Source organism: Anaerococcus hydrogenalis, from assembly GCF_002871895.1.
GTDB classification, from domain to species: Bacteria; Bacillota; Clostridia; order Tissierellales; family Peptoniphilaceae; genus Anaerococcus; species Anaerococcus hydrogenalis.
Genome location: NZ_PNHP01000003.1, coordinates 228,012 through 269,332, shown reverse-complemented (window position 1 = coordinate 269,332; position 41,321 = coordinate 228,012). Strand labels below are relative to the sequence as shown.

General features: G+C 29.2%; 31 protein-coding genes (1 of these 31 only partly in view). 28 read left to right on the top strand and 3 right to left on the bottom strand.

What is annotated here, in order from left to right; genetic code table 11:
• Positions 1 to 332: 332 nt before the first annotated feature.
• Both CJ192_RS06030 and CJ192_RS06025 read left to right on the top strand, forming a co-directional pair.
• Entirely contained in the window at positions 333 to 2,096 is a 1,764-nt protein-coding gene (locus CJ192_RS06030) for an NTP transferase domain-containing protein (RefSeq protein ID WP_102198125.1), read from the top strand.
• On the top strand, positions 2,089 to 2,802 hold the full coding sequence (locus tag CJ192_RS06025; protein ID WP_102198124.1) for a sugar phosphate nucleotidyltransferase: 714 nt from the start codon (positions 2,089 to 2,091) through the stop codon (positions 2,800 to 2,802). The genes CJ192_RS06030 and CJ192_RS06025 overlap by 8 nt, the downstream gene beginning before the upstream one ends.
• Before the next feature lie 80 nt (positions 2,803 to 2,882).
• On the opposite strand, the gene CJ192_RS06020 is transcribed toward CJ192_RS06025, so the two are convergent.
• Positions 2,883 to 4,361 (bottom strand): nucleotide sugar dehydrogenase, encoded by a 1,479-nt coding sequence (locus CJ192_RS06020; protein WP_102198123.1) that lies wholly within the window; start codon positions 4,359 to 4,361, stop codon positions 2,883 to 2,885.
• Positions 4,362 to 4,594: 233 nt separating this feature from the next.
• Between CJ192_RS06020 and tagD the strand changes: the two genes are divergently transcribed.
• Together tagD and CJ192_RS06010 are read left to right on the top strand one after the other, a co-directional pair.
• Positions 4,595 to 5,005, top strand: a complete 411-nt coding sequence (gene tagD, locus CJ192_RS06015; RefSeq protein ID WP_102198122.1) for a glycerol-3-phosphate cytidylyltransferase — start codon at positions 4,595 to 4,597, stop codon at positions 5,003 to 5,005.
• Positions 5,006 to 5,902: 897 nt separating this feature from the next.
• On the top strand, positions 5,903 to 7,246 hold the full coding sequence (locus tag CJ192_RS06010) for a DUF3100 domain-containing protein (protein WP_102198121.1): 1,344 nt from the start codon (positions 5,903 to 5,905) through the stop codon (positions 7,244 to 7,246).
• A 41-nt stretch (positions 7,247 to 7,287) separates the two neighbouring features.
• On the opposite strand, the gene carB is transcribed toward CJ192_RS06010, so the two are convergent.
• Positions 7,288 to 10,497 carry a carbamoyl-phosphate synthase large subunit gene (gene carB, locus CJ192_RS06005; RefSeq protein WP_102198120.1) on the bottom strand — a complete coding sequence of 1,070 codons (3,210 nt, stop codon included), beginning with the start codon at positions 10,495 to 10,497 and terminating at the stop codon, positions 7,288 to 7,290.
• Positions 10,498 to 10,910: 413 nt separating this feature from the next.
• On the opposite strand from carB, the gene CJ192_RS06000 reads away from it, so the two are divergent.
• From CJ192_RS06000 to CJ192_RS05900, 21 genes are all read left to right on the top strand, one after another.
• Positions 10,911 to 12,065, top strand: a complete 1,155-nt coding sequence (locus CJ192_RS06000) for an iron-containing alcohol dehydrogenase (RefSeq protein WP_102198119.1) — start codon at positions 10,911 to 10,913, stop codon at positions 12,063 to 12,065.
• Between the two features lie 969 nt (positions 12,066 to 13,034).
• Positions 13,035 to 13,238 carry a helix-turn-helix transcriptional regulator gene (locus CJ192_RS05995; RefSeq protein WP_102198118.1) on the top strand — a complete coding sequence of 68 codons (204 nt, stop codon included), beginning with the start codon at positions 13,035 to 13,037 and terminating at the stop codon, positions 13,236 to 13,238.
• A 9-nt stretch (positions 13,239 to 13,247) separates the two neighbouring features.
• Entirely contained in the window at positions 13,248 to 13,664 is a 417-nt protein-coding gene (locus CJ192_RS05990; protein ID WP_102198117.1) for a histidine kinase, read from the top strand.
• 245 nt (positions 13,665 to 13,909) lie between these two features.
• Positions 13,910 to 15,175, top strand: coding sequence for a tyrosine--tRNA ligase (gene tyrS, locus CJ192_RS05985; protein WP_102198116.1), 1,266 nt, complete (start codon positions 13,910 to 13,912; stop codon positions 15,173 to 15,175).
• Between the two features lie 157 nt (positions 15,176 to 15,332).
• Positions 15,333 to 18,899 carry a coiled-coil domain-containing protein gene (locus CJ192_RS05980; RefSeq protein ID WP_102198115.1) on the top strand — a complete coding sequence of 1,189 codons (3,567 nt, stop codon included), beginning with the start codon at positions 15,333 to 15,335 and terminating at the stop codon, positions 18,897 to 18,899.
• 449 nt (positions 18,900 to 19,348) lie between these two features.
• Entirely contained in the window at positions 19,349 to 21,286 is a 1,938-nt protein-coding gene (metG, locus tag CJ192_RS05975) for a methionine--tRNA ligase (RefSeq protein WP_102198114.1), read from the top strand.
• The gene (locus tag CJ192_RS05970; RefSeq protein WP_102198113.1) at positions 21,286 to 22,050 is read left to right on the top strand and encodes a TatD family hydrolase; all 765 of its coding nucleotides are present in this window, start codon (positions 21,286 to 21,288) and stop codon (positions 22,048 to 22,050) included. Before metG ends, CJ192_RS05970 begins: the two co-directional genes overlap by 1 nt.
• Positions 22,051 to 22,055: 5 nt before the next feature.
• Positions 22,056 to 22,586, top strand: coding sequence for a ribonuclease M5 (gene rnmV, locus CJ192_RS05965; RefSeq protein ID WP_102198112.1), 531 nt, complete (start codon positions 22,056 to 22,058; stop codon positions 22,584 to 22,586).
• A complete protein-coding gene (gene rsmA, locus CJ192_RS05960; protein WP_102198111.1) occupies positions 22,583 to 23,431 on the top strand; it encodes a 16S rRNA (adenine(1518)-N(6)/adenine(1519)-N(6))-dimethyltransferase RsmA in 849 nt (282 codons plus the stop codon). Before rnmV ends, rsmA begins: the two co-directional genes overlap by 4 nt.
• Positions 23,432 to 23,505: 74 nt before the next feature.
• Positions 23,506 to 23,736, top strand: coding sequence for a glutaredoxin family protein (locus CJ192_RS05955; RefSeq protein ID WP_102198110.1), 231 nt, complete (start codon positions 23,506 to 23,508; stop codon positions 23,734 to 23,736).
• A gap of 280 nt (positions 23,737 to 24,016) precedes the next feature.
• The gene (gene ilvA / locus CJ192_RS05950) at positions 24,017 to 25,201 is read left to right on the top strand and encodes a threonine ammonia-lyase (protein WP_102198109.1); all 1,185 of its coding nucleotides are present in this window, start codon (positions 24,017 to 24,019) and stop codon (positions 25,199 to 25,201) included.
• The gene (locus CJ192_RS05945) at positions 25,202 to 26,632 is read left to right on the top strand and encodes a UDP-N-acetylmuramoyl-L-alanyl-D-glutamate--2,6-diaminopimelate ligase (protein WP_102198108.1); all 1,431 of its coding nucleotides are present in this window, start codon (positions 25,202 to 25,204) and stop codon (positions 26,630 to 26,632) included.
• A complete protein-coding gene (locus tag CJ192_RS05940) occupies positions 26,629 to 27,834 on the top strand; it encodes an aminoacetone oxidase family FAD-binding enzyme (protein ID WP_102198107.1) in 1,206 nt (401 codons plus the stop codon). Before CJ192_RS05945 ends, CJ192_RS05940 begins: the two co-directional genes overlap by 4 nt.
• Positions 27,827 to 29,119, top strand: coding sequence for an NAD(P)H-dependent oxidoreductase (locus CJ192_RS05935; protein ID WP_102198106.1), 1,293 nt, complete (start codon positions 27,827 to 27,829; stop codon positions 29,117 to 29,119). The genes CJ192_RS05940 and CJ192_RS05935 overlap by 8 nt, the downstream gene beginning before the upstream one ends.
• Before the next feature lie 710 nt (positions 29,120 to 29,829).
• On the top strand, positions 29,830 to 30,906 hold the full coding sequence (locus CJ192_RS05930) for an NAD(P)-dependent alcohol dehydrogenase (RefSeq protein ID WP_102198105.1): 1,077 nt from the start codon (positions 29,830 to 29,832) through the stop codon (positions 30,904 to 30,906).
• The gene (locus CJ192_RS05925) at positions 30,907 to 31,794 is read left to right on the top strand and encodes a GTP-binding protein (protein WP_102198104.1); all 888 of its coding nucleotides are present in this window, start codon (positions 30,907 to 30,909) and stop codon (positions 31,792 to 31,794) included.
• 287 nt (positions 31,795 to 32,081) lie between these two features.
• Complete coding sequence (locus CJ192_RS05920; RefSeq protein ID WP_102198103.1) at positions 32,082 to 32,750, top strand: response regulator transcription factor; 669 nt, start codon at positions 32,082 to 32,084, stop codon at positions 32,748 to 32,750.
• A gap of 239 nt (positions 32,751 to 32,989) precedes the next feature.
• A complete protein-coding gene (locus tag CJ192_RS05915) occupies positions 32,990 to 33,691 on the top strand; it encodes a sensor histidine kinase (RefSeq protein ID WP_244897291.1) in 702 nt (233 codons plus the stop codon).
• Between the two features lie 331 nt (positions 33,692 to 34,022).
• Entirely contained in the window at positions 34,023 to 34,796 is a 774-nt protein-coding gene (locus CJ192_RS05910; protein ID WP_004813095.1) for an ABC transporter ATP-binding protein, read from the top strand.
• A complete protein-coding gene (locus tag CJ192_RS05905) occupies positions 34,783 to 36,768 on the top strand; it encodes an FtsX-like permease family protein (protein WP_102198101.1) in 1,986 nt (661 codons plus the stop codon). The genes CJ192_RS05910 and CJ192_RS05905 overlap by 14 nt, the downstream gene beginning before the upstream one ends.
• 2 nt (positions 36,769 to 36,770) lie before the next feature.
• On the top strand, positions 36,771 to 37,991 hold the full coding sequence (locus tag CJ192_RS05900) for an erythromycin esterase family protein (protein ID WP_102198100.1): 1,221 nt from the start codon (positions 36,771 to 36,773) through the stop codon (positions 37,989 to 37,991).
• Between the two features lie 33 nt (positions 37,992 to 38,024).
• On the opposite strand, the gene CJ192_RS05895 is transcribed toward CJ192_RS05900, so the two are convergent.
• The gene (locus CJ192_RS05895; RefSeq protein WP_102198099.1) at positions 38,025 to 39,206 is read right to left on the bottom strand and encodes an NAD(P)/FAD-dependent oxidoreductase; all 1,182 of its coding nucleotides are present in this window, start codon (positions 39,204 to 39,206) and stop codon (positions 38,025 to 38,027) included.
• Positions 39,207 to 39,338: 132 nt separating this feature from the next.
• On the opposite strand from CJ192_RS05895, the gene CJ192_RS05890 reads away from it, so the two are divergent.
• From CJ192_RS05890 to CJ192_RS05880, 3 genes are all read left to right on the top strand, one after another.
• The gene (locus CJ192_RS05890; RefSeq protein WP_004818006.1) at positions 39,339 to 39,809 is read left to right on the top strand and encodes a glutathione peroxidase; all 471 of its coding nucleotides are present in this window, start codon (positions 39,339 to 39,341) and stop codon (positions 39,807 to 39,809) included.
• Positions 39,809 to 40,300, top strand: a complete 492-nt coding sequence (locus CJ192_RS05885; protein WP_102198098.1) for an AMMECR1 domain-containing protein — start codon at positions 39,809 to 39,811, stop codon at positions 40,298 to 40,300. Before CJ192_RS05890 ends, CJ192_RS05885 begins: the two co-directional genes overlap by 1 nt.
• Before the next feature lie 416 nt (positions 40,301 to 40,716).
• Positions 40,717 to 41,321 carry the 5' end (the start) of a dihydroorotase gene (locus tag CJ192_RS05880; RefSeq protein ID WP_102198097.1) on the top strand. 664 nt of this gene lie beyond the right edge of the window, so the window shows 605 of its 1,269 coding nt (coding positions 1–605); its start codon is at positions 40,717 to 40,719; its stop codon lies beyond the right edge, outside the window.

The following is a 41,321-nucleotide window of genomic DNA, read 5'->3' as shown; positions in this document are numbered from 1 at the left end:
TATTGTGCCTTGAGTTGGCACAATAATCCCTAAAACTAAGTGCGAAAGCACGAGAAAGTTTGCGTAGCAAACGTATTTTAGTGCTAGTGGAGTGCATGGAGAGATCTCCTTATTTTGTTTTATATTAAAATTATATTTATTCCTTGGCTTACATATATGTATATATTAAAAATTTTTATTGATTTTTTCTTTTTTTTCTTGTAAACTATATAAAGATATTATTGTTTTATATAAAATAAATTATTGCTCATTGGGAAATGAGTTTTTTATTGATTATTGAGTTCACAAATGATCGATTTTATAAATTCGTGAAAAGAAAGGTTTTAAATTGTATGAACAAAAATAAGATGAATATTCTCTTGTTTCTTTCAAATAATAAATTTGTAAGTCAAAGGGATTTAATGGAGAGGACTGGATATTCTTTAGGCTTTGTTAATAAGGCTATTAACAGTTTGAAAGATGATAAATTTTTGGATAATGATTTTAATATTTCTCATAAGGGTCAAAGTTTGATTGATAAGAATAAGCCTAAAAGGGCAATTATTTTGGCGGCAGGTTTTGGTTTGAGGATGGTTCCTATTAATTTGGATAGTCCCAAGGCCCTCCTTGAGATTAAGGGTGAGGTTATGGTTGAAAGAATTATTAGGCAACTTCACTCAGTTGGAATTTCTGAAATTTATATTGTGGTGGGTTTTTTGAAGGAAAGATTTGAGTATCTGATTGATGAGTTTGGGGTAAGGTTAATTGTTAATGAATCTTATGATTTAAAAAATAATCTTTATTCTCTTGATTTGATCTCTGATAAGCTTGATAATTCTTATATTATTCCATCAGATATATGGTGTAAGGAAAATCCTTTTAGGAAAAATGAACTTTATTCTTGGTATATGGTTTCTGATAAGAAGTCAACTTATAGTAAGATTAGGATAAATAGGAAAAATGAGCTTGTTACTATCAAGGATGAGGATAAGGGAAATTCTATGGTCGGTATTTCTTATTTTACCAAGGATATAGCTGATAAGTTAAGGGGAAATATTGATAAGTTAAAAAAGGATAATGAAAGTTATCAAATGTTTTGGGAAGAGGCCCTTTTTAATTTTTCTAATATTAATATTGCAGCAAGGCTTGTTAAGTCTAGTGATTTTGTTGAAATTGATACTTATGAAGATTTAAGAGAGCTTGATAGGGAGTCTAATAATTTAAAGTCGGATGTTATTGACCTTATTTGTAAAGTTTTTGAAGTCCATAAATCTGATATTAAAAATATTAGGGTCCTAAAAAAAGGTATGACTAATAGGTCATTTTTGTTTTCTTGTAAAAATAAAAAATATATTATGAGAGTTCCTGGGGAGGGAACCGATAAGTTAATTAACAGGTACGAGGAGGCAAAAGTTTATAAGCTTTTAAAGGGGAAAAATATTTGCGACAATATTATTTATATGGATCCTGAAAATGGCTATAAAATCACAGAATTTATTGAAAATTCAAGAGTTTGTGATCCGGAAAATATGGATGATGTTTCAAAATGCATGGAAAAACTCAAAGAGTTTCATAACTTATCCTTATCTATTGACCATGACTTTGATATTTTTGATGAGATTAATTTTTATGAAAGTCTGTGGAATGGTAAAAAATCAGTTTATAGGGACTACCAAAAGGTTAAAAAGGGAATATTTTCTTTAAAATCTTTTATAGAAAAAAATATCGGCAAAAAATCCCTATGCCATATTGATTCTGTGGCTGATAATTTTTTGTTTACAGAAGATGAAAGTGTAAAGTTGATTGATTGGGAATATGCTGGTATGCAAGATCCCCATATTGATATAGCCATGTTTTGTATTTATTCCATGTACGATAAGGAAAAAATTGACCAAATTATTGATATTTATTTTGATAATGAGTGTGACTTTAATACAAGGTTAAAAATTTACGCCTATATTTCATCTTGTGGTTTGTTGTGGAGTAATTGGTGTGAATATAAGAGAAATTTGGGAGTAGATTTTGGGGAATATTCTATTAAACAATATCGTTATGCTAAAGAATATTATAGGATAGTAAGAAAATATTTAAAAAAAGAGGAGAAAATGGATGTATAAGGTAAAAAGAGCAATAATTATGGCGGCAGGTTTTGGAAATAGGATGAAACCTGTAACCTTAAATACACCAAAACCTTTAATAAAAGTTAATGGTAAGAGAATGATTGATACCATAATTGATGGTCTTCATAAAAATGGTATAGATGAAATTTATATTGTTGTTGGATATTTATCAGAAAAATTCCAGGAATTATTGGAAAAATATCCAAATTTAAATTTTATAAAAAACCCCTACTATGATACTTGTAACAACATTTCTTCTTTATATGTAGCTAGAAATTTGATTTCAAATGCAATAATTTTGGATGGGGACCAAATTATTTATAATGATGCGATCTTAAGTCCAAATTTTGAAAAATCTGGTTACAATAGTGTATGGACAAGTTCTTATACTGACGAGTGGCTGCAAAGTGTAAAAGATGGGAAAGTTATATCTTGCAGTAAAACTGGTGGCAAAAACGGTTGGCAATTATATAGCGTTTCTCGTTGGAACGAAAAAGACGGGAAAAAATTGAAACATTTTATAGAGGTAGAATTTGAAAATAATAACAGGCAAATTTATTGGGACGATGTGGCCCTATTTTGCCATCCAGATGAATTTGATTTGGGAATTTTCCCAATGAAAAAAGAAGATATTGTTGAAATTGATAATTTTTCCGAACTTTTGGCCATAGACCCAAGCTATAAAAATTATCCGGAAAAATAGTTTATAATTTCAAAAAATCTTTATAGTTTAAATTTTGGATAAAAAAATTCCATCTCAAAAAATATGAGATGGGAATTTTTTTAGTCTCTTTTAAAAATATCTCTTGTATAAACCTTATCTATCACATCATCTAGGCAGGAATCATATCTGTTTGCAATAATTGCTTGGCTCATTTTTTTAAATTTCTTTAAGTTATTTACAACTTCTGACCCGAAGAAAGTTTGACCGTCTTTTAGGGTTGGCTCGTAAATTATAACTGTAGCACCTTTTGCCTTTATTCTTTTCATAACCCCTTGGATAGATGATTGACGGAAGTTGTCAGAGTTTGACTTCATTGTTAACCTGTAAACACCAATTACACATTCTTTTTCTTTATCTGGCCTATATTGGACGTCTTCATTGTAAGAATAATATCCTGCAATATTTAAAACTTGATCAGCAATAAAATCCTTCCTGGTCCTATTAGCATCAACAATAGCAGAAATCATATTTTGAGGAACCTTATCAAAATTTGCTAATAATTGCTTAGTATCTTTTGGAAGGCAATATCCACCATAACCAAAAGAAGGATTGTTGTAATGAGAACCAATTCTTGGATCAAGGCAAACACCATTAATAATCTCTTCAGTATTTAAGCCCTTGCTTTCAGCATAAGTATCAAGCTCATTAAAATAAGAAACCCTAAGAGCAAGATAAGTATTAGCAAATAACTTTACAGCCTCAGCCTCAGTAAAGCCCATAAACAAAGTATCAATATTTTCTTTTATAGCACCTTCTTGTAAAAGTGAAGCAAAAATTTCAGCCTTATCACGACTCTCATCATCACAAGAAACAATAATTCTAGAAGGATAAAGATTATCATACAAGGCCTTAGATTCCCTCAAAAATTCAGGAGAAAAAATAATATTTTTAGTATTATACTTTTCCCTAACAGATTTAGTGTAACCAACAGGAATAGTAGACTTAATAATCATAGTAGCTGATGGATTAACCTTTAAAACCAATTCAATAACAGATTCAACAGCAGAACAATCAAAAAAATTCTTCTTAGAATCATAATTAGTAGGAGCAGCAATAACAACAAAATCAGCATCCCTATAAGCAGCTTCCCCATCAAGAGTAGCAGTCAAATCAAGGTCTTTTTCCCTCAAATATTTCTCAATATAATCATCTTGAATAGGAGATTTTCTATCATTAATCAAATCAACCTTTTCCTTAACAATATCAACTGCAGTAACATGATTATTTTGAGCCAACAAAGTAGCAATAGAAAGACCAACATAACCAGTCCCAGCAACAGCAATCTTATATTTCTTATCAATATTTTTCATAAAACTTTTCTTCCCTTCCTCCACAAACAAATCAACAATATCAAACCCCAAAACCTCAGCCAAAGCCTGAAGTTGGTCAATAGATGGCACATAATCACAAGACTCAATACGACTAATCATAGTCCTATTAATACCAGTAAGGTCTGAAAGATTTCTTTGGGAAAAATTCTTACTTTTTCTATAAGTAGAAACAAAATCAGCTAATTTTTCAACAGATAATTTTTTCATTTAAACTCCATAAATTTTAAAATATATGCTAATAATACCAATATAAGTAGCGAGTGTCAATTTAAATAACAAAAAATCTGATATCGTCAACTTATAAATAATATTCGTAATTTTAAATAACAATAAATCTTGCGAATTGAAATTCATATAGATTTACTATAAAGTATTAGTAATAGAATTATAATTTTTAAATAAAAATTATACAGGATTATATTGAATAAAAAGGAGAAAAAATGAAAAGAGTTATAACTTATGGAACCTTTGACCTATTGCATTATGGTCATATAAATTTATTGGAAAGAGCCAAAGCCTTGGGGGATTATTTGATAGTTGCAATTTCTACAGATGAATTTAACAGCAAAGAAAAAAATAAAAAGACCTACTTTACTTTCGATCAAAGAAAAAAATTATTAGAGGCCTTAAGGTGTGTAGATTTAGTAATAGCTGAAGAAAATTGGGACCAAAAAAAATCAGATGTCCACCTTTATCAAGTTGATACTTTTGTAATGGGCGATGATTGGAAGGGAAAATTTGACTTTCTAGAAGAAGAGGGAGTAGAAGTCGTATACTTACCAAGAACTCCAGAAATAAGCACAAGCCAAATAAAAAAAGACTTATACGAGAAAGATATTTCTAAAAAATAAGAACTGGATTTTTTAAAAATCAAATAGTTTTTTATTAAAATTGCATATATAATGAATTATTTATAATAAATTCTTTAGTGAAAAAATAAATAAAGAAATTACCCATCTCGGCTAAGCGAAACAAAGTGGAGTGCATGGAGAGATTTCTTTAATTTGTCTTATATTAAAATAATCTTAATTCATTGAGTTTTAATATATTGAATTAATTTAAAGAATTTATTTAATGACAAGATAAATAAAATCAGAGATCTCTCGGCACTAAAACTCATTTGCTTCGCAAATTTCTCCGTGATTTCCCACTAGTTTTAGGGATAAATATGCCAAATCAAGGCATATTTATCGGCTCGAGATGGTTTTTTGTTTTGAGCTTATTTTATTGCTAAAGGCAATTATAAATCCTTATAAAAAAATTTTTCAAGTCTTTTCTTTAGTAAAAAACTAAATAAAGATATTACCCATCTCGACTAAGCAAAACGAAGTGAAGTGCATGGAGAGATCTTTTTCGTTTGCTTTATATTAAAATAACCTTAATTCCTTGTCTTTTATATTTGGAATTTTCATATTTAAATTTTATTTACAAATTTTTTTAAATCTCTTATATTATAGGCCTATTTAATTTATTTATTTTATATCTTCATATTTCATATAGAAGCTTGTGATTTTTATTAATGCATTTGAATTAATAAAAATCATTGTAGTATATTAATCAAATTTACAGTATTTTTATAAAAAAGTTGACAAATTATTTTCATTATTCTTCATTGACAATAAAAATGATTAGTGCTAGTCTATTTATTGGATGATTTCTTAGCTTATTTTACTAATTAAAGCGAAGAATCAAATTTAAGAAAAGGTTTGTTTCATTTGCCTTTTTGAAAATTACATAAGGAGGGAAAAATGAAAAATAAAAATATTCTTACGGATATGAGGCTACATTTTATTATTTTACTTGTAGTTATTGCAGCAGAGGCTATTGGAATTATTCCATTTGATTTTGGAATTGTTAAATTTAAGCTTCTACCAATGATCTACGCTCTTATTATTGGAATTATTGTAGCTCGTACTTTAAGTTCTAGTTCTATTTCTGAACGTGATATGGCAAGGGCTGGTGAATATGTCAGCATTTCTTGTTTATTTTTGATTGCCTATATGGCAACAGCTATTGGTCCAAATATTTCTACAGTTATTAAGGCAGGTCCTGCTTTAATTTTACAAGAATTTGGTAACCTTGGAACAATCTTTATTTCTATCCCAATTGCAGTTTTTGTATTTAAAATGGATAGAACAGCTATTGGTTCTGGTTTTTCTATTTCTAGAGAAGAAGGACTTGGAATCGTTGCGAATTTATATGGATTAGATTCTCCTGAAGGTCGTGGGGTTATGGGTTCATACATAACAGGAACTCTTCTTGGAACTATTGCTTTTTCTATTATTTCATCAATTTTTATTAATATTTCATGGTTTAGTCCTGAATCTTTGGCAATGGCAGCTGGAACTGGATCTGCATCTATGATGAGTGGGGCCATAGCTCCAATTATTGAGGCTTTTCCTGATAAGGAACAAGCTTTGATGGGATATGGTGCTACAAGCCAAGTTTTATCAGCAGTTGATACAGTTTATGTTGCATTTTTCTTAGGAATTCCTATAGCAGAATGGTTATATAAACTTTGTAAAGGAAAAGAAAAATATGAGGCAGAAAAGGCTGCTCTTGCTCCAACTCGTCATATAGAGAAAAAGGATGACAAGGAAGTTAATGAAGGATTTGCAAAAACTCTTTCAAAATATTTGGGAGTTTTATGTATTACAGCAGTAATTTCTATAGCAGGACTTTATGTTTCAAGTATAAGAATGGGTTCTGATTCTACTATGGCAGATGTTTTAGTAGGAATGCTTTGGCTATTTGGAATTACAGTTATTGGTTTAATTTTAGATTTATTACTTCAAAAAGTTCATATAAATCTACCAACAATTTTATATATAGCATTCTTGGCATCTTTTGCATCAATTCCTGGACTTTCACCAGTGGCTGAACCATTTAATGAAGCTATGACTCATCTTGACTTATTGCCACTTTGTACACCAATTTTGGCATATGCAGGAATTTCTTCAGCAAAAGAATTAGATTCATTTAAGAAACAAGGTCTAAAAATTGTAGTAATTACCATTTGTGCCCTTTTAGGAACCTATATAGGTTCTGCAGTTATTGCAAATATTGTTTTAAAAATAATGGGTACAGTTTAAAAATAAAAAAACCTTCCAAAAATTTTTGGAAGGTTTTTCTTTTATTTACTTAATTCAGAAATTTCATAAATTTCTATATTTTTTCTATCAAAATCTTTTTCTTCAATTCTTAATCTAGCCTTTATTGTATCAAGACTTGTTATTGTTTCTATGCCGTATTCTATGGCAGATGATCTTATTTTAAATCCATCTCTTTGGCTATCTCCACCCTTGGTTGGAGTATTTATAATAAGGTCAAGTTTGGATGTTTTTATTAAGTCTATAATATTATTTTTATCTTGGCCAATTTTTCCAACAAGTTCAGCTTTTATATTATTTTCATTTAAGAATTTTGCAGTATTTTCTGTTGCTAGGAAGGAGTATCCCATTTTTTCCATTGTTTTTGCAATTTCCAAAAATTCTTTTTTGTCAGAATCTTTTATACTTACAAGAACTTTTCCATGTTCTTGGCTAATTGGTTGTCCACTGGCTTCAAATCCTTTGAATAGGGCTTCGTCAAGGTCTTTTCCAATTCCCAAAACTTCTCCAGTAGACTTCATTTCAGGTCCTAGGGAAATTTCTACCCTGTTTAATTTGTTTAAAGAAAATACAGGAACTTTAACACAGGTCATAGGAGCTTCTTTGTAGATTCCAGTACCATATCCCAAATCTTTTAATTTTTCACCTAGCATAACTTTTGTTGCAAGATCTACTATTGGAACTGTTGAAACTTTTGAAATATATGGAACTGTTCTTGATGCTCTAGGGTTTACTTCTATTATATAAATATCATCTTGGTATTCTATAAATTGGATATTTATCATTCCTTTTACCTTAAGCTCTTTTGCAATTTTTAGAGTTTCTTGGTAAATTTTTTCTTTTATTTGATCACTTATATTTATTGATGGATAGATTGAAGTTGAATCTCCTGAGTGAACTCCTGCTCTTTCAAGGTGTTCCATAATTCCAGGAATCAAAATATTATCTCCATCTGATATGGCATCGACTTCGATTTCTCTTCCTATTAGGTACTTATCAATTAAGACAGGATTTTCCTTATCTCTTTTGAAGGCTGCTTTTAGATATTGTTTTAATCTTTCTTCATCATAAGTTATTTCCATTCCTTGGCCACCCAAAACATATGAAGGTCTGATCAAAACTGGATATCCTAAATCTTTTGCAACCTTAAGTCCTTGTTCTAGGCTTTTTACACCATAGCCTTTAGGTCTTTTTATATTAAGTTTTTCAAGAAGAGCTTCAAATTTTTCCCTATCTTCAGCCCTGTCAATTACATCAAAACCTGTTCCTATAATATTTATATTGTGATCATGCAAGTCTTTGGCAAGTTTAATTGCAGTTTGGCCTCCAAAGGCAAGGATTACTCCATCAGGATTTTCTTTTTCTATAATATCTAGGACATCTTCTTGGCTTAAAGGCTCAAAGTATAGTTTATCTGATGTATCAAAATCTGTTGATACAGTTTCTGGGTTATTATTTATTGTTATAGTTTCAATCCCCATATTTATCAAAGCCTTGATTGCATGAACTGAACAATAATCAAACTCTATTCCTTGACCAATTCTTATAGGACCAGATCCTATAACTATAATTTTTTTATTATTTGAAATTTCAGATTGATCATTACCCAAATAAGATGAGTAAATATATGATCCATTTTTTCTAAAAGCTGATACATCAACTTTTTTGTATTTAGGAAAAATCTTATTATCTTTTCTTAAAGAAGATATTTCAGAAATATCTACCCCTAATAACTTAGCTATAGTATAATCAGCAAATCCATCTTCTTTTAATTTTTTAAGATAAGCTGGATCTAAATCTTTTAATTTAGTATTTTTTAATTTCTCCTCATCATCAATTATTTCTTTTATAAGGTTGAGGAAGTAATTTTCTATTTTTGTAATTTGGTGAACTTCGTCAATGCTGTGGCCTCTTCTAATAAATTCTGCAAGGTCAAACAATCTCTCATCATCTGGTTTTTGCATTCTTTGTATAAGGTCATCATCGCTTTTATTATGAGAAAATTCGCTTTCTAAGGAATATTTTCCAATTTCAAGAGACCTAATTCCCTTTAACAAAGCTTCTTTGAAAGTTGATCCTATAGCCATAACTTCACCTGTAGCCATCATTTTTGTACCTAATTTTCTTTTGGCATTTTTAAATTTATCAAAAGGCCATTTTGGAATTTTTACAACTACATAGTTACATTCTGGTTGGTATTGACCAAGAGCTTTTCCTGTTGAAAAATTTTCTATATCAGAAAAATTAAGGCCTAGGGCAATTTTTGTAGCAATTCTTGCTATAGGATAGCCAACTGCCTTACTTGCTAGGGCAGAAGATCTTGAAACTCTAGGATTTATTTCTATAACTGCATACTCGTCATTTTCTTTATTATAAGCTAATTGAACATTACAAGCTCCCTTTACACCGATAGCCTCAACTATATCAAGACTTGCTTGCTTTAATTTATTTACACTTTCTTTTTCAAGGCTTTGGCAAGGAGCAACAACTATAGAATCTCCTGTGTGAACTCCAACAGGATCGACATTTTCCATATCGCATACTACAATTTTCTTTCCTTCATTATCTCTTAAAACTTCAAACTCGATTTCTAGCCAACCCTTAATTGATTTTTCTATAAGACATTCACTTACTGGAGATAGGGAAAGGCCAAGTGATAAAACTTCTTTCAATTCTTCATCATTATTGGCAAAACCACCGCCACTTCCTCCAAGAGTATAGGCTGGTCTAATAACTAGAGGATAACCAATTTTTTGAGCGATTTTAAGACCTTGATCAAGAGATCTTGCGATTTCTGATGAAACAATTGGTTGGCCAATTTCTTTCATAGTTTTTCTAAATAATTCCCTATCTTCTCCTTTTTTGATAGCTTCTATATCTGTACCAATAATTTTAATACTATACTTATCTAAAATTCCTTCTTCGTAAAGTTTCAAAGTCATATTAAGGGAAGTTTGGCCCCCCATAGTTGCTATAATAGAATCTGGTCTTTCTTTTTCTATAATTTTTACAACAGTTTCAAAATTGATAGCTTCTATGTAAGTCCTATCAGCAAGATTTGGATCTGTCATAATAGTTGCAGGGTTTGAATTAATAAGGACAGTCTCAACTCCCAAAGATTTTAAAGTTTCACAAGCTTGTGTTCCAGAATAATCAAATTCAGCGGCTTGGCCTATTACTATAGGGCCAGAACCAATAACTAGGGTCTTTTTAACAGATATATTTTTAGACATACTAACTCCTTTTTTTTCTAAAAATGGGCAAAAAAAATTTGTAGAATAATTTGCAAATTACTAAAAATAGGCAAAATTTTTTTGGGAAACCTACATAGGATAAAACTATGTAAAAGAATTTCCGTAAAAGTTTTAAAATCTTTCTGACAAATTTTTATAAATTTATTATCTTTTACATTAAAACATTTTTTTTACAAAAAATCAAATAAAATTTTATGCAGAAAAATGGAATGGATATTCTGCATATTAATTCATGTAAAAAGTATAAATTTTAAAAAAATATTTAGATATTTAAACAATGTTATTTATATAACAAAAAAAAGATTCTTATTAAAAATAATGTTGACAAAAATAAACAAAGTTATATAATAATAATGACAAAAGATTAACAAAGGAAATTTACGGAGGGGAAAATGGCAATTAAAACTTTTGCAATTCCAAGAACTATTGTTCACGGAGTTGATAGTCTAGAATATCTTAAAAATTTAGAAGGAAAGAAAGCAGTTCTTGTAACTGGTGGTCATTCTATGAAAAAATTTGGTTTTTTAGACCAAGCTAAAAAATATTTAGAAGAAGCTGGAATGGAAGTTATGATTCTTGATGGGGTAGAACCAGACCCATCAGTAAAAACTTGCCTTGAAGGTGGAAAGAAAATGGAAGAATTCGGACCAGATTGGATAATTCCAATTGGTGGAGGATCTGCTATGGATGCTGCAAAGGCTATGTGGATTTTCTATGAACACCCAGGCTATAGTTTTGAAAAATTAGCAGCTTTTGACAATCCACCACTAAGAACAAAGGCAAAAATGGCTTGTATTCCATCAACATCAGGAACAGCTTCAGAAATTACAGCATTTTCTGTAATAACTGATACAGAAAAAGAAATAAAATATCCATTGGTTCATCCTGATTTCGTACCAGATGTGGCAATTTGCGATCCAGTTATTGCAAGCAAAATGCCTCCAAGAATTACAGCTCAAACAGGAATGGATGTTATGACACACGCAGTTGAGGCTTTTGTTTCAACATCAGCAGATGATTACACATCACCACTTGCAATTAGGGCAATTGAACTTGTATTTGAAAGTCTTAAAAAAGCCTATGATAATGGTGAGGATATGGATGCAAGAGAAAAAATGCACGATGCATCAACCCTTGCAGGAATGGCATTTTCTAATGCTTCACTAGGAATAGTTCACTCAATGGCTCACAAAATTGGAGGAATTTTCCACCTAACACACGGAGAAGCAAACGCAATTATGCTTCCATACATTATAGATTACAACAGAAAAGCAACAGATAAATATGATAAACTAGAAAAAATTCTAGGAATTGACGATATAGCAGAAGAAATTAGAAAATTAAATGAGGCAGTAGGACTTACAGCAAATATAAAAGATGGTAAAAATACTGTAATAGAAGAAGATAAATTCTTAGAAGTTTTGGATAAAATGAGTGAAAATGCATTCAAAGATGCTTGTACCCTAACAAATCCAAGAGAAACTTCTCCAGAAGATATCAAAAAAATATATGAAGCTGCATATTACGGCAAAAAAGTAGAATTTTAAGATAAAAAAACCATATAACTAAAAATAATTCGATTAGCAAAAAACAGGAGGTAGCTCCTGTTTTTTATTTAGTTTTTATTTGTATTTTTTCTAAAGGACTTGGTAAATAATAGGATGAAATTAATAAAGGAGATCTCTCCACAGTGTCGAGATGGGTAATGATTGCTTGGATTTAGTTACTAAAGTTTAAATAAAACAGTAATTTTAGATATTAAGAGTTGTTTATTTTTGTAGAACTTCTAGAAATTTAAGTTATGATAAGTACTTATTTTTCAAAATTTGTACCAATAGAATTTTCACAAAACTATAAGTCCATTTATTAAATTTAATTTTAATTTATTCGAAGTATAAAATTATAGCAATATTAAACCCATCTCGACCAAACGCAACGAAGTGAAGTGCGTGGAGAGATCTCTATTGTTAGTTTAGGCTTATATTATTCTTTGTAATTTTCATAGATTTACTAGAGAATGCATACAATTTCTTTTGCCCTATTTTTGCAGGAGATCTCTCGACAAGCTCGAGATGGGTGAATGTTTGCTTTTTTTAATTGCTAAAGTTTGTATTTTATTATTTTTTGCTAATTTTTATTTTGATTTTAATAGCTTAAGTTTAAATAAGATTATAATTTTATTTATTAAAAATTTATTTAAATTTCTTCGGAGCAAAAAAGTATAGAGTGTAAACCCATCTCGAGCGAATGTAATGAGTCGAGAGATCTCTTTTGTTATATTTAGATTTTATTTCAATTTCTACTTTGTAATATATTTTAGCTTACTTTATTTAAATAAGTACTATATCTTAGTTTTTTATGAGATCTCTCAACTAGGCTCGAGATGGATTTCTTATTTACTTTTTTTTAAAAAAAATTCTAAAGTATTTTTACTTATTAAATTTTACAAAAATTTATACTTATGGTACTATAAATGTAACAAAAAATGTACTAAAAATGTAACTAAAGGTTTTTGTATGGAAGTGGAAATTGACAATAAAATTAGAGAATTTAGAAAAGAGAAGGGGCTTTCTCAGCATAAACTTGCTAAAATGGTTGGGCTTAAGAGAAGGTCGATTATGGCTTATGAAAATAAGACTATAAGTCCAAGTCTTGAAACTGCCTACAAGATTTGCAAGGTTTTGGACAAGGATATCAAAGAGGTTTTTATTTTTAAATAAGGAGGTAAAATGGGATTTTTATTTAATAATGTAGGTGATTTTAGAAGTAAAATAAAAGAAAAGTTTGGAGATACTAATTCTTATTTGTTTGCAATTAAACATAATTCAAAGGCTAAGGGATTGTTGAAATTACTTGTTAGTAATTTGTATAATACCTTAGATTCTTCAAGAACTTTTTTATTAAATTTTAATGAAAAAGGAATTTACGAAAAAGAAATTTCAAATTCTACTAAGGGCGATTTTCTTCTTATGCCTTGGGATGAAATTAATTCTTTTGAAATTGATGAGAAATCTAATAAGGCTTTCATAAATTTTTCTCACTTGGGTAAAAAAATATCTTATGAAATTTCTTTTAAGGGGAAAATGTGCGAGGATAACTTGGATAATTTTAAAAATTTGAAGGAGAATAATTGGCATAGGCTATAAATTTTTATTTATAGTCTATATATTTGAAAAAATAATAATCCAATGTATAATGTATGATAAGTAAATAGGACTTATAGGATTTACAGTAGGGAAAATTTGAGATAGTTTTTTTGAAATTACAGGATTCTTTGTCCAAAGTTGGCTTTCTACTTAGTGAAAGCGTGGAGTATAAAAAGAAGTGGTACCGCATTAAGATGCCTTCTTATGCTCTTTTTTTGTGCTTAAAAATAATTAAGGAGATATAAATGAAATTTCAATATGAAAAAGAATATGATTCAGTTTTTGATGAATTAAAAGATCGTGGATATTTTGAGGCAGCTACTGATGAAGAAGAGTTGGCTGAGAAATTAAAAAATGAAAAATTAACTTTTTATTGTGGATTTGATGCAACTGCAGATTCATTGACAGTAGGTCATCTTATCCAAATTATGGTTATGATGAGAATGCAAAATTATGGCCACAGACCAATTGCCCTTCTTGGTGGAGGAACTACTATGATTGGAGATCCTTCAGGAAGAAGTGATATGAGAATGGTTATGACAAAAGAGAGAATTGACCACAATGCCAATTGTTTTTATAAGCAATTCCAAAGATTTTTGGAATTTGAAAATGAGGGAGAAGATTCTGGCGACAAGGCGATAATGGTAAACAATGGAGATTGGCTATTAAATCTTCCGTTTGTAGATTTTTTAAGGGATGTTGGATCAAATTTCCTTGTAAATGAAATGCTAAAAAAAGATGCCTACAAAAATAGGATGGAAAAAGGTCTAACATTTTTTGAATTTTCTTACATGCTTTTACAATCTTACGATTTTCTAGAATTATTTAGAAGACATAATTGTACTCTAGAAATTGGTGGATCTGACCAATGGTCAAATATTATCGGTGGATATGATTTGATTAGGAAAAAAGAAGATGAGAAAGTATATGGAATGACTTTTAAACTTTTAACAACAGCAGATGGCGTAAAAATGGGAAAAAGTCAAAAGGGAGCTGTTTGGCTTGATGAGAAAAAAACTTCGGCCTACGAACTTTTCCAATATATGAGAAATGTTGATGATAGGGACGTAGAAAAATTCCTTTTAATGCTAACCTTCCTTCCAACTGATGAATGTAGAAGACTTGGAAACGGCAAAAATGCAAAGGAAATTAACCATGCAAAAGAAGTTTTGGCATATGAAATTACAAAATTAATTCACGGTGAAGATAAGGCAAAAGAAGCCCTAGAAGCATCAAAAGCCTTATTCTCTGGAGCTGGAGACGAATCAGCAATGCCAACAACTGAAATTGAAAAAACAGAGCTTCCAATGGGAATACTTACCCTTCTTACAAAACTTGGCCTTACAAAATCAAATTCTCAAGCAAGAGATTCAGTTAAGGGAGGCGGAGTAAGTATAAATGATGAAAAAATAACCGATCCAAGATTTGAAATAAATGAAGATTTGTTTGAAGATGGAAAAATAATAGTAAAAAAAGGTAAAAAAACCTTCCATAAAGTTACAATAAAATAATATTTAAAATAGCTGGTGTAAATATAATTTTTCACCAGTTTTTTTATGAATTTTTTAAAGTATCAATAAACTTTTTCATTTATTTCTTTAATATGGTAAAATAAACCTAATAAATTATGTAGAAATTAAGGAGGAACGAAATATTTCGTAAGCAGATATGAAAAACAATAATTTTAAAAAAATAGCCCTAGCTATGGCTATATCCACAACATTTTTAATCCAAACAGAAAATGTTTCAAAAGCAGATGGCAATGATAATATTTCAATCGAAAATAATAAAGAGGCTGAGCCTTCATCATATGAAAAAGTTTATGATACTTATAAAGTGGCTGAAAAAGAATATGACCATGCCATAAAAGATACAAACAATAAGCAAAAAGCATATGATGATGCCAATAAAAGCTTAAATCAAGTTGAAAATGAGGTAAATAAGGTCAATGAAGAAATTGAAAATTCTCAAAAAGAACTAAATGAGAAAGTTGAAGAAGAAAAAGCTAAAGAAAAAGAAAATGTTTCTAACTTAAATGAAAAAATCGAAAAGACTTCTAAAGACTTAGAAAGTGAAAAAGATTCATTAAAGAAAGCAAGTGAGCTTGTTAATGATAAGGAAGAATCTAAAAACCAAGCTCAAAAAAACTTTGAAGATGAAAAGGCTAAAAATCCAGATGCAGAAAAGGAAATTAAAGATGCTGAAGATTCTGTAAAAAATGCCCAAGATAAAAAAGATGGGGATTCTAAAAAATTAGAAGAAGTTAAAAAAAGCATAGAAAATAAGAATAATGACCTTAAAAAACTAGAAGAAGAAAAAGATGCTAAAAAGGCAGAAGTTTCTAATAAAAACAAGGAAATTAATCAAATAAAGGAAAAAGAAGATAACCTTACTAAAGAAATAGAAGCTATTGAAAAGAAACTTCAAAATTTAGATGAAAATTCTCAAGAATTTAAAAAGTACCAAGACCAATTAAGTAAAAAAGAAAAAGAAATTGCTGATATTGATAAAAAAATCCAAGAGTTAGAGGGACAAAAAAGACAACTTGAGACAAAACAAGCTGAAATAAATAAAAAAATAGAAGAATTTAAGGCCCAAAATAAAGAAGTATCTGAAAAAATTGATAATTTAAATAAAGAAAAAAATGATAAGAATAAAGAAATAGGAGACCTTGATAATAAAATAGGTGACTCTTCTAAAGAAATTGAAAAAATATCTGAAAATAATATAAAAATCAATGAAGATATAAAAAATGAAAATACTAAAGTAGAAGACTCAAAAAACGATAAAAATACAAAAATAGAAGAAAAAAATAAGCTAGAAGATGAAAATAAAACTTTAGCAAGTGACCTTGAAAAGAAAAAATCAAGATTAAATGAATTAAAAGAGAAGAATAAGGGACAAATAACAGAACAAGCTAAAAAAGAAGCTCAAGAAAAATGGAATAGAGGCTCTATTGGATTTTTTGAAGAAATGGGCTCCCAAAAAGCTTTGGATGTATTTACAAAAGTACCTGATTCAAGAAAATATCCTGAAAAAGCAGAATATCTTCTAGAAATGAATAAAACTAATGAAGATAGGTCTGTTAGTGAAAATGATGCTAGAAGTCTAGATAATATGAAAGAAGCTATTAAGGCTTTAAAAGTAATACAAGATAAAAGGCGAAAAGATGGGGGAATAGATGGAAGAGGTCTTTCTAGTTTTGGAATCACAGATTATGATATGGCTGTGGCTCAGGCTAATGCAAATTATGCTTCAAAATATTGGAAGGAAAAGCACTCTGAAGCCCATCCTCAACAAGAAAACCTAGCTAAAAAAACAAAGGGATTTAATTATAATAAAAAAATTCTTGTTGAAGGAGTAGCTGATGCTAATCAAGCCTTATCAGGATGGTGGGATGAAGAAAAAAATGTCTTTGATAAACTTAGGAAAGAAGGATATGAAAATAGAAAGGCTATGGATAAGTATCTTGAGCAATTCAAAGAATTAAGTCCTGAGGAGATAAAAGCAAAAGGTTTAACTTATTCTGTTGGTCATTATACCAATTTAGTTGATGATTTAATGTGGGAAGAGCGTAAAGAAAGAACTAATCAATTTCCTCTCCCAACTGAGTCAAAAAGTGCAGGTTATGGTATAAGAAGTGATTATTTTGAAAGTATAGAAGAGGGAGAACCTTGGTACTGGACTAAAAAAACACAAGCCCTAGAATTAAATCCTAATAAAAATGGTGGAAAAATTTATTCAATAGACGAATATAAAAATCGTCTTGATAATTATATGAATGGACTAAAGGCCATAATCGATGGAGAAGTTAACTATGATCCAAAAATACAAAGTGAAATTGACAGTTTAGAAAAAGATATAAAAGATATAGAAAACAAATTAAGTGAAAATAAGAATAAGATAGATAAAATAAATACTGAAATTTCAAATATAGACCAAAAGATTAAATCAAGTAAAGAAAGTGTTGAAAAATACAAAAAAGATTTAAAAACTAATAATGATAAAGTTTCCTATTTAAAAGAACAAAATTTAAAAAATAAAGATATTATAAAGTCTTTACAAAAAGAAATTTCAGATATTGATACTAATATAGAAAAAATTAATAATGACAATAAAGCTTATTTTGATGAATTAGAAGAACTTAAAAAAGAAGCTGATTCTAATAAAAAATCTATCGATTCTCTTGCTAATCAAATTAAATCTTTAAATGAAGATAAGAAAAGAAACTTATCGGAAAAGGAAAAAATTTCTGCTAATATTGAAAACTTATCAAAAGAAGGTCAAAAATTATTGGCTGATAAGAAGGCTAAAGAAAATGAAGTGGAAAATTTAAAAGCCCAAGTAGAAAGAAAAGAAAATGAAATAAATAATATTCAAAAAGATCAAGAGGAAATTGATAAGAATATTTTAAAGGCTAAGGAAGAAATGGGAGATCTTGATAAAGAGAAAGAAAATTTAGCTGCTAACTTAAAAGAAAGTCAAGAAAACCTAGACCAAAAAAATGATAAGTTAAATAGCTTGAAAAAATCCTTGTCTTCATACCTTGCATCTTTAAAAAACCTACAAAAATCACAAGAAGAATTTGAAAGTGCTAGAAAGGAATTGGAAGTTAAAAAAGATAATCTAAGCAAATTAGAAGAAGAACTTGAAGATTTAAACAAAAAATTAGGTCAAGCAAAACTTTCAGAACAAAAGGCTAATAAGATTGACTTATCTGATCCAAAAACCTACCAAGATTTCTCTAGTATAAGGCTACTTGCAGAAAATATAAGTATATTAAAAGAGAAATTAGAAAATCTCAATAAGAAACTTGATCAAGAGAAGAAAAATCAAGAAGAAATTTTAGCTGACTTAAAACAAGCTCAAGAAAATCAAAAAATAGCTAAGAAAAACTATAAAGATGCCTTGGCTGAATATTTAAAGGCAAAAGATTTCCAAGATTTAATAGGAAAAGTAGATAATGGTAAGTCAAAAAATAAAAATATAGAAACAGAAAATATTGCAAAAGATCAAAAAGATAAGGATAAAAAAGTTTCTAGTAAGGATAAGAAAAATAATAGGAAAACAAGAGCTATCAAAGAAGAAAAAATTCTTGTAAGTAAGGATAATAAAATTTTTTACCAAAATAAAAACTCTAATCCAAAAACAGGAGTTGAATTTGGATTGAGCCCATATATCTTGGGACTTTTTGGAGCTTTTGCTGGAATTTTTAAAAAGAAAAAAGATAATTAATTTTTAAATAAGAGAGCCTTAGGGCCTCTTATTTTTTTCTTATAAAAACTATTTTAAATTGGAAAAAATAGACAAAAACGCTATAATATAAATATATAAAAAGAAAAATAGTTTTATTTTATCAGACTGTTGACAAACTAAAAATTTTCCCATTTCGACCAGATAAACAATCGTCAGTTTCGGTTGTTTATCCCGATTTATCGTGTGCAACGAGCGGAGAAATCTCTTGAGATCTCTCCATGCGTTCGTTTCACTCACACTAAAACATATTTATTACGCAAACTTTTTAGTGCTTTCGCACATAGTTTTAGGGATAAATATGCCAAATCAAGGCATATTTATCTAGTCGAGATGGTACTTAGCTTAATTTTTATTTCAAAATAAAATATTATCTAATTTCATACTTTGTCTATGCTCTGTTTTATTTAAATTTTTACAAAGGAGATTTTATGGATAAAAATACTTATTATATAACCACACCAATATATTATCCAAATAGCAACCTACATATTGGTAATGTTTATACATCTGTTATTGCAGATGTTTTAAAAAGATATAAAAATTTACAAGGATTTGATTCTTACCTTACTACAGGAACTGATGAACACGGTCAAAAAATCATGAATGCTGCACTTTCTCACGGATCTAAACCACAACCATTTGTTGATAAAATTGCCAGTGAAACTCAAGACTTATTGAAAAAACTTGATATTGATTATGATTGTTTTATAAGGTCAACTGATCCAAAGCATGAAGAAAATGTAAAAAATATTTTCCAATATCTTTATGACAAGGGAGATATTTATAAGGGTGAGTATGATGGATATTATTGCGAATCTTGTGAATCATATTTTACTGAAAGCCAACTTGATGAAGGAAACTGTCCTGATTGTGGAAGAGCAGTTGACCATCACAAGGAAGAATCTTACTTTTTTAAACTTTCTAAATATACTGACAAATTAAAGGAACTTTTTAAAGACCATCCTGAATTTCTTGAGCCAAAATTTAGGCAAAATGAAATGTTAAATAACTTTATTAACAAGGGTCTTGAAGATCTTTCTGTTTCTAGAAATACTTTTGATTGGGGAGTTGACGTTCCTTTTGATAATGAACACGTTGTTTATGTATGGATTGATGCCTTATCTTGTTATTTGACAGCAATTGGCTATGGTCATGATATGGAGAAATTTAATAAATATTGGCCAGCTGGTGTGCATTTGATTGGAAAAGATATAGTAAGATTTCATACAATAATTTGGCCAGCACTTTTGATGGCTCTTGATATTCCTCTTCCAAGAAAAGTTTTTGCCCATGGATGGATTTTATTTGATAATGATAAGATGAGTAAATCCAAGGGAAATATTATGTATCCAGAACCACTTGTAGAATTATATGGAACTGATGCCTTAAAATATTTCCTACTTCGTGAATTTAATTTTGGTTCTGATGGAAATTTCCTTTCAAAGAAATTTATGGATAGGTATAATTCAGATTTAGTAAATGATTTGGGAAACCTACTTTCAAGAACTGTTTCAATGATTTCAAAATATAATGATGGAATAATTAAAAAAGGTTCTGAAACTGATAGCTATGATGAGGATTTAATCAATCTTTGCCATAAAACTTATGATGATTTTACAAAATTAATGGATGATTTTAAATTTAATGAGGCCTTGGAATGTTTGTGGAATCTTGTAAGAAGATCAAACAAGTATGTTGACCAAACTGAACCATGGATTTTGGGTCGTGAAGAAAAATATGAAAGATTAAATACAGTTTTATATAACCTTGCTGAATCTTTAAGAATTGTTGCCCAAATGCTTGAGCCTGTTATGAGAAATACAACTGATGAAATTTTAAAACAATTGGGAGTAGAAAATAAAGGCTTTGCATCTGCAAAAGAATTTGGTCTAATCAAAGAAGGTACAAAAGTAAATAAGGGTCAAAACCTATTTAACAGACTTGATACAGAAAAAGAACTTGAGAAACTTCACGATTTAAACAACAAGCTAGTAGAAGAAAGACTTGGAGTTAAAAAAGAAGAAAAGAAAGAAGAAGACCAAGGAAAAGCTCAAATTAAAATAGATGATTTTGAAAAACTTGACCTTGTAGTTGGTAAGATTTTAGAAGCTAAAGACCACCCAGATGCTGATAGGCTTCTTGTTTTTAAGGTTGATATAGGCAGTGAAACTAGGACAATTGTTTCTGGTATAAAAGAATTTTACAAAAAAGAAGATTTGGTAGGAAAAAATATAGTAGTAATCAAAAACCTAAAACCTGTAAAAATGAGAGGAATTTTATCAGAAGGAATGCTTCTTGCAGCAGGTAAGGATGCAGCTTTACTTACAACAATCAAAGATTGTAAACCAGGTACGGTGATTTCTTAATGAAATTAATAGACTCACATGCCCATTTAACAAGTGATGACTTTAATGAAGACAGATCTTTTCTTATAAAGGATCTGTCTAATTTTGCTGTAAATTGTGTAATAATTCCATCAAGTAATTTAGAAAATTCTTACAAGGCAGTAGAGCTTTCCGAATCTTTTGATAATTTGTATGCTCAAGTTGGCTTTCATCCGGAAAATGTAGAATCTTTTGATGAAACTTCTATAGAAAAATTAGAAAATTTGGCAAAAAATCCCAAGGTTGTGGCTATTGGAGAAATTGGCCTAGATTATTATTGGAAAGATGACAACAAGGCTGAGCAAAAGGATGTTTTTATAAAGCAATTAGACCTTGCCAAAAAATTAAATCTTCCTGTAGTTGTTCATTCTAGAGATTCAATTGATGATTGCCTGGAAATTTTGAAAGCTTATCCGGAATTAAAAGTTCAAATTCACTGCTTCGCTTATTCATATATGCACTTAATGGAATGTATGAAAAGAGGATATTATATTTCAATCGGGGGAGTTGTAACCTTTAAAAATGCAGAAAATGAAAAAAATGCAGCCATAAATGTAGATTTGGATAAGCTAATGCTTGAAACAGATTCTCCATATCTATCCCCAGAACCTTATAGAGGAAGGCGAAATGATCCTAGAAAAATTGTGGAAGTTGCAAGAGAAATTGCAAATCTTCGTGGGATGAAATTATCAAAGATTGCAAAAAGAACCAGCAAAAATGCCAAAGAATTTTTTAATATAAAGTAGGTAGTATGATAAAAGAAACAATAGTAGTTGAAGGAAAAGATGATATAACAAATATAAAATCTGCCATAGATTGTGAGCTTATAGCAACAAACGGCCTTGCTTTTGGAAAAGATTTGATAGAAAGATTAAAAGAAATCGATAAAAGATGCGGGATAATAATTTTTACCGATCCAGATTTTGCAGGAAAAAAGATAAGGGCAAAAATTTCAAAAGAAATACCAAATGCAAAACACGCCTATCTTGATAGGAAAAAAGCCATAAAAAATGGAGATTTGGGAGTAGAAAACGCCTCAAAAGAAGATATAATAGAGGCCCTTAAAAATGCCCATGCAACAAAAAGTGAAAAAAGAGAAGAATTTACTATGAAAGATCTCTTAGACAATAACCTAACCCTAACAAATGATAGCAGAAAGAGAAGGGAAAAGCTTGGCGATATACTTTCTATAGGATATTTTAATTCCAAGCAACTTTTATCAAAATTAAATTCCTTTGGCATAAGCCGCGAAGAATTTGAAAAGGCGGTAGAAAAAATATGAAAAAATTATATTCACCAAAAACAATAAAACTAATCCAAGACCTTTATGGTTTTAAATTTACCAAATCCTTGGGACAAAACTTTCTGGTAGATAAAAATTTTGTCGATAAAATTATAGACTTATCAGAAGTTTCTGGCGAAAATATCTTGGAAATTGGACCAGGAATTGGAACAATAAGCCAAGAGATGGCAAAAACTTGCAAGAAACTTGTTGTAATTGAAATAGATAAGACCCTTATTCCAATTTTAAAGGACAATTTGGGAGAATTTTCAAATGTTGACATTATAAATGCTGATATTTTAAAAACTGACCTAAAAAAAATAATAGAAGAAAATTTTTCTGGAGAAGATTTTAAGGTGGTTTCAAATTTGCCCTATTATATAACAACCCCAATAATTGAAAAATTATTTGAAGAAGAACTTCCTTGTAAGGATATGACCATTATGGTTCAAAAGGAAGTGGCAGATAGGATGAAGGCTGATGAAAAAAGCAAGGATTATTCATCACTTTCAGTTTTTATAAAATATTATTCAGAAATTACAGGCCAATTTAAGGTTCCAAAATCAGTATTTATGCCCCAACCCAAAATAGATTCCCAAGTTTTAAAATTAAATTTAAGACTTTACGATGAAGATGTTGATGTAAATAGCCTATTTAATATAGTAAGGGCAGGTTTTAATAAAAGAAGAAAGACTATCTTAAATTCCCTATCTAGTGTTATAGAAAAAGAAGATTTGAAAAAAATATTTGAAAAATTGTCCTTAAAGGAAAATCTTAGGGCAGAAAATCTTTCCCTTGATGATTTTATAAATATAGCCAATGAATATGAAAAGATAAAAGGCTAGATTGAAAGAGCTTATCAATTGAGTATAATAGTGGTGGCAGAAAAATAGATCTAAAAGAAAAGATTGGAGAAAAAATGAAAAAAGTAACAGTTTATACATCAAATACATGCCCACATTGTAAGGCAGCAAAAAATTATTTAAGAGAAAATAATATTGATTTTGAAGAAAAAAATGTAGACCAAGATAGGTCAGCTATAGATTACCTAGTAGAAAAAGGACACAGGGGTGTTCCTGTAATAAATATTGAAGGTGAAGATATAGTAGGCTTTAACAAAGAATTAGTAGATGAAAAATTAGGTTTATAAAATAAGCCATCCCAAGAAATAATTTTTATTGGCTTGGGATGGTTTATTTTTTTGCAAATTTTTATTTTTTTAATTAGGTTTTACTATAAAATTAAAAGTAATAAATAAAACGTTTTCTAAATTTTCATTATAGGGGTAATTTTATTTAAGATTAAAATAATGAGAGTAAATCCACAATTTCAACAAAATATTTATTTATCAAAGATCTATTTTATAATTTAAGAAAAACATTCTTATTTTATTTTCCTTGTGATATAATTTAATAAAAAGGAGGCATTTTATGTTTGATTTTAAAAGTGCAAAAAAAAGAGTAGACGAAGCTATTAACCCAACTCATATTTTTTATTCTGAAATTTTTTCAGATTTATCAAAAAATAATGTGTACATAAAACCAGAAAACTTACAAAAAACTGGTTCATTTAAGTTGAGGGGAGCTTATAACAAGATTTCAAAAATGGATGATGAATCAAAATCCGTAGGAATCGTAACAGCATCAGCAGGAAACCACGCCCAAGGTGTAGCATTTTCTGCAAACCACCAAGGCATTAAGGCAATAGTTTGCATGCCAGAAACAACTCCAATGATAAAAATCGATGGAACTTTAAAATATGGAGCTGAAGTTGACCTTCACGGACAAATTTTTGACGAAACAAATAAATATGCCCAAGAGCTTGCCAAGGAAAAAGGCTATACCTTTATCCCTCCATACGATGACGAAGATGTAATCGAAGGACAAGGAACAATTGCTCTTGAAATTTTGGAAAAATTAGAAGATGCTGATTATATTTTAGTTCCAATCGGAGGCGGTGGACTAATTTCTGGTATTGCAAAATGTGCAAAAGAAATTAAACCAGACATTAAAATTGTTGGAGTAGAACCAGCAAATGCTGCTTCAATGCAAGCTGCTATGGAAAACGGCGGTCCAATAACTCTAGATTCTGCTGATACAATAGCAGATGGTACAGCTGTTGCAAGAGTTGGAGATATTACATACGAAATTTGCAAGGAAAATGTTGATGAATATATCTCAGTAACAGAAGAAGAAATCATGGTAGCCTTGACTACTTTGATGGAAAAACATAAACTAGTAGCAGAGCCTTCAGGAGCATTGAGCCTTGCTGCAAGTAAAAAACTTGGTTGCAAAAATAAAAATGTTGTTTGTGTAATAAGTGGTGGAAATATTGATATGTCATTTATTTCTCAACTAATCCACAAGGGACTTTATGAAGACGGAAGAATTGCAAGATTTACAGTAGAGCTTCAAAATGCACCTGGAAAGCTTAAAGATCTTCTTGATGTTATAGCTTATACAAAGGCAAATATAGTAGAAGTTATTCACGATAGCCTTGCTGCAACTAGCAGGTATAAAAATATTCAAGTTGAACTAACCCTTGAAACAAACGGAAAAGACCACATCAGAAAGATCAAAGAATTACTTACTGAGAAAGGATACAACGTTCATTAAATGAAAATAGAAAAGATACTAAAAGAAATTTCCTATATATCAAAAAATATTCAAAATGATAAAGAAATTATAGGGATTTCTTCAGATTCAAGACAAATAAAAGATAATTATATATTTTTAGCCAACAAAGGATATGAATTTGATGGCCATAAATATATTGATTCAGCAATAAAAAATGGGGCAAATACAATAATTTATACCAATGATGATATAAATTTCGAAAGTGGGATAAATTATATAAAAGTAAAAGATCAAAGACTTGCCCTTGCTAAAATTTCTAATTTACTTTCAAATTATCCATCAAAGTCAATGAGAATGATTGGGGTAACAGGAACAAATGGTAAAACCACAACAGCAAACTTGATTGCCTTTGTCTTGAACAAATTAGGATCACCATGTGCAAATATAGGAACAGACGGTGCTGACTTGATTAATAAGACTATGCCAACAGAGCATACTACTCCAGAAATTACAGATTTAAATGAAATTTTAATAGAAGCTAAAAAAGAAAACATTAAAAATGCAGTAATGGAGACTTCATCTCACGGTTTGTACCTAAAAAGAAATTATGGCATAGATTACGAATACGGAGTATTTACAAATCTTTCCATGGAGCATATGGATTTTCATAAAACAATGGATAATTATTTTAAAGCAAAAATGATTCTTTTAAATAATTCCAAAAAACAAGTTGTAAATCTTGATGATGATTATGGGAAAAGGGCCAAGGAAATTTTTAAAGATGCCCTAACAATTTCTATAAATGAAGATTCAAAATACAGGGCCCAAAATATTAAAAGAGTAGACTTAGGCTTGGAATTTACAGTAAATGGGGTTAAATTTCACCTAAATAGGTTTGGACATTATGATATTTATAATTCCCTTTGCGCAATTGCCATAGCAAATGATTTAGGCTACAAATTAGAAGAAATTTCAAAAGCCCTAGAAGATTTTACCGGGGTAAAATCAAGGTTTGAATTTATAGAAAATAAACTTGGCATAAATATAGTAGTAGACTTTGCCCATACTCCAGAAGCCTTTGAAAATCTTTTTAAAGACTTACCAAAAGATAAAAAAATATACGCAGTTTATGGGATAAATGGCGATAGGACTTATGATATAAGAAAGGCTGTTGGGAAGATATCAGCAAAATATGGGGTATTTTCAGTGATAACAACAGACGATCCAAAATTTGACACCTTTGAAAATATTTCACAACAAATAAAAGAGGGTGTTGATGAAAATAAGGGTGAGTCTATAATCATTAAAGATCGAAAAGAAGCCATAAAATACGGCATAAGCCATGCAAAAAAAGGTGACTTTGTCTTTATGCTTGGAAAAGGTGAGGAAAATTTCTTAAAATTAAAAAATAACATAAAGACCTACTACAATGAAAAAGAAACCATAAGGGAAGTTTTAGAAGAATTATGAGAATTTTTGTAATAGGAGCAGGGGTAAGTTCGCTTGCCTTCTGCTCTTTTTTAGGTAATAAAAACATAACAGTTATAGAATCAAACAAAGATAGCGGTAGAAAGCTCCTTGCTACAGGAAATGGCAGGTGTAATTTTACAAATTTAAAGCTTTCTTATGAAAACTATTATTCAAAGGAAAAAGACTTTGTAAATTATTCTTTGGATAATTTTTCCAACAAAGATTTGATAAAGTATTTTGAATATTTGGGCATAGATTGGACAAGTCTACCATCAGGCAGGTGCTATCCAAAGACTATGAGTGCCCAAAGTGTAAAAGATTCTTTGATGATGAAAGCAGAGGAAAATGCAAAATTTATATTTAATGAAAAAATAAGGGATATAGATTTTGATAAAAAACTCATAATATCAGAAAATAAGAAAAAATATAAGTATGATATCCTAGTTATAGGATCAGGTGGTCTTACTTTAAAAAATTCTGGTTCTGATGGGTCTATTTTAGAAATTTTAAAAAATCACACAAAAATAGAAGAAATTACCTATGGAATAACAAATTTTAAGGCTAAAAATCCACTATCAAAAAGGGCAAAGGGTGTAAAAGTAAATGTAAGAGCAAGTTTAATAATAGATGAAAAATATAAAAAATCATCACAAGATGATATAATTTTTCAAAATTACGGGCTTACTGGAACAGCAATCCTAGCTCTTTCGAACGAAATTTCCCTAGCCCTTAAAGATAAGAAGAAAGTAAGGCTTGACATAGACTTTTATCCAGAGTATAAAAAAGAGGGACTTTTATTAAAATTAGAAGAAAAAGTAAAAAGATTTCCTCAAAGAAGTATAGAAGAAATATTAATAGGAAATTTAGATAAAAAACTCATAATTGATATAATAAAAAGGGCTAAAATAAACCCTAGAGAAAAAAATATATCAAGAAATGATTTAAATAAGCTAGTAAATGTTTTGAAAAACCTCTCATTTGATATTATCGATATTAATGATAAGAAAAACGCCCAAGTGAGTTTGGGGGGAGTATCTTGTGGGGAAATTGACAAAAAAACAATGAAGTCTTTAAAAATCAAAGATTGTTATTTTATAGGTGAGGTAATGGATGTAGCTGGAGATTGTGGTGGATATAATATCCAATGGGCTTTCTCATCAGCAAAAAGTGCCTCAGAAGATATAAGGAGATTAAATGTTTAAGATAAATAGAAAGCTAAAAGAATTAAAACACAACGGTGAAAGAATTTCTTTGGCAATAATTGGTTGTGGAAAAATGGGTGCAAGCCTTATAAATCAATTGGGAGATATAGATGCAATTGAAGTTTCTCTTGTAGTAGAACATACACCAGAAAAAGCAAAAATTGCCCTAGTTGATTCAGGAATTTCTGAAGATAAAATAATAAACACAGACTCATACGATGAGGCCTATGAGGCTTTGAACAAGGGATTTGTAGTAGTAAGTTCAAATTACAGACTAGCTTACAAACTTTTACAAATTACAGCTGTAATTGATGCTACAGGAAACCCACCATTTGGAGCAGAAATCGCAGCAAAATCAATTCAATATCATAAACATTTTATAACACTAAATGTAGAATGTGATGCTGTAGTTGGACCAATTCTTTATGATATGGCAAAAAAAGCTGGAGTTGTTTATACTGGAATTGCAGGAGATGAACCAGGATCAATAATTGAGCTTTGTGATTTTGCTTATGGAATAGGTCTTGACATATTAGTTGCTGCAAAAGGAAAAAATAATCCATTAGATAACTATGCAAATGCAGAAATTTTAAAAGATGAGGCAGAAAAAAAAGGACTTTCACCAAGAATGCTTACAAGTTTTGTTGATGGAACAAACACCATGATAGAATTAAATTCAGTTTGTAACTGTCTAGGATTTTTGCCAGATACATTTGGTTGTCACGGAATACCAACTAGCCCAGAAACAGCTGTAGAAGATTTTAAATTAAAAGAAGATGGGGGAGTTTTATCATCATATAAAACAGTAGAATTTTCTCCAGGAATGGCACCAGGTGTATTTTTAATTGTAACAAGTGATAAAAAAGAAGTAAGAGATTTGATGAAATTTTTAGGCTTTGGAGATGGTCCAAATTATTTATTAAATAGACCATATCATTTAACAAGTCTTGAGACACCAATTACAATTTATAATGCTGTAATGGAAAACGAACCAACTATAGCACCCCTTCATGGACAAGTTGCAGATACAGTTTCTGTTGCAAAAAGAGATATCAAAAAAGGAGAATATCTTGATGGAATAGGTTCAGATAAGGTATTTGGAAAATTAACCGACCACACAAGATCAATAAGAGAAGACCTACTTCCAATAGCCCTAATCACAGAAAAAACAAAAGCCATAGTAGATATTCCAAAAGATACAGTAATAGACTTATCAATGATAGAACTTGACGAAGAAGCAACAATAACAAAATTAAGAAGAAGACAAAATTCAATGAAATTATAAAAAGAATAAAGACTGCAAATGAAGTTTCATACTTTTGATAAACTAAATTTATCCCGATTCATCGTGTGCAACGAGCGAAGAAATCTCAAGAGATCTCTCGACTAGGCTCGAGATGGGTTTTAGCGTAATTTTATTTTGAAATCATTAGTAAATTACAAAATCAATTTTGTCAACATTCTAAGGCTGCAAAAGCAGTATCAGACTGTTGACAAACTAAATTTTCACCCATTTCGAGCGAACGTAGTGAGTCGATAGATTTCAAGAGATCTATCGACTACTAAAACCAGTTTTCTTCGAAAACTTTTCCGTGCTTTCGCACTAATTTTTAGGGATAATTATGCCAAATCAAGGCATAATTATCTGCTCTAGATGGGTTGTAGCGTAATTTTATTTTAAAATAAGTAATGAATTATAAAATCTATATTGTCAACAGTATGAGACTGCAAAAGCAGTCTTATTTTTTTGCCTTTTATATTTGTAATTTTTTTATTATTTTCAAAAACGATTAGAAATTTTTAAAATAAAAATTTATTCTGTTAACTTAAAATTATTTTATTTTACCAATCTACATTAGTTTTAAGTTATGGTTTTCATCAAATTTTAAAATAGAAAAATAAAATGATAAATGATTGACAAGTATTGGGATATAAATTAAAATTAATATGTAATGACAGACAAAATAAAAAAAATTTAAAAATAAGGAGGACTCTATGAAAGGGTTTGCAATGTTGGGAATTGGTAAGACAGGTTGGATTGAAAAGCCGGAACCAGAAATGGGACCACTAGATGCTCTTGTTAGACCAATAGCTTTGGCTCCATGTAGTTCAGATATTCACACAGTTTGGGAAGGCGCTATTGGAGATAGACACGATATGATTTTAGGCCACGAAGCTGCTGGAGAAATTGTAAAAGTTGGAGAATTAGTTAGAGATTTTAAACCAGGAGATAGGGTTTTAGTTCCAGCTATTACTCCAGATTGGTCTTCTCTTGAAAGTCAAGCAGGATTTCCAATGCATTCAGGCGGAATGCTTGCTGGATGGAAATTCTCAAACTTTAAAGATGGTGTATTTGGAGAAGTTTTCCATGTAAATGATGCCGATGCTAATCTTGCTTTAATTCCTGAAGGTGTAGATCCAGTTTTAGCTCCAATGTTATCAGATATGGTAACAACAGGATTCCATGGTGTTGAACAAGCTGATGTTCAATTTGGTGATGAAGTTTTGGTAGTAGGAATTGGGCCAGTTGGATTAATGTCAGTTGCAGGAGCAAACTTAAGAGGAGCAAGTAGAATTTATGCAGTAGGAACACGTCCAAATTGTGTAGAAGCTGCTAAATTTTATGGAGCAACAGATATAATTTCTTACAAAGAAGGATCAATTTCTGAACAAGTTCTAGAACTTACAAATGGTAAAGGAGTTGATAGAGTTATAATTGCTGGTGGAACAGTTGATACTTTTGAAGAAGCAATCAAGGCTATGAAACCAGGTGCAAAAATTGGTAATGTAAACTATCTTGACGGTGGAGATTATATAAAAATTCCTAGAGTTGAATGGGGAGTTGGAATGGGCCATAAGACAATTAGTGGAGGCTTAACACCAGGTGGAAGATTAAGAATGGAAAAACTTGCTAAACTTGTTTCTTGTGGAAAATTAGATCTTTCAAAACTTGTTACCCATAAATTTAACGGATTTGAAAAAGTTGAAGAGGCTTTATACTTAATGAAAGATAAACCAAAAGATTTAATTAAACCAGTTGTAATTGTAGCAGAAGATTTAATGGAAGATTAGATGAAAATAATAATAGTATCGGGATTTTTGGGAAGTGGAAAAACAACCTTTATAGAAAAATTATCAAAAAAATTGAATTATGCAGTAATTTTAGAAAATGATTATGCCAAGGCAAATGTAGACAAAGATTTATTGAAAAATACTGGAAAAGAAATTTTATCCTTGGAAGAAGGCTGCATTTGTTGTTCAAAACAAAAAGATTTTGCAACAACGGTAATGAGCATAGAAAACACAATAAATCCAGAATATTTGATAATAGAGCCAACAGGTTTGGGATATCTTTCTAAAATAATTGAAAATATTAGTCCAATTGAATATGAAAAAATAAAAATTTTAAAACCAATAGCTATAGTCGACTATTATAGTATCGATAAGATTATGGGAGAATATAAAGAGCTTTTCCTAGATCAAATCCAAAATTCATCCTATATACTATTATCAAAAACTGAAAATATAAGTACAGAAAAAATCGAAAAAGAAGCAAAAAAACTTGAAGAATTAACAAAAGCAAAAGTTTTCACCACTCACTACAAGGATTTTGATAAAAAAGAATGGGACTCTATTATTGGAGAATATGATAAGGAATCTCTAATAAGAGTAGACTATAAACATTTACATCTTGATAATTTGGCGTATGAAAATGTAGTTTTCAAAGATTTTAATGAACTTGGAACAAATTTCAATGCAGTTTGTCAAAATAGGTTTGGAAAACTAATTAGAGCAAAAGGTCTTGTAAATGTGGAAGATAAAAAAGTCAAGGTAGATGTTGTCGATAATAAATTTTCAGTAGAAAAATACCAAGGAGAATCTTTTACAAATTCTTTGATATTTATCGGAGAAAATCTAGAAGAAAAATCCTTTGATATACTTTTTAAAAAGAAAAATTAGAAGCCCAAAGGCTTCCAGATCATAGGCAAAGTATGAATGTAGGTAATATTTTATTGTAAAATAAAAATTAAGCTACTTACCATCTCGACCTTGTGGAGAGATCTCATGAGATTTCTCCGCTCCTTGCATACGATGAATCGGGATAAACAATCGAAACGGGCGGTTGTTTATCTGGTCAAAATGGGAAAAGTTTTATTTTGTCAACAGATTGGAAGCAGAAAAGCTTCTTTTTTTGTGAAAATTTTCAAAAACTAAAAAATCTATTATAATAATTTTAAGGAGTTATTATGGATATATTTATTGTTGAGGATGATAGAAAAATTTGTGAGGAGCTTTCTTTTCAGCTTGGGCTTTTAGGATATTCTTGTTTTATGCCGGATGATTTTTCTAATATTTTGGATGAATTTAAAAAAAGAAATTATAAGCTTGTTTTGATGGATTTGAAGCTTCCTTTTGAAAATGGTTTTTATTGGTGTGAGAAAATTAGGGAAATTTCTAATCTTCCTATTATTTTTCTAACCAGTGCGGCTGATGATATAAATTTAATTAATGCCATAAATTATGGGGCTGATGATTTTATTTCAAAACCTTTTTCTATGCAGGTTTTAAATATGAAAATCAAGGCCCTTCTTAGAAGGTCTTATGATTTTTCTGGGAAAAATTTTGATCTTTCTTATAAAAATATTTCTTTGATCAAAGATAAGATGATTTTTAAAATTAATGATAAGGAAATAAATCTTTCTAAAAATGAATTTTTGATTTTGGAAATTCTTATGGAAAATCCTCAAAAAATTGTTTCAAGAGAGCTTATCATGGATAAGCTTTGGGCTACTGATTCTTTTATTGATGATAATACTTTGACTGTAAATATCAACAGACTTAGGAAAAAATTGAAAGATTTTGGCTTAGATGATTTTATTCAAACAAAAAAGGGAGTTGGATATTTTATAAAATGAAAAATTTGAAATTGTTTTTTAGCATTAATAGGTCTTATATTTTTTCCTTTTTTATTTTTCTTATCTTATCCTTAATATTTTCTTTGGCCTTTCCTATAGATTTTAGGATTTTTTCCTATTGCCTATTAATTTTATTTTTTATATTTTTATTTATAGGAATTTTTAGATTTTTTAAGGCCAAAAAGTGCTTGGAAAAAAATTCTTTTTCTTTTTTTGAAAAAAATATTTATGAAAGACACTTGAAAGAAATTTTTGAAAGAAAGGAAAAAGAGATAGAAAATCTTAGAATTTCTAGTAAACTAAGTCAAAATGATTTGGAAAATCTTTTGACAATTTGGACTCATCAAATAAAAACTCCCCTTTCAAGCATTTCTTTGATTAGTGAAAGGGAAGAAAATTATGACATAAAAAGAGAACTTATTAGAATTGACGATTATATTGCCTCAATTTTATCTTTTATAAAATTGGGTCAGGACAGTTTAGATTATTCTTTTAAATCTTTTTCGATTGAAAGGCTGATTAAAGATATCGTAAAAAGATATAGGAGTTTTTTTATCCATAAAAATTTAAAATTAATTCTTGATATAGAAGATGAAAATATAATTTCAGACCCCAAATGGCTGGGCCTTGTCCTTGAGCAGGTTTTGTTTAATGCTATAAAATATACCGATAAGGGTTTTATTAAAATTTCCTACCGTGATTCTATCTTAAAAATAGAAGATTCTGGAATTGGTATTAAAAAAGAAGATTTGAAAAATATTAATAAATTTGGTTTTAGTGGAGATAGTGATAAAAGAGATGCAAATTCAACAGGCATAGGACTTTTTTTGGTAAATGATATTTTAAAAAAGCTTGGATATGAATATAAAATTGATTCTAAGGAGAAAGAGGGAACTGTTTTTTCGATTAATCTTAAAAAATCTGGTATTATTGAAAATTAATAGGGATTTCTTTATTTATGATAAGCAAACAAACCCTCAAGCACGAATATCTGACTCCAAAAATTGATGATTTCTAAATTTTAAAATTCTAAAATCGCAAACTCGCGTTCGCTCGGACAGTGCGATTTTGACGAATTTTTAAATTTGAAATCAAATCAATTTTTTACGTATGATATTCTTAGCATGAGGATTTGAATACTTTATCAACATTATAAATCGGCATTTGCCGATTTTTTTTAATCTTACAAAATGTAAGTTTATGGGAAAAATTGTAAGTTTAAATTAGGGATTTTTTATTTTATTTTTTGTAATATAGGCTTAGGAGGATCTTATGAATATATTAGAAGTTAAAAATTTAAGAAAAGTTTATAATAGTGAAGATAAAAATACTCAGGTTGTTGCCTTAAAAGATATTAATTTTGAAGTCGAAGAAGGAGAATTTGTTGCCATAATGGGCGAGAGTGGGTCTGGGAAATCTACTCTTTTAAATTTGATAGCAAGTCTTGATACTCAAACGGCTGGAGATGTAATTTTATCTGGTGAAAATACAAAAAATAAGAGTGATAAGGAAAGGGCAAAATTTAGGAGGGAAAAATTGGGCTTTGTCTACCAAGATTTTTCGCTTTTATCATCTTTAAACAATAGGGACAATATATTTTTGCCTTTGGTTTTGGCAAATGAAAAATATAAAATTATGGAGGAAAAATTGAATCCACTTGCAAAGGCCTTAAAAATTTCTGATCTCTTGGATAAATTTCCCTACCAAATTTCCGGAGGACAAAAACAAAGAGTTGCCGTTGCAAGATCTCTTATTACAAATCCAAAAATATTACTGGCAGATGAGCCGACAGGAGCCTTGGATTCAAATTCTTCCATGGAGCTTTTAAATATTTTTGAAAAAATAAACAAAAATGGGCAAACAATTCTTATGGTTACCCATTCGACCATGGCTGCTGCAAGGGCCTCTAGGGTTTTATTTATAAAAGATGGGAAAATTTTCTATGACCTTTATAAGGGAGATAGGACCAATGACCAAATGTATGAAAAATTGGTCAAATCTCAAATGATGATTTTATCTGGAGGTGAGGGATTTGAACAAGCTTAATTTTAAAATGGCGACAAGGGGGATAAAAAATAATAAATTTTTGTATTTTCCTTACATTTTAGCATCAAGTTTTATGCTTTTTATTTTTAATCTTTTAATAGATTTAAAAAGTGAAAAATTTATCTTGGAAACTAGGGGAAGCGAAATTATAAAAAGTCTTTTGGAAATGGGTTCATGGATTGTTGCGATTTTTTCTCTGATTTTTCTTGTTTATATGGCAAAAACCATAGTCAAAAATCGCTATAAGGAATTGGGACTTTTGTATGGACTTGGCATGGATAAAAAATCTTTGAGAAAAATTTTGATTATAGAAAATTTAATTCTTGGAATTTCTACTTTGATAATTGGAAGTTTTCTTGTTATTCTTTTGGGACCTCTTTTTATAAATTTAGTGGCAAAAATTTTGAAAATTCAAATGGAGATAAAACTTTCTGTAAATTTTTCTAAGTTAATTTTAGGACTTATTATTTTTGCTATAATCTTTATTCTAATAACTTTGATAAGTTTAAATTCGATTAGAAAAACAAATCCGATTGAGCTTTCAAAACTTTCCCAAAAAGGCGAAAGTGAACCAAAGGCAAATGTGATTTCTATGATTTTAGCCGTAATTTTAATTGGCTACGGTTATTATACGGCCCTTTCAATTAATGGTGGAATTTTTCAAGCTCTTCCAAAATTTTTGCCAGCAAGTATTGCTGTAATAATTGGAACATATTTTTTCTTTAGATCTCTTGTGATCTGGATTTTAAAACTTTTTAGAAAAAATAAAAAAATTTATTACAAGGGCACAAATATGACCTTTATAGGAGAGCTTATCAAAAGAAGCAAGGAATCTGCCATGGCCCTTTCATCAATTACCATTATTTCTTCACTTTTTCTTTTGAGCTTTGTTGTGATGAGTGCCATGTTTATTGGGAAAAATGATTTATTAGATAGGATTGCCCCAAGTGATTTTTTGATCCAATACCAAGAAAATGATAAGGAAAGTGAAAAATATGGAAAAAATTTACTTGAAAAAAATATTGACAAGGAAAAAATAGAAAATCTTGGAGAATTTAGAAGAAAAGGTCTTGTAGTTAGTGAAAAATCACCTGGAAAATTTTCTATCATTGAAGATGATGATTTAAGAAAAACAATAATGGATGAAAAAACCAAAATTATTTCCCTAACAGATATAAAATCTTTTAATATGGCAAATAAGACAAATATTTCTCTTAAAAAAGACCAGGCTATAGTTTTTGATTCCAAAGCAAAAAAATATGGAAAAATTTCTTTAGAAAATCAAAATTTGAAAGTAAAAGAAAATGTAAAAAATACCTCCTATGTCCTAATGGATCCTACAACAAGTCTTTTTCACAATATTGTCCTAGTTGTAGATGATATGGATGAATTTTCAAAAAAAATATCTGATGGCAAAAATATTAAGACTTTCCCTAGTGTGTCGGGAATATATTTTGACTTAAAAGATAAAAGTCAAAAAAATATTGACTACATGGACAAAAATTTGAATGAAAATATATCTGATAATATTTTAGTAAAAAATTCCATAGAAAATAGGATTGAATTTGATAAAATTCATACAGGTGCCTATATAGTAGTAACAATTCTTGCCCTAGTATTTTTAATTTCAACAATTGTAGTAATTTATTACAAACAAGCAGCAGAAGGCCTTGAAGATGGAAGAAATATAAAGATTTTACAAAAAGTGGGGATGAGCAAAAAAGAAATAAAAAATTCAGTCAAAAAACAAAACTATTTCACATTTTTTGGACCCCTAATAATTTCAATAATCCATATTTTAATCGCTTCAAAACTTGCCTTTGGCATGATTCAAATGTTTGCCATGCTTGAGCTTAGAAAATTTATAGAAATAGAGGCAATTTGTATAATAATTTTCTCATTAATTTATATAATGATATTTAGAATAACCCTTCCAATATATTTTGAAATGGGAAAATTAAATAAGGAGTAAAAATGAAAAAAATATTTAAAATTCTACTATATATAATAATTTCTATTTCAGTATTGGGATTTTTGTTTATATTTTTGTGGACAAAAATTCCGGAATTTAAAGCCAAAAAAGAAATTTCAGATTTGAGTAAATATGCTCAAAAAATAGAAGATATAAAAATCGATGACCAAGTAGAAATAATTGGTCTTGGCGAGGCTACACATGGAAATAAGGAATTTCAAGAATTAAAATTAACCTTGTTGAAAAAATTAGTAAAAGATGAAAATGTTAGGGCCTTTGCCTTGGAATGTGATTTTTCAGAAGGAATGGAGATAGATTCTTATGTAAAATCAGGAAAATTTCAAAAAAATCCATCAAAAATCTTCTCATTTCCAATTTACCATACGAAGGAGATGAATGATCTAATAAATTGGATAAAAAAATACAACCAAAATCACGACCAAAAAATTTCCTTCTACGGTTTTGATATGCAAAATCCAGAAAAATCTGTAAATCTTGTAAAAGATTTTGTTAAAAAAGAAAATATTGATTTCGATATAAAAAGTCTGGATGTCTTAGAAAAAGATAATATTTCAATAAAAGATCCGAAGATGAAAATTTTGGAAGAAAATTTAAAAAAATTAGATGAAAAACTTGAAAAAAATACCAAAGAAAAAAGACTTATAGAAAATATTCTATCAAGTTTTCCATATTATAAAATGGTTGATGATTATGTAAAATCAAGTGAATATAGAGATAAGAAAATGGCAGAAAATATTTCTTGGATAAAAGATTATGAGAAAGATTCAAGAATAATGATAGCAGGTCACAATGGTCATATCGGAAAAAAAGAAGCAATGTATAAAAATATGGGAGAAAATTTAGGTGAAAAATATAAAAAATCATATTTTCCAATAGGAACAGATTTTTATAAAACAAGGGTAAATATAAAAACTATGCAAAAAAATCAAAGGACAATACAAAAATTTATATCAGCAGATCCTTTCGCCTACCAGGCAAAAAATTATAAGAATTCCTATTATTTAAATTTTTCAAAAGTAAAAGATGGAGATAGCAAAAATCTCTTAGATTCAAAAATAAAAATGGGCTCATTAGGCGAAGGTTACACTCCGATAATGAAATTTGTCCCATACTCATACAGAATAGAAAAGTCTCCAAAAGAAATTTTTGATTCAATGATTTTTGTATATGAAACAAGTCCGACTGACATTATAGAAAATTAATAAAAGCTCTTGGTTTAACCAAGAGCTTTTTTCTTACATACCAAAAATTTCTTTTCCAAGTTTTGTATTTTTTGGATCTTCTCCTTCAAATACTATTTTTTTAACGTCATTTTGGAATTTGATATCTTTGTAGAGGATTCCTCCCAAATATTTTCCTTCTTTTTTAAATAATTTATAAACTTTTTCTCCGTCTTCTTTTTTAACTTCTTCTATTCCTTCGCCCTTATTAAATCCTGCTGAGAATAGTTTTATGTCTCCAAGAAGAAGGGATGAGAATGGCTTTGGTGTTTGGTAAGTTTTATCATCACCTGTCATATTGCTTCCAGCAATTTCTCCCATTTCCATTGATGCTGTCCAAAGACCTATTGTAGCTTGGCCTAATTGCATACAGTCTCCAGCTGCATAGACATTTTCATCACTTGTTTTTAAAGTTTCATCTACAATTATTCCACGTTCTGTTTTAAGGCCTGAATTTATAGCAACATCAAGGTCATTTCTTACACCTGTTTGAACTAAAATAGTTCCACCTTCAATTTCTGTACCATCATCAAGTTTAATTCCACAAACTTTTCCATCTTTTTCTAGGATTTCTGATGTGTTTTTACCAGTTGAAGTTTCAATTCCTGCCTCATTTAATTCTTTTTCAAGTTTTAAAGATAGTTCATTATCAAGTTGTTTTCCTAAGATATAATCAAAAGTTTCAATTACAAGAACATCACATCCTGCATTTTTGATTGAAAAAGCAGCTTCAAGACCAAGAAGTCCACCACCAATTATAATAACTTTTTTGTTTTCTTTGATGTGGTTTTTGAAAGAATTTAAATCATCAACAGTTCTGATAGCAAAAACCCCTTCAGTGTCAATATTTTTGATTGGTGGAACAAAAGGATGAGAACCTGTTGCTATAAGAGCCTTGCCATATTCTATTTGATCTCCGTTTTTAAGGATTGCTTTTTTATTTTCAAGGTCAAGCTTATCTACTTCATTTTTTAGTTTAACATCAATATTATTTTTTTCATACCAGTCTAATTTTTTAACCAAAATATCATCATTTGTAAAATCTTTACAAATTAATTCAGATAATTTTGTTCTCCAATAAGTATAATCAGCTGCTTTTGAAATAATTACAATTGAAGCATGATCATCTTTTTTTCTAATAGTTTCAGCAGCTTTTAATCCTGCAATACCGTTTCCAATAATTAAATAATCGTACATTTTTTCTCCTTTATAATTTATCAATTTATATATTATTTATTCTCTACTAATTAATTTACCCCAAATTCAATAAATTAGCTAAAATTTGGGTAAATTAATAAAGAAGTTTAAAACAGGAGAGGAAAATAAGTTATGATATATGATTTTGTAGTAAAAAATAATAAAGGTGAAGATGTAAAGCTTGAAAAATATAAGGGAAAAGTTTTATTGATAGTAAATACTGCGACAAAGTGTGGCTTCACACCCCAATATGATGGCCTTGAGGCTCTTTTTGAAAAATATCACCATGATGGTTTTGAAATTTTAGATTTTCCATGCAATCAATTTGCTAACCAAGCTCCAGAAAATGATCAAGAAATAGATTCTTTTTGTGCATTAAATTTTGGAACAAAATTTGATAGATTTCAAAAAATTGATGTAAATGGGGAAAATGAAGATCCTCTTTATACATTTTTGAAAAAAGAAGAAGGAGGAATACTCGGTGGAAAAATTAAATGGAATTTTACAAAATTTTTGATAGATAGGGATGGAAATGTTGTAAAAAGATTTGCACCAACAACAAAGCCTGAAAAAATTGAAAAGGATATAGAAAGATTATTATAATGGATGATTATGTAAAATTAGCAAAAGAATCTATAGAATATTATTTAGAAAATAAAACTTACCTGAGGGAGTTTGACCCCAAATTTAAGGAAAAATCAAATGGAATAAGAATTGAAGTTAGTATCGATGGACGATTAAAAGGAATATCAGGTTCAATTTATCCTACAAAAGAAAACATAGGCCTTGATATAATTTATGAGGCTGTAAATGCAGGATTTTTTGATTTTAAATTCAATCCCATAAGCGATAAAAACTTGGATAAGGTTGAAATTAAAGTTTATGAATATTATGATGTAGAAAAACTTAGGTTTATTGAAGAGTTTAATGATTTTGATGGTATAGTTTTATCCTTTATGGACGAAAATTTTTATTTTTTAAGGTCAGATTTTACATCTGATATAAAAATGTTAGAAAAGGCCTTAGAAATTTCAAATGTAGATAGTTGGGATAACTTTTCAATTGATAAGTTTAGGTTAAAAATTCATAAATAATTTTATAAAAAACTTGAAATACTTTATTTAGTATTCCAAGCTTTTTTTATGAAAATACAGATTAATAAGATTTAGAAATATATTATGGCAGTGGTAAAAGGATGAATTTAAAAAATTTGATACAATTAATAAAGATAGAGATTAAAAATCTAATTTAGTATTGACTTTAGAAATATTAAAAACGATTCTATAAAATAAAGTTGAAAAAGTAATGGAAAAAGTATGTAATAAAAGAAAAGTTTCTTATAAAGTATAAAATTTCCAATATATCCTGCATTAGATATCAATAAAAAAGAAGTAATTTGAAGAGATATGATTAGGCTATGATTATATAAATTTTTCAAAAAAAGTTGATAAAAACCTAATCTTTATTATGCACTTGTTGAAAGAACTTATATATTTAGAAAGGATAAAAAATGTTAATTAAAAATGGAAGAGTGATTGACCCTAAGAGTGGTTTTAATGAAATTTCTGATATATATATTGAAAATGGAATTATAAAAGAAATTTCAAAAAATATTAATTTAGAAGATGAAAATGTGATAGATGCAAAAGGACTTATAGTAAGCCCTGGTCTAGTAGATATTCATGTTCACTTTAGAGAGCCTGGCCAAACTCACAAGGAAACTATAGAAACAGGATCAAATGCAGCTGCAGCAGGTGGATTTACAAGTGTTGTAGCCATGGCCAACACAAAGCCCATAATTGATAATGTAGAAACTTTAAATTATGTTAATGAAATAATGAAAAAACAAAAAATTAAAGTTTATTCTGCAGCTGCAGTGACAAAAGGATTTAAGGGTAAAGAGCTTACTGATATGCCTTCTTTAAAAAAAGCTGGAGCTGTTGTTTTTACTGATGATGGAATTCCTATTAAAGATTATGAAATAATGATTGAAGCAATGAAGGAAGCAAAAAAATTAGATATGACAATAAGCCTTCATGAAGAAGATAATTATTTTATCAAAAATCCCGGATATAACAAGGGTCAAATTGCAAAATCACTGGGAATTGATGGGGC

What these genes read in the sequence shown, in the direction of transcription:
- CJ192_RS06030 (WP_102198125.1), top strand. Translation starts at nt 333, where the DNA reads ATGAACAAAAATAAGATGAATATTCTCTTGTTTCTTTCAAATAATAAA.
- CJ192_RS06025 (WP_102198124.1), top strand. Translation starts at nt 2,089, where the DNA reads ATGTATAAGGTAAAAAGAGCAATAATTATGGCGGCAGGTTTTGGAAAT.
- CJ192_RS06020 (WP_102198123.1), bottom strand. Translation starts at nt 4,361, where the DNA reads ATGAAAAAATTATCTGTTGAAAAATTAGCTGATTTTGTTTCTACTTAT.
- tagD (WP_102198122.1), top strand. Translation starts at nt 4,595, where the DNA reads ATGAAAAGAGTTATAACTTATGGAACCTTTGACCTATTGCATTATGGT.
- CJ192_RS06010 (WP_102198121.1), top strand. Translation starts at nt 5,903, where the DNA reads ATGAAAAATAAAAATATTCTTACGGATATGAGGCTACATTTTATTATT.
- carB (WP_102198120.1), bottom strand. Translation starts at nt 10,497, where the DNA reads ATGTCTAAAAATATATCTGTTAAAAAGACCCTAGTTATTGGTTCTGGC.
- CJ192_RS06000 (WP_102198119.1), top strand. Translation starts at nt 10,911, where the DNA reads ATGGCAATTAAAACTTTTGCAATTCCAAGAACTATTGTTCACGGAGTT.
- CJ192_RS05995 (WP_102198118.1), top strand. Translation starts at nt 13,035, where the DNA reads ATGGAAGTGGAAATTGACAATAAAATTAGAGAATTTAGAAAAGAGAAG.
- CJ192_RS05990 (WP_102198117.1), top strand. Translation starts at nt 13,248, where the DNA reads ATGGGATTTTTATTTAATAATGTAGGTGATTTTAGAAGTAAAATAAAA.
- tyrS (WP_102198116.1), top strand. Translation starts at nt 13,910, where the DNA reads ATGAAATTTCAATATGAAAAAGAATATGATTCAGTTTTTGATGAATTA.
- CJ192_RS05980 (WP_102198115.1), top strand. Translation starts at nt 15,333, where the DNA reads ATGAAAAACAATAATTTTAAAAAAATAGCCCTAGCTATGGCTATATCC.
- metG (WP_102198114.1), top strand. Translation starts at nt 19,349, where the DNA reads ATGGATAAAAATACTTATTATATAACCACACCAATATATTATCCAAAT.
- CJ192_RS05970 (WP_102198113.1), top strand. Translation starts at nt 21,286, where the DNA reads ATGAAATTAATAGACTCACATGCCCATTTAACAAGTGATGACTTTAAT.
- rnmV (WP_102198112.1), top strand. Translation starts at nt 22,056, where the DNA reads ATGATAAAAGAAACAATAGTAGTTGAAGGAAAAGATGATATAACAAAT.
- rsmA (WP_102198111.1), top strand. Translation starts at nt 22,583, where the DNA reads ATGAAAAAATTATATTCACCAAAAACAATAAAACTAATCCAAGACCTT.
- CJ192_RS05955 (WP_102198110.1), top strand. Translation starts at nt 23,506, where the DNA reads ATGAAAAAAGTAACAGTTTATACATCAAATACATGCCCACATTGTAAG.
- ilvA (WP_102198109.1), top strand. Translation starts at nt 24,017, where the DNA reads ATGTTTGATTTTAAAAGTGCAAAAAAAAGAGTAGACGAAGCTATTAAC.
- CJ192_RS05945 (WP_102198108.1), top strand. Translation starts at nt 25,202, where the DNA reads ATGAAAATAGAAAAGATACTAAAAGAAATTTCCTATATATCAAAAAAT.
- CJ192_RS05940 (WP_102198107.1), top strand. Translation starts at nt 26,629, where the DNA reads ATGAGAATTTTTGTAATAGGAGCAGGGGTAAGTTCGCTTGCCTTCTGC.
- CJ192_RS05935 (WP_102198106.1), top strand. Translation starts at nt 27,827, where the DNA reads ATGTTTAAGATAAATAGAAAGCTAAAAGAATTAAAACACAACGGTGAA.
- CJ192_RS05930 (WP_102198105.1), top strand. Translation starts at nt 29,830, where the DNA reads ATGAAAGGGTTTGCAATGTTGGGAATTGGTAAGACAGGTTGGATTGAA.
- CJ192_RS05925 (WP_102198104.1), top strand. Translation starts at nt 30,907, where the DNA reads ATGAAAATAATAATAGTATCGGGATTTTTGGGAAGTGGAAAAACAACC.
- CJ192_RS05920 (WP_102198103.1), top strand. Translation starts at nt 32,082, where the DNA reads ATGGATATATTTATTGTTGAGGATGATAGAAAAATTTGTGAGGAGCTT.
- CJ192_RS05910 (WP_004813095.1), top strand. Translation starts at nt 34,023, where the DNA reads ATGAATATATTAGAAGTTAAAAATTTAAGAAAAGTTTATAATAGTGAA.
- CJ192_RS05900 (WP_102198100.1), top strand. Translation starts at nt 36,771, where the DNA reads ATGAAAAAAATATTTAAAATTCTACTATATATAATAATTTCTATTTCA.
- CJ192_RS05895 (WP_102198099.1), bottom strand. Translation starts at nt 39,206, where the DNA reads ATGTACGATTATTTAATTATTGGAAACGGTATTGCAGGATTAAAAGCT.
- CJ192_RS05890 (WP_004818006.1), top strand. Translation starts at nt 39,339, where the DNA reads ATGATATATGATTTTGTAGTAAAAAATAATAAAGGTGAAGATGTAAAG.
- CJ192_RS05885 (WP_102198098.1), top strand. Translation starts at nt 39,809, where the DNA reads ATGGATGATTATGTAAAATTAGCAAAAGAATCTATAGAATATTATTTA.